The organism is Nonomuraea sp. NPDC002799, assembly GCF_053592075.1.
In genome coordinates, this window is record NZ_JBSFVA010000016.1 from 1 (window position 1) to 56291 (window position 56291).

Genomic DNA, 56291 nt, shown 5'->3' on the forward strand with positions numbered 1-56291 from the left:
ACCCCCCCCCCGCGTTTTGTGCTCGGGTCTTCCGCGGTGCCCCCTCCCCCTCTGTGGTCGCCCCGCCCCCCCCCCCCCGGGGGGCCCCCCCCGCGCTTGGTTTCCGCTGGTGCGGCCCCGGTTCGCCGGGGTGGCCGATCAGCGGTCGCCGACGAAGACCGGGGGTGTCCGGTCCTTCCAGGGCAGGGCCCGCTCCAGGTGGGCGGCGACCCGCAGCAGCAGGTCCTCGCGGCCGTGGGCGGCGCTGATCTGCACCCCGATGGGCAGCCCGCTGTCACTCTGGCCCAGCGGCAGGCTGATCGCGGGGTGCCCGGTGATGTTGAACAACACCGTGAACGGCCCGTAGTCGGTCAGTGACTCCAGCCAACTGGTCAGGGTATGGGCGGGATCGTCATACCTGAGGGTGCCGTGCGGCGCTGGGAGGCGGCCCAGCGTCGGGGTGATGAGCAGGTCGTACTCGGTGAAGAACCTGCTCACCGACCGGGTCAGCCGGTTCTGGGCGTCGAAGGCGCGCAGCAGGTCGAGCGCGCTGTAGTCCCGCGCCACCTGCAGGAACCGCCTGGAGACGGCCTCCATCCGCGACTGGTCGGGCTCCCTGGGCGCCAGGAGCAACATGGCGGAGAGAGCGACCCCCTCTGCCACCCAGGCCCGCATGACGGCGTCCCAGTCGACGAGCGGGCTCGCCTCCGTGACGGCGTGCCCGGACTGCTCCAGCGTCCGGCCGGTCCTGGTCGCCCAGGCGGCCACCTGGTCGTCCACCGCCGTCCCCGACCAGGGCTTGGTGGTCACCGCCACCCTCAGGGGGCGGAGATCGGCCGTGATCTCGTCGGCGTACCGGCCGAATGGGGGTGGCGCGGTGTACTTGTCGCCGATCCCGGGCCCGTGCACGGCGTCCAGGAGGTGGGCGGCGTCGCGGACGGTCCGCGTCAGCACGAACTCGTACGCCATGCCGAGCATCGGCTCGCCCGCGTCGGGCCCTGGCGTGATCCGGCCCCTGCTCGGCTTGAGCCCGACCAGGCCGCAGCAGGAGGCCGGAATCCGGATGGAGCCGGCCCCGTCGCTGGCATGCGCGAGCGGCACGGCGCCGGCGGCGACCAGTGCGGCGGCGCCGCCGCTGGACCCGCCCACGCCTCTGTCCAGATCCCAGGGGTTGCGGGTCGGCCCGTACCTGAGCGACTCGGTGGAGTAGCTGACGCACATCTCCGGCACCGTGGTCAGGCCGAGGGTGACCAGTCCGGCGGCCCGGAAGCGGGTCATCAGGTCGGTGTCGTGCTGGGCGACGATGCCCGGCAGGGCCCGGCTCCCGAGGAAGAACGGCACCCCCTCCGCCACCGGCCCGTGGTCCTTGATCAGGAACGGCACCCCGGCGAACGGCCCGTCCTCGGCGTGGTCGAGCGCCGGCGCGAACAGCGGCGACGCCAGGCCGTTCACCTCCGCGTCCGCCACGGCCAGCGCCTGCCTGGCGGCGGCCTCGACCTCGCCGGCGGTGACCTCACCCGCTCTGATCAGGTCGCGAAGGCCGACGGCGTCATACCGCGCGTACTCATGGATGTCCATGAAGAATCCTTTTTTCTCGGGCGTCCTCGACGCCCGCACATCGATCACAGGATGCATCCGTGTCGTCCGTGGATGCGTGGGCAGCGGATCGCCGCTGCCGCTGACGAGCAGCCTGAGCAGGAGGTGGGTCGCGCATCGGGCCGGCGGCCCCGGGGACCCTCACCTGGTGGTGATCGAGAGGTTTCTACGCTCGGTTCATCGCCGTCCATGCTCTCAGCCGCCGGCCACGCCGTCGAACGATTTTCGACCGCCGCCGGCCTGGGATAACGCGACATGACCGCCATTCAGGGCAGTCGCGGATTAGTCTGGGGCTCAAGACACCTGGGCCGGGTGTCGGTCCGGCCGGAGCCAGGAGACGCGGATGGCGTTCTTGTCACGGCTGTTCAAGCGGGACGATCCGCTGGCCGAGCGGGAGGAGGCGCGTCGGCAGGGGATGCGGGACGCCCGCCGGCATCCCTTGGGCGAGTTCACCGATCCCGCGTTCCAGCCTGCTTACGTGACGGAGGTCAGGGCCCGGGCCCGTGAGCAGATCACCGAGGTGGACCGGCGGCTGGCGACCGCGCGTACGGACCTGCTGGATCGGGCCCTCGGGGCCCGGGAGATCATCCTGCGGGAGCTGGGCCGTGGTGACACACGGCCGCACGGGCCCGCCAACGGGCACGCTCCCGCCGCATCCCCGGACACGACGCGGGACGAAGGGGCGGCCGATCCGTTCATCTCGATCGCGGAGGCCAGGTCGCGGCGGGCGGAGGCGCTGCGGCGGACGTCGGTCGAGGAGGCGAACGCGGGCGTGCAGGGGGCCAGGGCCTGCATCGAGCGTCTCACCCAGGAGTGGGAGAGCGTGCTGATCGATCGCGACCACGCGGTGGAGGCCGTGCACGCACGGGCCGAGCAGCTCATCTCCGCCTACAAGCGGGGCGTGCTGCAGGCCCATCCGCGCAGGGAGGAGGTCCCGTCGTTGTGGCAGGGCGAGGTCATCGCGATGGGCGCGAAGGGCGACACACCCGCGGCGGTCTCGGGGCGGGCGGAGATCGGGCGGATCCTGCGTGAGGTCGAGGACCGCATCGAGGTGTGGCACGCGGAGGTCATGCCCCGGGAGTTGCCGAGCGAGTCCCGCCGCCAGCTGGAGGGCGGCTGATGGCGGGCGGCGGCGGGGCGCACGTCCGAGGCACGGCCCGGAGCCCGCAGGCCCGCCCGCAGGCGCTGCGGCTGGTGGCCGTGCTGGGGGTGTCATCGCTCGTCGTCGCGGGACTGGCCGCGTGCGGAACGGAGGCCAGGGCCGTCTGCGGTGTCATCGTGGACTCCACCAGCTACGCCGACCCCGCCACCTCCAGGACCGACGTGACCTCCAAGCTCCCCTCCTTCGCCCAGGGATGCGACTGGATGGGCTTCGCGGCGGTCACCGGCAGCTCCGAGAGCAGCACCTGCCGCCAGGACCCCGTGTCCCTGGCCGCCACCCGGGCCGAGAACCCCAACGGCAACCCCGTCGTCGAGGAGCGCGTCAGGGCGCACCGCACCACCGAGGTGCTGCCCAGGGCGGTCAAGCTGTTCGACTGCCCTGCCGAGGGCCAGGGGTCGGACGTGCTGGGCGCCCTGCGCTATCTGGTCAAGCAGCTCGGCGCGCAACGGCAGCCGGACAAGGCGCATCAGATGATCGTGTTCAGCGACCTGATCAACAACCGGGGCGACCTGGACATCGACCAGGTGGATCTGAGCGAGGGCGCGCGCAGGCGGAAGATCCAGGAACTGCGGGACGCGCGGCTGCTGCCGGACCTGACCGGGTACACGGTGGTCGTCCACGGTTTCCTGCGCGCGAAGGGGTCGAGCCCGGACCGGTTCCCGCTGCTCGAAGCGTTCTGGCGGGAGTCCTTCGAGGCGGCCGGCGCGGCCACGGTCGACTTGCTCTGAACGCACGGGAGAGCGCTCTCCAGACCGGGACACTCCTGGCGAGTGAGCTCACCGAGCATTGTTGACAGGAAGTAAACCCTGTGTTCACATCTCCAGAGAGCGCTCTCTTTCGCCCCCGCACCCCCCTGGAGCGACCATGACAACAACGACGCGGCATCGGCGCCGCCTGACGGCGGTGGCCGTGGTGCTCGTGGCACTCACCGGCCTGTTCGTCAAAGCGGCCGTCAGCGCCTCGGCCACCGTCCCGCCCACCCCGTCCGGCTGGTCCCTCGTCTGGTCCGACGACTTCAACGGCGCCGCGAACACCCTGCCCTCATCGGCCAACTGGATCGTCGACACCGGGCACGGGTACCCGGGCGGCCCGGGCAACTGGGGTACCGGTGAGATCCAGAACTACACCTCCAGCACCTCCAACCTGAGCCTCGACGGCTCGGGCAACCTGCGCATCACGCCCCAGCGCAGCGGCTCCGGCGAGTGGACCTCGGCCCGCGTCGAGACCAGGCGGGCGGACTTCAAGCCCGCCGACGGCCGCGTCCTGCGCATCGAGGGCCGCGTCCAGATGCCGAACGTGACCGGCAACGCCGCGCTCGGCTACTGGCCGGCGTTCTGGGCGCTCGGCTCGCCGTACCGGGGGAACTACTGGAACTGGCCGGGCATCGGCGAGTTCGACATCATGGAGAACGTCAACGGGATCAACTCCGTCTGGGCCGTGCTGCACTGCGGCGTCTCCCCCGGCGGGCCCTGCAACGAGACCAACGGCCTCGGCGCCAGCCGGGCCTGCCCCGGCTCGGCCTGCCAGGCGGCCTACCACACCTACCGGTTCGAGTGGGATCGCAGCGTGAGTCCCAACCAGCTCCGCTGGTACGTCGACGGGCAGCAGTTCCACAGCGTGAGCCAGGGTCAGCTCGACGCCGGGACGTGGAACAACATGACCGGTCACGCCGGCTACTTCCTGCTGCTGAACGTGGCGATGGGCGGCGGCTTCCCCAACGGCGTGGCCGGGTTCGGCACGCCGACGGGTGACACCGTGCCGGGCCGCTCCATGATGGTGGACTACGTGGCGGTGTGGCAGAGCGGCACCGGCTCCACCCCGACCCCGACGCCGACCGTCCCCGGCGGCGTCGACGCGCGCTCCACGATCCAGGCGGAGCGCTACCAGGCCCAGTCCGGAACCATCGTCGAGACGACCACCGACACGGGCGGCGGGCAGAACATCGGCGCCATCGCGGGCGGCGACTGGCTCCGCTTCGACGGGGTGAACTTCGGCACGGTGGCGGCCCAGCAGTTCAGGGCCAGGGTGGCCTCCGGGGCGGGAGCGGGCGTCAGCGGGCTGGTGCAGGTGCGCCTGGACAGCCCGACCGCCACGCCCATCGGCGACTTCGCGGTCGGCAACACGGGCGGGTGGCAGAGCTGGCGCACGGTCCCGGCCAACATCTCGGGCGTGACCGGCACGCACACCGTCTACCTGACCTTCAGCAGCGGCCAGCCCGCCGACTTCGTGAACGTCAACTGGTTCACCTTCGCCACCTCCTGAGGGTCCGCTGAGCGGAGCCCCGGACTCCGGGGCTCCGCTTCAGAGGGTTTCGAAGAGGTGGGGGAAGACCTTCGAGACCTTGGACAGCAGGTACTCGCCGTAGGTGCCGGTGAAGTCCACCTGGCCGTCCCAGCGGTGGCCCGGCGCGTACGGCAGGGGCGGCACCTCGTTGTCCCAGCCGGGGTCGAAGAAGAACGGGAAGCTGAGGCGCTCGTTGCCGCTGCGGTTGCGTACCCGATGAGGGGTCGAGCGGTACTGCCCGCCGGTGAGCTTGTCCAGCATGTCGCCGATGTTGCAGACGAACGTGCCCGGCACCGGCGGGGCCTCGATCCAGCCGCGCGTGCTGCGGACCTGGAGGCCGCCGTTGGCGTCCTGAAGGAGGAGGGTGAGCAGGCCGTAGTCGGTGTGCTCGCCCACGCCCCAGGAGCCGGCGTCGTCCGGCGGGCCGGGCGGATAGTGAAATATCCGGAACAGGATGGTCGGGTCGGCGGTGTAGCCCGCACGGAAGTAGTCCTCGTCCAGGCCGAGGCTCAGCGCGATGCCCGACATGACGCCCTGCGCGAGCGCGGTCATCGTGCGCAGATAGCCGAGCACGGCCGGGCGCAGCTCGGGGACCTGGGCCGGGAACAGGTTCGGCCCGTGCAGCGGGCGCGATCCCCGCGGCGCCTCGGCGCCGAAGTAGACGCCTTCCTTCAGATCGGGCCGCCCCGAGGTCAGCTCACCGCCGACGGGGAAGAACCCGCGCCAGGCGGGGCCGCCCCGGGCCATGGCGATCTCGTCCTTCACCGCCTCCGGCAGGGCGAAGAAGCGCCTGGCGGCCGTGTCGAGCCGGGCGACCAGCTCCGGGGGCACGCCGTGGCCCGAGATGTAGAAGAACCCGCTGTCCCGGCAGGCCGCGCCGATCGCGTCGGCGACCGCGCGCTTGCCGGGGCCTCTGGTGTCGGTGAGAAGGGGCGCGACATCGATCACCGGCAATTCGCTCACCGCACCATTGTTCCCTCCTTATCGCGCTTTAGCATCGAAGGGGAGCACCCGCTGGGAGGCCAGATGCGCTTCATACGCCGCAGGCAGGACGAGCCCGATGAGCCCGGCCAGGTGATCCGCATCACACCCGCCGTCGCCTACGACGGCGACCTCTACCACCTGCCGGACTGGGCGCAGCGCCGCCGCGAGGAACGCGACCTCGGCCGCGCCCACGCCGGCGACGGCCAGATCGACACGCTGACCCTCCAGACCGGCAGCGTGCCGCGCTTCCATGAGCTGGAGGACGAGCGGCTCGAAGAGCTGGCCAAGCTCGAAGAGCGCACCGAGCAGGAGATCCAGCAGGGCCGGGCCGAGTTCGAGTCGCAGAAGATTCGGCTGGCGGAGTCGCAGCGCACGTTCGGGCAGGCGCGCAAGGCCCTGGACGACAGTCAGCAGCGCGTCACGGAGCTGGAGCAGCCCAGCAGGCGCCCCGGCGACGGCCGGCCCAGCTCCATCGCCATCTCGGGCAGCCACTGGCCGGTCGTCCGCCGCTGGCTGCCGGCCGCGCTGCTCCTGCTGCTCCTGCTGATCGTCGAGGTGCCGATCCTCTACCAGGTCATCCTGAGCTGGGGCGACAGCATCGCGCTGACCGCGCTGCTCGCCGCCGGCGCGGCGCTCATCATGCTGGTGGCGCCGCACATGTACGGCCGGGCGTTCCGGGCCTGGCAGGAGCACGGCAGCTCGGCCAAGGGCCGGTGGTCGCTGGCCGGGGTGGCGTTCGTCTGGCTCGGCCTCATCGTCGCCGTGGCCGTCCTGCGCCGCGACGCCCTGGTCAAGCCGCTGGTCGTGGACGGCCAGAACATCGGCCCCGCCACCGAGGGCGTCAGCGGGCTGCCCACGATGATCCTGCTCCTGGCCCTGCTGATCGCCACCGCCCTCATCGCCGCCGACCTGGGGCGCCGGATGCACAACCCGAACGACCGCCGGCTGCGGGAGCTGCGGGCCAAGCGCGACGCCGAGGCCCGCGCCTGCACCGCCGCCCAGGGCTCCTACCAGCGGGACGCCGGCTACGCCGAGAGCATCGCCCAGTTCCTCCAGGCGGTGGACCGCCGCCGGGCCAGCCGCCTGCGCCGGCTCGACAGCGGCTTCGACAGCCTGGCCACCGCCTACCTCGGGGGCGTGGTCGAAGGACTCAGGGACCCGGAGGCGGCGAGCTGGGCCGAACGCATCGTGTCGCGCCGGCGTACCCGCTCCTGACCCGCCCGCGAGACCTCAGGTGGAGTCACGGACGACGAGCCGGGTCGGGAGCACGACGGACGTGGTGTGCCGCCCGTCCAGCCGGGACAGCAGCAGCCGGGCGAGGGCGAGCGCCTGGTCCGTGACGGGCACGCGGACGGTGGTGAGGCCCGGCGTGGTGGCCGAGGCGGCGTCGGCGTCGTCGAAGCCGGCGACCGCCAGGTCCTCCGGCACCCGCAGCCCCGCCTCCCTGGCCGCCTGGAGCGCGCCGATGGCGAGCTGGTCGGTGGCGGCGAAGACGGCGTCCAGCGACGGATGGTCGCCGAGGAGCTGCCGGGTCGCCGCCGCCCCCGACGCGCGGGTGAGGTCGGCGAGGGCCAGCAGCGGGTGCCGGCCCGCGCGCCGCAGCGCCTCCCGGTGACCGGCCAGACGGTCCTGGACGGCGATCAGGTCCATGGGGCCGCAGATCATGCCGATCTGCCGGCGTCCCCGGCCGAGCAGATGCTCGGTGACGGCCGCGGCCCCGCCGGCGTTGTCCACATCCACGTACGGCACCATCGACGCGATCGCCGGCTTGCCCAGCAGCACGAGCGGCACCCCGGTCCTGGACAGCCGCTCGGCCAGCGTGTCCGCCCGGTCGGGCGGCAGCAGCACCACCCCGTCCACCAGCCGGGCCTCCACGTGCTGGACGATGCGCCGCCGGCTTTCGGCGGTGTCGGCGAGCATGAGCGTGATCTGCTTGCCGGCGCCCTCCAGCAGGCTGGTGACGTACTGGACGACGGCGGCCGTCAGCGGATCGCCGCCCTGCCGGGGCACGGCCAGGACCAGGGCGATGGCGTTGGTGCGCCGCGTGACCAGGCTGCGGGCGGCCGCGTTGGGCACGTAGCCCATTTCCTCGACCGCCCGCATCACCGCCGTGCGCACCTCCGGGCTCACCGACGCCTCGCCGTTGACCACGCGGGAGACCGTGGCCCTGGAGACGCCGGCGCGGGCGGCCACGGTCTCCAGGGTGGGCCGCTTCGGGCGGGTCTCGGTGAGGCCGTTGCGCCGGATCACCTCGCGGTACCACAGGGCGCTGTCCTTGGGCCGGCGCCGCTGCGTGGCGAAGTCCACGTGGACGAGGCCGAACTTGCGCTGGTAGCCGTCGGTCCACTCATAGTTGTCGAGCAGCGTCCAGACGAGGTAGCCCCGGACCGGGACGCCGTCCTCGATCGCCGAGCGCAGGGCGCGCAGATGCTCCTCGATAAAGCTGATGCGCTCCAGGTCGTGGATGCCGTCGCCGGTGACGACGTCCACGAAGTCGGCGCCGTTCTCGGTGACCATCAGCTCGGTGCCCGGATAGCGCGTGGCCAGGCGCCGCAACAACAGCGAGAGGCAGTCGGGCACGATGGGCCAGCCCATGGCGGTGACCGCCGTCGGGATCGTGCAGAACAGCACGCCCTCGCTCCCCGGGAAGGCGGGGTCGGCGGGCTCGCTGGGCTGCGCCTGGACGACGAGCGGGGTGTAGTAGTTGACCCCGAGCAGGTCGATCGGCCCGCCGATGACGTCGAGGTCGCCGTCGTGCACGTGGTCGAGGCCCGCGACGCGCTCGATGATCGGAAGCAGGTCGGCGGGATATTCGCCGCGCAGGATCGGGTCCAGGAACTGCCGGTTGGCCAGGGCGTCGATCCGGTTCACCGCCTCGGCGTCCTCCTCGGGCAGTCGCCTGGCGAAGTCGCTGACCTGGGCCGGCGTGAGGACGGGCGAAATGTTCAGCACGGTGCCCACCTCGGCGGCCCCGGCCGCGCGCAGCGCCTGCACGGCCAGCCCGTGCCCGAGCAGTAAGTGGTGGGCGCTTTTGAACGCGTCGGCGGCCGACTTGCGGCCTGGCGCGTGAATGCCGGAGCCATAACCGAGAAAGGCCGCCACCCACGGCTCGTTCAGCGTGAACCAGGTGTGCACCCGGTCGCCGAGCCTTTCGTGGACGGCCGCGGCGTAGTCGGCGAAATGGCGGGCGGTGTCGCGGGCCGGCCAGCCGCCGAGGTCTTCCAGCGCCTGTGGCAGATCCCAGTGGTAGAGGGTCGCATAAGGCGTGATCCCCGCGCCGAGCAGCTCGTCGAGCAGCTTGTCGTAGAAATCGAGGCCGGCGGAATTGGCCTTCCCCGAAGCATCGGGGAACACCCGCGCCCAGCTCACCGAGAACCGGTAGGCGGCCATTCCCAGATCTTTCATCAGCCGCACGTCATCGGGATAACGGTGGTAATGGTCGCACGACTCCGCGCGGTCGGCGGAGAAGGTGTCCCAGATGGACGGCCCACGCCCGTCCGCGGACGTGGCGCCCTCGATCTGAAAGGCCGAGGTCGACACTCCCCAGACGAAACCCTCGGGGAAGCTCGTTGTGCTCATCCTGACGAATACCCTTCAACGACGGTCGCAGCGCCCAGTGTCTCGCGCGGCGCTCGTCGCGCGCCAGCCTGGCCAGGCGGTATACAGAGCGCGTGGAACTGGACCGGCTCGATCGTGACATCATCGCCGCACTCGTCGACGACGCCCGCGCGACCTACGCCGACATCGGGCACGCGGTGGGGTTGAGCGCGTCGGCGGTCAAGCGGCGTGTGGATCGGTTGCGCGAGACCGGGGCGATCACCGGGTTCAGTGCGCGGGTGGCCCCGCAGGCGCTCGGCTGGACGACCGAGGCGTACGTCGAGCTGTTCTGCCAGGGCAAGACCAAGCCGTCGGACATCGCGCTGGCCGTGTCCAAGTTCCCCGAGGTGGTGGCCGCGGCCACGATCACGGGTGAGGCGGACGCGCTGCTGCACATCAGGGCCACGGACGTGCGGCATGTGGAGCGGGTGATCGAGCGCATCGCGGCGCAGTCGTTCGTGGTCCGTACGAAGAGCGCGATCGTGCTCTCCAGGCTGATCGACACACCTCCTGGGGCCGCTCCGCCCGACCCGCGCAACGGATCGCAGGCCCTGGCCTGATACTCGCAACAGAACCGCGCCAACGCGCAATGCCGACCGCTGGCCTGCGCAAACGTGCATTCCTAGGCTGGCTCCATCATCCCGCATCGGGATCTCCCCTGGTAAGAGACGATGGAGCGCCGCATGCCCAAACACTTCCTGATGTGCCGTCCGGACTACTTCGCGGTGGAGTACGCGATCAATCCGTGGATGCATCCCGAGGCCGGCGCGGACCGCGAGGTGGCGGTCCGGCAGTGGGAAGGGCTGAAGGCGACGTACGAGGAGCTGGGCCACCAGGTCAGCCTGATCGACCCGATCGAGGGCCTGCCCGACATGGTCTTCGCCGCCAACGGCGCCCTGGTCGTGGGCGGGCGCGTCTACGGCGCCCGCTTCGCCTACCCCGAGCGCGGCCCGGAGGGGCCCGCCTATCTGCGCTGGTTCACCGAGCGTGGCTACCAGGCGCTGGAGGCACGGCACGTCAACGAGGGCGAGGGCGACTTCCTCACCCTTGAGGACGTCATCCTGGCCGGCACGGGCTTCCGCACGGACGTGGTCGCGCACCAGGAGGCGCAGGAGTACCTGGGCCGCCCGGTGATCTCCCTCACGCTGGTCGACCCGCGCTTCTACCACCTCGACACGGCCCTGTTCCCGCTCGACGGCCGCAACGTGGCGTACTACCCGGAGGCCTTCTCCGAGGGCAGCCGGTCGGTGCTGCGCCGGATGTTCCCCGACGCGGTGCTCGCGACCGCCGAGGACGCCGAGGTGCTCGGCCTCAACGCCGTCAGCGACGGGACGAACGTGATCATCAACGCCGAGGCGTCCAGCCTGCAACTGGAGGTCAAGCGACGCGGCTACGAGGTGATTCCCGTCGATCTCTCGGAGCTGCGTAAAGCAGGCGGGGGCCCCAAGTGCTGCACACTGGAGATCAGGGGGGACAACTGACATGACCAGCAGCGCAGAGCTGATCGAAGTGAGCGAGCGCCGCAGCGCGCACAATTATCATCCACTGCCGGTGGTGATCCACGAGGCGCACGGCGCGTGGGTCATCGACGTCGAGGGCAAGCGTTATCTCGACTGCCTGTCCGGCTACTCGTCGCTCAACTTCGGCCACGGCCATCCAAAGATCATCGAGGCCGCCCAGGAGCAGCTCCAGCGGCTGACCCTGACCAGCCGGGCCTTCTACCACGACCAGTTCGCGCAGTTCTGCGCCGGGCTCGGCGACCTCACGGGCAAGGACCTGATCCTGCCCATGAACACCGGCGCCGAGGCCGTCGAGACCGCCGTCAAGGTGGCCCGCAAGTGGGGCTACCAGGTCAGGGGTGTGGAGCCGGACCAGGCCAACATCATCGTGATGGACGGCAACTTCCACGGCCGCACCACCACGATCATCAGCTTCTCCACCGACGCGGAGGCGCGCGACGACTTCGGGCCGTACACGCCGGGGTTCCGGATCGTGCGCTACGGCTCGGCCGCGGCGATCGAGGAGGCGATCGACGCCAACACGGTCGCGGTGCTGCTGGAGCCGATCCAGGGCGAGGCCGGCGTGCTGGTGCCGCCGGACGGCTACCTGAGCGAGGTGCGGGCGCTCTGCTCGGCGCGGGGCGTGCTGATGATCGCCGACGAGATCCAGTCGGGGCTCGGGCGCACGGGGCAGACGTTCGCGTGCGACTACGAGGGGGTCGTGCCGGACGTCTACGTCCTGGGCAAGGCGCTGGGCGGCGGCGTCGTGCCGGTCTCGGCCATCGCGGCGAACCGGGACGTGCTGGGGGTCATCCAGCCGGGGCAGCACGGCTCCACGTTCGGCGGCAACCCGCTGGCGTGCGCGGTCGGCAACGCGGTGATCGAGATCCTGAGCACGGGCGAGTTCCAGGCCAGGGCGGCCAAGCTGGGCGAGGTGCTGCACACGCGGCTGCGCGACCTCATCGGGAACGGTGTGCTGGAGGTGCGCGGGCGCGGGTTGTGGGCGGGCGTGGACATCGATCCGGCGCTCGGGACCGGGCGCGAGGTGTCGAAGGCGCTGATGAAGCGGGGCGTGCTGGCCAAGGACACGCACGGCTCGACGATCCGCCTCGCCCCGCCCATCGTCGTCTCCGAAGACGATCTGTTGTGGGGGTTTGATCAGCTCGCTGATGCTCTTTACGAGCTGAAAACGCAATAAATCATCTTTTACGGCTTCGCACGGGAGGGCCCAGCCGCCATACGTGGCTGGGCCCTGTCCAGGGAGACGCTCCTCCGGCTCACGGAGCCGGGCGCCGCGACGGCGCCCGGACACCGGCCAGGTGGGACTGCCGGCCCCGCTCACGGGGACGGGCGAATCGTTTGACAACGGTCGTGACCTGTTGCCAAGATCAGCATCTCCCGGCGGACCAAGTCCCGCGTATCCATAGAAGAGGCCATATGAAGAAACTTGCGGTGGCGGGGATCGTGCTCGCCGCGTCGTTCTCCGTCCTCACCGTCAGCCCGGCCGAAGCGAGCCTGGCCAGCAGGAACCTCATCACCTTCTGGGAACACGACGACTATCAGGGCACACGCATCGACTACACGTGCGTCACCCAGGGGCGTGAGAACCTGGGGGCCCTGGAGAACCAGGCGAGCTCGATGGCGAACGCGTCCTACTCAGGCGTCGACCTCTACAGTGGCGACAACCTGACCGGCGTCAAGTACTACGCGGCGCCGCGTAGCAACGACAGCGACTTCACCAACAACGGCTTCGACAACACCGTCGAATCCCTCCGGTTCAGGAAAGTTCCCTGCGACGTAGGGTGATCGCTGGACGGCGGGCGTGGAGCTGCCTGGCTGTGGTGCTGGTGTTCAGCGCCGCGTGCGCGGCTCCCGCCCCCCAGACCGCCGCGAAAGCACGTGATCTGCCGGTCATCGACCCTTCCGCCGAAGCACGGGCGCTCCGCCTGCCGTTCGACGGCTACAAGCGGACCGAGACGGACATCGGGCTCGTCGAGCGGGCCGCGGACGTCCTCACCAGCCGGTGCCTGCGCGACAAGGGCTACAGCCGGTCGGCACTGGCCGCGGTCACCGTGATCGAAGCGCCCAACCGCCGCCGCTATGGCGTCATGGAACCCCTGGTCGCCCAGCAGATGGGCTACCGCGCCCCGCTCACCTCCGCCGAACGGGACCGGGACCGGGCCGACCGGGCACGCGGCGGCTACCGCGACGCGGTGGAGCGAACGGCGGCGCACAACTGCGCCCAGGACACCATGGGCCGCGTCTACGTCGACGGCGCCGAATCCGCCCTGGTGACGCGCCTGGAACGGGAGATCTTCGAACAGACCCGTGCGAAGGACGGCCACGTGCGATCCGCTCTCGGTGAGTGGCGGGCGTGCATGCGTGCGCGCGACCAGAAGGAGTACGCCGATCCGCTGGCCGCCGCCGCCGACGACCGGTGGAAGGACCCCGGGGCGGCGAAGACCGAAACGGCCACCGCGGTCGCCGACGTCGCCTGCAAGAAGGAGACCGGCCTCGTCGAGGTCTGGCGCCGCGCGGAGGAGAAGCTGCAGAGCGCCGCGCTGAAACAGCACCCCGCCGATTTCGACCAGGTCCGCCAGGCACTCCAGCGGGAACGCACCGAGGCCACCCGCGTCCTCCGAGGCAGCACCGAGTAGGCGCCCGCGGCGCCAGGTGAACAGCGGCGTCTCGCGGGCGATCGGCTCGGTGCCGATCGCCGGCGAGGGTGAGGCCGGGTGTGGTGCTGGTCAGGGTGCGGCCGGGTGTGGTGCCGGTCGCACGCGGGTGACTCAGCGCAGGCGGACGGTGTCGATCGGCCGGACGGCCTCGCCGGTGGACTCGTACCAGGTCACCTCGTCGGGGAGGGTCAGCGTGGCCACCGCGTTCTGGAACCACGGCCCGTTGGTGATCCGCCATCTGAACGGCGGGCGCGGGATGCCCGCCAGGCGCGCCAGCAGGCCGCCGACCAGCGTGGCTATGCCGAACTGGGTGAAGACGTTGGCCCAGCGCAACACCGGGCTGAGCGGGTTGCGGATCGGTGAGCAGACGATCTGGTAGACCGGGCCGGTGTTGGCCTTGGCCAGGTAGGAGTAGTGGACGTCGCCCGAGAGGATCATCACCGGCTTGCCGACGCGGATCAGCAGCTTGGCCAGGTCGTCGAACGAGCGCCGGAACGCCGCCCAGTGCTCCAGGTCCACCGCCTGCCTGAACGCCTCCGACAGGCGCCGCACCAGCCGGCCCCACTTGCCGTCGGCCAGGGCCTCGTTCCAGTTCTGGACGCCGTGGACGCCCTCGGGCAGCAGGAACGGGATCGAGGAGCCGATGACCAGCCGCTCGGCCGGCGCGGCGACCTGCTCTTCGAGCCAGGCCCACTCCTCCGCGTCGAGCATGCGGCGGTCGCCCGGCGTGAGCTGCCTGGCGCACCGCGTGTCGACCATGATCAGGCGGGTGCCGCCGAGATCGCGGGCGTAGCTCCAGCGGTTGCTGCTCGGCTCGGCGTCGGCCCGCTCGGCGAAGGCGTCGAGCGCGGCGCCGCCGTCACCGTCCATGAGCTTGCGCAGCAGCGGATCGCCCGCCCGCTCCTCCGGTGAGAGATTGCCGAGGTGCTGGTAGATCCAGTAAGCCCCCAGGCCCGCGATCACCCGGCGCGGCCACCAGGACGTCTTGCCCATCTTCTCGCGCCAGGGTTGCGAGGTGTTCCAGTCGTCGCGCAGGTCGTGGTCGTCGAAGATCATGGCGGTCGGCACGGTGGACAACAACCACTGAATCTCGGGGTCGGTCCACGCCTGGCGGTAGAGCTCGGCGTACTCCTCGTAGTCGGCGATCTCGCCCTGTGGCTCCGTGTCCCGGCGCCCGCGGATGTAGTCGAGCATCTCCGGCGATGGGCTGTCGGCATAGACCTGGTCGCCGAGGAGCAGCAGCAGGTCGGGCCAGTCGTCGTCGCCGCCCTTGGCGAGATAGGAGCCGTAGGAGCGCAGGACGTCGTTGCCATGGGTCAGGACGTGCGCCGCGTCGTGGGGCACGCTGGTGCGGCACGACCCGAACGCCAGCCGGTGCGCCCCACTGGCGTCCAGCAGCCGGATCCGGCTCGGCGGGCGACCCGCCAGGGGCCATACCTGCTCCCCATCGAGCTTCACCGAATACGACGCGATATCCTGGGACAACTCAACGAGATCCACGATCGCGTAGTGGTGACCGTGCACGGTGAAGGTAGGCGACCGGTAAGTCCTGCCGTCGGCCTCGATGGCGACCGTGCAGGGATCGGCGGTCTCCACCCAGACAGAGGCGCTGACGGAGTCGACGTAACGCAGCATCGGCCCCACCACTAGTGCGGGCATTCGACCCCCTGAGATTCGACGATTAGGCACACTTACGCCCGCAAGCCTGCCAGAGTGGCACGGTCCACAGCATCTCGATCAACGGCTTGGATTTCTACCAACAACTAGGCAAGGCCAAACCCCCCGCTCTAGGATGATCGTGACAACAACGCCTCAAAACGGGAGGCAATGGCGCTTCCCGTTAGAAATGGCGTCATAGCAGGAGGAAACTCTTCCATGAGCATCATGGTGCCGTCAAAGACGCCGGCCCTGATCACCCCGGGCCGTCAGGCCCTCGACTCCGCACTCCAGCAGTTCGACCAGGCGGCCGACCACCTCGGGCTCGATGACGGGCTCCGCACGATGCTGGCCACGCCACGCCGCTCGCTGACCGTCTCGGTCCCGGTGCGGCGCGAGGACGGGCACATCGAGGTCGTCCAAGGCTTCCGCGTCCAGCACAACGTCTCGCGCGGCCCCGCCAAGGGCGGGCTCCGCTACCATCCGGGCACCGACATCCACGAAGTCACCGCGCTCGCGATGTGGATGACGTGGAAATGCGCGGTGGCCGGCATCCCGTACGGCGGCGCCAAAGGCGGCGTGGCCGTGGACCCGGCCGGGCTCACCGGCCGCGAGCTGGAGCGGCTCACCCGCCGCTACGTCAACGAGATCCTGCCGCTGATCGGCCCGGACAAGGACATCCCGGCACCCGACGTCGGCACCGACGAGCAGACCATGGCCTGGATCATGGACACCTACAGCGTCACCACCGGCTACTCGGTGCCCGGCGTGGTCACCGGCAAGCCGGTGACGCTGGGCGGCTCGCTGGGCCGCGCGGGCGCGACCTCGCGCGGCGTGCAGATCGCGACGCTGGCCGCGCTCGGGCGCTCGCCTCAGGGCGTGACCGTGGCGGTGCAGGGCTTCGGCAAGGTGGGCGGCCCGGCCGCCCTCTACCTGTCCGAGGCCGGCTGCAAGGTGGTGGCCGTCTCCGACGCCGGCGGCGCCGTGTACGCCAGCGGCGGCCTCGACATCCACGACCTGAGCGCGTGGGCGGCCGAGTCCGGCGGCGTACGCGGTTACCGCCACGCCGACGCGCTGTCCCACGAGGACCTGTTCGAGCTGGACGTGGACGTCCTGGTCCCGGCGGCGCTGGAAGGCGCCATCACCGAGGCCAACGCGCCCAGGATCCGCGCCCGCCTGATCGTGGAGGGCGCCAACGGCCCCACCACGCCGGAGGCCGACGAGATCCTGACCGCGAACGGCACGACGGTGGTGCCCGACATCCTCGCCAACGCCGGCGGGGTGATCGTGTCCTACCTGGAGTGGGTGCAGAACATGCAGGCCTGCTCGTGGAGCTCCGGCGACGTGGAGCAGAAGCTGCGCGAGCTCATGCTGGACGCCTTCTCCTCGGTGCAGGCGCTGGCGGCCGAGCGCGGCCTGACGCTCAGGCAGGCGGCGCACGTCATCGGCGTGGACCGGGTCGTGGAGGCGCACCGGATGCGCGGCCTCTACCCGTGACCCTGAGGTGAACCGGGGCAGGCACAGACCCTTGACGCCAAGGGCTCTGTGCCACGCCCCGAAACACCGGCTCGGCGCGCCCGGCCGCACGCCCGGCGCGCCGGCTCGGCCTCGTCCGTCCACGGCCCGTCGCGACGATCACACTTCGAGCTCGGCGTGGTCGAGGGCCGCGACCAGGCTCTCCAGGTCGCGCATGAGCCGCTCGGTGCGTTCGGACCCGAAGGCGACCGCGATCAGCGCGTGATGCTCGGCCACCGTGCCGTCCACCCGCGCGAGCAGCTCGGCCCCCCGATCCGAGACGAACACCGCCACCCGCCGCCGATCCCCCTTCGACGGCCCGCGATAGACCAGCGCCCGCTCGATGAGCCGGTCGATCGCCTTGGTCAGCGTCGGATGCGGCATCAGCACCGCCTCGGCCAGCTCCCCCATCGAGTGCCCCCGCCCGTCGGCCAGCGCCCGCATGATGCGCCACTGCTCGACGGTGACGTCCTCGCCGGCCAGCACCGCCGCCAGCGCCCGGTTGACGCCGCGCTCCGCACGACTGAGCAAGTACGCGAGTGAGGACCCGAGGCCAGAGGTGGTCATGGGATCGGTCCTTTCGCGGGGGAGCTACGACGGAGGATACTCGTCGGCGTGGCGGCGATCGTCGATCCCTACGAAGCGCGGCTCCTGCCCTCGGGCGCGCTCCGGATCGCCCTGATCGTGCCCGTCTCCGGGGTCCTCGGCTTGATGGGCCCGTGTGCGATCAACTGCGCCGTGCTGGCCGCCGATGAGCTGAACGCCGAGGGCGGCGTGCTCGGCAGGCCGGTCGAGCTGGTCCTCATCGACGGCGGGCGGCCCGCGCGGGTGGTGGCGGCCGAGGTCGCCGGGCTGGTGGGGTCGGGCACGGTGGCGGCCGTCGCGGGCGCGCACGCGAGCGACGTGCGGGTGCGGGTGGTGGCGGCGATCGGCGGGCGGGTGCCGTTCGTGTACGCGCCGCCGTACGAGGGCGGGGGGCACGCGCCGGGTGTCTACTTCCTCGGCGAGACTCCGGCGCGGCAGCTCGCGCCGGGCATCGAGTGGCTGGCCGGCGCGCGGCGGGCCCGACGGTGGTACCTGCTGGGCAACGACTACGTCTGGCCGCGCCTGGTGCACGCGCACGCCCGCCGGCGGCTGCGCGCGCTGGGCGCCGTCGTCGTGGGCGAGAGCCTCGTCCGCTACGGCGAGGCCGTGCGCCGGCTCGACCAGGTGGCCGACGCCCGGCCTGACGCCATCCTGCTGACGCTGATCGGCAGCGACCTGATGGCCTTCAACCGGGCGTACGCGGGCAGCGCTCTGGGCGCGGCCCGGCTCTGCGGCGCGCTGGAGGAGCACGGCCTGCTGGGCGCCGGCGGCGACGTCACGGGCGAGCTCTACGCGTCCATGGGCTACTTCCGCGACCTGGAGACCGACGCCGCGCTGGGGTTCGCCGAGCGGTACGCGGCCAGGTTCGGCCAGGACGCCCCCATGCTGAACGCGCACGGCCACGGCTGCTACGAGGCCGTCACCATGCTGGCCGCCCTGTGCGCGCGGGCCGGATCGCTGGCCGTGCCGGCGCTGGACGCCGTGGCCGACGGCGCCACGATCACCAGCGCGCGGGGCACGCTCACCCTGCGCGGGCGGCAGGTGAGCCATCCCGTCCACCTGGGCCGGGCCGAGGGCCTGGACTTCTTCCTAAAGAAACCTTTTCACTAGAAAGCTTTGGCTCTAGGGTGCGAAACGCCCCTTCAGCACCCCCCACGCAGCTAGGAGCCGTCCATGAGCACCATCGAGCAGTTCGGCTACCGCCAGGAACTTCAGCGTTCCTTAGGCTTCGCCGATCTGATGATCTACGGCTTGATCTTCATGGTGCCGATCGCGCCGTTCGGCATCTTCGGCAACGTCTTCGCCGTCTCCCACGGGATGGTGGCCCTCGCGTACGTCGTCGGCCTGGTGGCGATGGCGTTCACCGCGCTGTCGTACGCGCAGATGGCGCGGGCCTTCCCGATGGCGGGCTCGGTCTACACCTATGCGGGACGCGGCATCTCGGCGCCTGTCGGGTTCATCGCCGGCTGGGCGATCCTGCTCGACTACGTGCTCGTGCCCTCGCTGCTCTACCTGGTGGCCAGCGTGGCCATGAACACCTTCGTGCCGGTGATCCCCATCTGGGGATGGCTGGTGGCGTTCGTCGTGCTCAACACCATCGTCAACTACTTCGGCATCCAGATGACGGCCCGGATCACCCGGATCATGCTGGTGGCCGAGCTGGCGGTGCTGGCCGTCTTCCTGGTGGTCGGCGGCGTCGCGCTGGCCCAGGGCAAGGCGCAGACGAGCGCGTTCACCCCGATCTTCGAGTCCTCCGGCTTCACCTGGAGCGTGGTGCTCGCGGCGGCGTCGGTGGCGGTGTTGTCCTTCCTCGGCTTCGACGGCATCTCCACGCTGGCGGAGGAGAACCGCGAGGACGCCCGCCGGCTCGGCCGCTCGATGATCGCGGCGCTGGGGCTGGCCGCGGTGCTGTTCGTGGTGCAGACCTGGGTCGCGGCGCTGCTCACCCCCAACCGCGACACACTGATCGCGCAGGGCGACGCGGCGGGCAGCGCCTTCTACGACACCGCCGAGTTCGCCGGCGGGCACTGGTTGTCGGTGCTCACCGCCGTGGCCACCGCCGTCGCCTGGGGCTTCGCCAACTCGCTGGTGGCGCAGGCGGCCACGTCGCGGCTGCTGTTCGCGATGGGCCGCGACCGGCAACTCCCCTCGTTCCTCGCCAAGGTGGACCCCAGGCACAAGGTGCCGGTGCACGCGACCCTGGTCGTGGCCGCCATCTCCCTGATCCTCGGCGTCTTCATGAGCGGCAGGAGCAACGGCATCGGCGAGCTGGCCTCGCTGGTCAACTTCGGCGCCATGACCGCGTTCCTGCTGCTGCACGTGGCGGTGATCGTGCACTATGTGATCCGGCAGCGCAGCCGCAATTGGCTGGCGCACCTGGTGGCGCCCGCGATCGGCTTCGTGATCCTGGTGGCCGTGGTGGTCAACCAGAACGTCGCGGCCCAGTGGGTCGGCGGCCTCTGGCTGCTCCTCGGCCTGGTGGTCCTCGGCGGCACCTACCTGTCCGGCCGCAGGCCCGTCCTTCCCACGGAGGTCAAATGAACGTCGTCTCCTACCACCCCTCCCCCGACGAGCTCAGCTACACCTTCGGCGGCCGCCCGGCGGTCGGCAAGGTGCGGCCGGGCACGATCATGGAGCTCTACACCGAGGACTGCTTCGGCGGGCTGGTGCGGACCGTGGACGACCTGCCGTCGCGGGTGTGCGAGTTCCCCTATCTGAACCCGGTGACCGGCCCCTTCCACGTCGAGGGCGCCGAGCCCGGCGACACGCTGGCGCTGCACTTCGTCAAGATCACGCCGGCCAGGGACTGGGCGGTGTCCACGACGTTCCCGCACTTCGGCGCGCTGACCGGCACCCACACCACGGCCATGCTCCAGCCGCCGCTGGAGGAGCGGGTCTGGCGCTACGACATCGACCTGGAGCAGGGCGTGGCCGTCTACCACGCCCGCAACAGCGACTTCAGCGTGGCGCTGCCGCTCGATCCGATGCACGGGACGGTCGGCGTGGCCCCCGGGGCGAACGAGGCCCGCATGACGATCACCCCCGACGCGCACGGCGGCAACATGGACACCCCCGAACTGCGCGCGGGCGTCACCGTCTACCTGGGCGTCAACGTCGAGGGCGGGATGTTCTCGATCGGCGACGGGCACGGGCGGCAGGGACACGGCGAGGTGTGCGGCACCGCGGTCGAGTCGGCCATGAACACCGTGGTGGCGGTGGAGCTGATCAAGGGAGTCGGCACGCCGTGGCCGCGGCTGGAGGACGACCTGCACCTGATGTCCACCGGGTCGGCCAGGCCGCTGGAGGACGCGTACCGGATCAGCCAGCACGACCTGGTCACCTGGACGTCGGAGCTGACCGGGCTCGACACGCTGGACGCCTATCAGCTCGTCAGCCAGGCGGGACAGGCGCCGGTCGGGAACGTGTGCGACAGCAACTACACGATGGTCGCCAAGATCCCGAAGGGCTATCTGGGCGAGGCCGCGGTCTATGAGTCGGCCCACGCCAGGCTGCGGGCGCTAGGTTCCCAGTACACGAGTTAGTAAACACGAATGTCGCAGGTCAGGTTGCTGATCATCTTCGCCCTACAGTGTGAGGGTGCTCAGGTTGGTGCTGTCTCTGATCCTGCTCGATCCAGCCGCCGTCACCGAGGCGTCGCAACTCAACGTACCCGTTCCGCGCGTGCTGACTCCTGACGGCGACCGCCTGGGCTATGCGCCGGTGCCGCGCCCCTACACGGGGGCGCGGCGGCTGACGGGGGTGCTGATCGGCAGCGACCCCGCCAGCCGGACGGCCGTCCTGTGCGGGGGCACGGTGATCGGCTCGCGCAGCCGCAGCCTGGTGCTGACGGCGGCGCACTGCCTCTATCACGACGGGCGGCTGCTCAAGCACCTCGTCTTCCTGCCCGGCTACGAGCGGGGACGGCCGCCGCTGGGCGTCTGGCCGGCCGTGCGCGCGTGGGTGCCGGCGAAGTGGCGCAACCAGCCGTACTCGCCGGAGCTGCTGCCGTACGACGTGGGCCTGGTCGGCGTGGTCCGCCGCAAGCGCCCGCTGGAGGCCGTCACCGGGCGGGGGCTGACGCCGATGCCCACCACCAAGGGCACGGTCCTGCGCGGCCTCGAACTGCTCGGTTACCCGGCGGGCAACGGCTATCCGGGCACGGAGATGTACCGGTGCGTGGCCGACACGGCCGAGGGACTCGCCGAGGGGCCGGGGGTGATGGTCACCCGCAACTGCCACGCCGCCGCCGGCGGCAGCGGCGGGCCCGCGCTGTACGGCGACGCCGTGGCGGGCGTCGTGTCGTCCTCCAGCCCACTTCGCGACGCCAAGGGCTTCACCGTGCTGACCAGGCTGGGCGGGCGGCCGTTCGAGCGGATGTTCGCCAGAGCGGACAAGTCGATGCGGCTCCAGCCGCTCAGCCCTTGACGCGGCAGATGCGGCTCCAGCCGCTCAGCCTTGACCTGGCAGATGCGGCTTACGCAGCCCTTGACGCGGCAGATCACCGAGGCCCCCTGGTTCGCGATCTCGTGATCGGCGGCAGGTGGCTCAGCGCTGCTCCGTCTGGGTGACGATGTCCTCGCAGACGGCGTGTGTGATCAGGGCGTCGGCCGCGTCGATCCGGCGGCCCTCGCGGACGGCGGTGAGGAAGGCCAGGCAGACCTGCTCGATGCCGCGCTGCCTGGCCACCGGCGTCCAGTCGGGGCGCCTGGTGAGCCGCTCGCCGCCCTGGTAGTCGGTGACGTCGCCGAGGTTGACCACGCGGCGCTTGACGCCGCCGCCCGTGGCCTCCAGGGTCTCCTCGCCGGCGCCGCTCATCCGGTCCATCACGCCGATGGCGGTGAAGCCGTCGCCGGACAACTCCAGGACGATGTGCTCGATCAGGCCGTCCTTGACGCGGGTCCGGAACCTGGTGCCGGTGACCTGGCCGGGGGCGAGGAACCGGAGGGTGTCCACCACATGGATGAAGTCCTCGAATATCGCCCGGCGGGGTGCGTCGGGGTGGTTGTCGCGGTTTTTCGTCATAAGGAGAAGGTGGCGGGGATGGGCGGCGAGCCCGGCGTATCCGGGGGCGTAGCGCCGGTTGAAGCCCACCATCAGCGACCTGTCCTCGGCCTTCGCCAGGCGGACGAGGTGCTCGGACTCCTGGAGCGTGTAGGCGATCGGCTTGTCGACGTAGACGTGGATCCCGGCCTTGAGCAGTGGCTCGACGATCTCCGGATGCGCCTCGGTGGCGGCGTGCACGAACGCCGCGTCGACCCCCGCCTTGATCACCTCGTCCACGCCGGTGAACCGGGCGGCGACGCGGTAGGCGTCGCCGAGCCGGTCGAGGCGTGCGCTGTTGCGGGTGCACAGGTGCAGATCGAGGTGGGGCTGGGCGGCCAGCACGGGCAGGTAGGCCTTCTCCGCGATGTCACCCAGGCCGATCATGGCTATCTTCACTGGTCAAGCGTAGCCTTGAGCGCCTCCGCGAGCGGCGTGGGCGCGACGCCGAACGTCCGCTGGAAGTCCGAGGAGTCGAGCACGTAGGGCGCCGTGAACTGGTAGCGGACGTGCCGCAGCTCGCCGAGCATGGGCACGAACAGGCCCGCCGCCCGCACCACCGGCCAGGGCAGCCGCGCCATCCGGGGCGTGGGCAGGCCCAGGTGCGTGGCCATCCGCTCGCCCATCCGGCGGAAGCTGAGCGGGTCGCCGGTCGGCACGTGCCACGGCCGGCCCCAGGCCCGCGCGTCCTGCCCGGCCACGATGAGCGCGTCGGCCACGTCGGGCAGGTAGGTCCAGCTGTGCGGCATGTCCAGGGGGAAGACGAGCTGGATGGTCTTGCCCGCCCTGAGCGGCACGATGAACCGGTCGCCCAGGTGGGACTGGTCGCTGGCGCCGGGCCCGAAGTAGTCGGAGCCGCGCACCTCGGTCGCCCTGATCCGGCCGGCCTCGTGGGCGGCCAGCGCGTCGGCCCACATCCGCGCCCGCACCTGGGCCTTGGGGCTGGCGGAGCTGAGCGGCAGGCCCTCGGTCATCGGGCCCGTGACGGGTCCGTACGGGTAGAGGTTGCCCAGCATCACGTACGCGGCGCCGCTCGACTCGGCGGCGGCCAGGAACGACTCGGCCATCGGCGGCCAGTCGGTGAGCCAGCGGTCGTACTGCGGGTTGACGCAGTTGTAGAGGACGTCGGCGCCCTTGGAGATCTCGATCAGCCGGGCCTTGTCCGCCACGTCGGCGGCGACCTTGACCGCTCCCGCGGGCCCGCCGCCCGACCGGGTCACCACGTGGACCTCGTGGCCTTGGGCGATGAGCTTGGCGGCCAGGTGGGTGCCGACCTGGCCGGACCCCACGACGATGTGCTTTCCCATGATCAAACCTGCTTCCAGATGAGGCGGAGGACCGCGTTGACAACGAAGACCGCGAAGAAGACGACGGCGGGGGTGATCAGACCGGAGGCGTACAGCGCCGCGGCGCCGCCACCGAACCAGAGGATCTCCAGCGCGGCGCGGGCCAGACCGGTGAGCGGGAATGTGGCGTTGGCGCCACCGCCCGCTCCGAAGAGCGCCCACGCGGCGATGAACAGCGCCGGGGCGCCGAGGCCGGCCAGCAGCTTGATCGCCCAGTTGGGGCTGAGGGTGAAGCCCCAATATCCCACGGAGGCCAGCACGCCGAGCTCCAGGAAGAACATCAGAGCCGCGTTGGCGCCTTTGGCGATGGTGAGCATTCGAGAACCTCCGGGGGGATGTGTCGTTCGCTTGCGAGAGCAATGCTCTCGCAAGAGAGCACCACTCGTCAAGAGCGGTGCTCTCGTTTCTTGGCACCGCTCTGATAATGTTCCTCCCATGACCGCCAGCCGCACCGCCAGAGAACGGGTCAGAGCCGAGCTGACCAGAGAGATCACCGACATCGCGCGCCGCCAGCTCGCCACGGAGGGCGCGGGCGGCCTGTCGCTGCGGGCCGTCGCACGGGAGATGGGCATGGTCTCCTCAGCCATCTACCGCTACTTTCCGAGCCGCGACGACCTGCTCACCGCCCTGATCATCGACGGCTACAACGCCCTGGGCGCGGCCGTGGAGCAGGCCGAGGCCGGCTGCCCGCGCGACGACTTCCTGGGCCGCTGGCTGACGACCTGCCACGCGGTGCGCGAGTGGGCGGTGGCGCACCCGCACGAGTACGCGCTGCTCTACGGCTCCCCCGTGCCCGGCTACCAGGCCCCGCAGGACACGATCGAGGCCAGGCTCCGCGACGTCACCGTGCTCGGCGCCCTGGTCTCCGACGCCTGGGAGGCGGGCGCGCTGCGGGCGCCCGCGACCGAGCCGCCGCAGGAGCTGGCGGCGGATGCGGCCCGGTTCAGGCAGCTCATGCCCGGTGTGCCCGACGGCGTGGTCTGGCCTGCCGTCTCGGCGTGGACCGCACTCTACGGGTGGGTCAACTTCGAGGTGTTCGGCCAGTTCAACAACACGATCGAGGGCCGGCGGGCGGCGTTCGACCATGCGATGCGGCTGATGGGCGTGACCATGGGCCTCGCCCTGTAAGAGCCGACGGGCACGGGCCGGTCAGCTCCGGGTGAGTAGCGGGACCAGCACCTCGTCCACGATCTCGTCGATGAGCCGGTCCGGGAAGGGCGTGCCGTTGAAGAGGAAGTGGTGACGCAGCAGCGCGTGGCCCGCGTCGAGGCGGCGGGGCGTGACGACCTCCGGGTCGACCTCGCCGCGCTCGACCGCCCGGCGAACGATCTCCTCCATCATCTTCCTGGCCGCACCCTGGGAGTTTCGCCGCATGGTGCTCAGCGGCGACTCGCCTCTCAGCGCCTCGCCGAGCAGCCCGCGCATCGCCTCGCCGGCCGGTCCTGACAGGGCCTGCGCCGTACGGCCGAGCATCGCCACCAGGTCGTCGCGCAGGTTGCCGGTGTCGGGCGAGGACTCCGGCGTGGGCAGCGCGTGGTAGACCGCCTCCATCACCAGCTCGATCCTGGTGGGCCAGCGCCGGTAGAGCGAGGCCTTGCCGGCCCTGGCCCGCTCGGCGACCCGCTCCATGGTCAGCCCGGCATAGCCGACCTCGGCCAGCTCGTCGAGCGTCGCCTCGTAGATGGCCGTGCTGAGCGCCTCACCCCGGCGTCGCGGCAGCTTGCGGTGGTCGGTGACCATGGCACACATCCTAGGTACGCCGGGTGACCGTGCCGGCGTCACCGTTGACGGTGACCGTACCGGCGCCACCGCTACCGTCACCACCGCCCATGACCGTACCGGCGTCACCGCTACCGTCACCACCGCCCATGACCGTGCCGGCGTCACCGTTGACGGTGACCGTCTGGCCGTCCTGGAGCACCGCGGTGCCATGACCGGTGCCCATCACGGCCGGGATGCCGTACTCCCTGGCCACGATGGCGGCGTGCGAGGCCGCGCCGCCGGTGTCCACGACCACCGCCGCCGCCCGCTGGAACAGCGGCGTCCACGACGGGTTCGTGTAGGGGCAGACGAGCACGTCACCGGCCACGAGCCTGCCGAACTCGGCCGGCTCCCTGATCACCTTCACCGTGCCGGTCGCCACGCCGCCGCTCGCGGGCGATCCGGCGACCAGCGCGTCCCCGGTCGTCCGCGTGAGAAAGACCGCCGCGGGGTCGATGAGCCGCACGCCCGCCAGCTCCTGGCGCTTGGCGGCCCGCGCGCGAACCGTCTCGCGCAGCCGCTCCCGCGCCGCCGCTGGCAGGGCGGCCACGTCCCGGATCGCCTCCAGCTCCTCCAGCCGCAGGTGGAAGAGGTCCTCCGGCATGGCCAGCACCCCCTCGTCACGCAGGCGGCGACCCATTTCCAGCAGCGACCGGCGCAGGATGGGCTGGGGCAGCGTGAAGGAGAAGTGGCTGTCCTCGCGGAAGGCGACACCCGCGCGGGCGGCGCGCACCCAGCGGCTCATCCTGGCTCGGCGGCCGGGCGAGCGCAGGAGCGGATGGCGGAGCAGGCGGTCGAGGGCGTCGCCGGGCTCCCGCGCCGGTGGCGCGGCGGCCAGCACCCTGACCAGACCGAGCACGGCCTCGGGGGCGTCCGCCCAGGTGGGCGGGGTGACGAGGATCGGGCTGACGGTCTCGCGGTGACCGTACTCGGCCAGAAACGCCCGCAACTCCGCCGCGAACTCGGCGGGCAGCGGATCCGTGTCGAGCGCGCCGGTGCGCCGGGCCAGCTCGGCCAGCCGCTCCAGCGCCTCGTTCGCGTCGCCGGTGCGCGTACGGGCGCCGTGCAACAGGTCGCCGAACAACCTGCCGCGCCCGAGCAGCTTGACCACCGCCAGCAGGCGCAGCAGCGCCAGCCCGGTGCCCGGAAGATAGTCCGCACGCAGGTCGGCCACCGGCTCCACCAGCGCGAACACCTGCCGGGGCACGCGTACGAGCTCCTCCCACGGCATCGCGCCCAGGTCACGCGCGGCCAGGTCGCGCACCTTCGCCTGAAAGCCGCGGAAGCGCGAGTCCTCCGTCCACCGGGCCGGATCGTGCCTCCTGGCCCTGGACACCACGCTGAACGGGGCGGCCAGCGTCTTGGCCGTGGGGTGCGGTCTGGGCGGCAGGAGCTGGTAGACGACGCCGTCCTCCTCCCGCAGGAAGCCGTCGAACGCCCCGCGCACGCCGAAACTGGCCAGCACCTTCTTCATCAACCCGGCCGGACCGTACGGGATCCAGGTCGTGACGTCGATCGGGTACGGCCGCTCGGGCAGGTATTCGAGCAGGACGGTCGCCAAGCGGCGCTGGATCGGGTTCAGCTTCCCGACCGGGGGCGGCGGCAGCGCGGTCATGGGCCGCGCCTGCACCAGGTACGTCCGGCCGCCCGCGAAGGCCCACTCGATGTCCTGAGGACGCCCGAAGTGCGCGGCGACCCGCCGGCCGAGCCCGGCCAGCTCCACCACCGCCTCCTCAGGCAACCGCTCGACCACCCCTCCCCTCCCACCCCCGGCCTCGCCTCTTGTATCCGCCACCTTGCCCGCCGCGTCCGCCACCTTGCCCGCCGCAGCCGCCACCTTGCCCGCAGTATCCGAGGCCGCGCCGCTGTCCTGCGTCACCCCGCCGCCCGCCGCGCCTCTGATGACCACCTCACGCCGGCCGGGCGTGAAACGCGTCGCCCCCGAGACCTCGACGACGTGGTGATCGGGCGTGACCAGCCCGGACACGACCGCCTCCCCGAGTCCGCTGCTGGCGTCGATCACGACCTGGGCGCGGTCGCCGGTGAGCGGGTTCGCGGTGAACATGACCCCTGCCATGTCGGCCTCGACCATGCGCTGCACGACCACGGCGATGCTCACCTCCTCGATGCCGAGCCTGGCGCGGTAGGCGATGGCGCGCTCGGTCCAGAGCGAGCCCCAGCAGCGGCGTACGGCATCGAGCAGGGCCTGCTCACCGATGATGTTCAGGTAGGTGTCCTGCTGGCCGGCGAAGGCGGCGCCCGGCAGGTCCTCGGCGGTCGCGCTGGAGCGCACCGCCACGGGCCCGCCGCCGAGCGCGGCGTAGGCGCCGGCGATCTCCTCCCGCAACTCACCGGACATCTCGTACGCGCGGGTGTCGTCCACCTCATACCCGCGGGTGTCGTCCCCCCGCCCCGCCCTCTCGTACGCGCGGGTGGTGATGACGAAGCCGTCGGGGACGGGAAAGCCGTTCCTGACGAGCTCCCCCAGGTTGGCGCCCTTCCCACCGGCCAGGGGCAGGTCGCCGCGGCCGAACTGGTTCAGGGGTGCGACGAGTTTCACGACGTCTCCTTGACGTGGGCGGTGGTGCGAAGCGGGCGCGCCGGCATGGCGAGCGCGAGGACGAACGCCACGGCGAACAGCGGCGCCATGGCACCGAACACCGGCGGCACGGCCTCGGCGAAAGCCGCCCGCATGGTGCCGGTCAGGTCGGACGGCACGGCGGAGATCCCTGACCGCGCGGTGATCAGAGCCCCCACCAGCGCGACCCCGGCCGAGGCGCCGATCTGGCGCAAGAACGTCACCGACGACGTGGCGGTGCCCAGGTCGGCGTACTCGACGGCGTTCTGCGCGGCCAGCACCATGACCTGCATGACCAGTCCGACGCCCAGCCCGGTCAGCAACATCGCACCCGCGAGCGCGACCGGCGCGGCCCCCGCCAGGCCGATCAGCCCCAGCCCGGCCGCGGCCACGGCCGTGCCCACGACAGGGTACGGCTTGTACACGCCGGTCCGCGTGATCAGCCGCCCGGACACGATGGTGGTGGTCAGCACGCCGCCCATGAGCGCGGTCACCAGCAGCCCCGCCTGCGTGGCGCCGGCGCCCAGAGCGATCTGCAGGTACGCGGGCATGTACGTGATCGTCCCGAACAGGGCGAACCCGACGATCGCACTGATCGCCACGGGCGCCGCGAAGGCCCGGTCCTTGAACAGCCGCAGCGGCAGGATCGGATCCGCCGCGAACCGCGCACTCACCACCCACGCCACCAGCCCGGCCGCCGCGAGCAGCAGGAAGGTCAGGTTCCTGGTCTGCCCGGCCAGCACCACACCCACCACGGCCACCGCCAGCGTGACGGCCCCCGCGACGTCGAGCGGCGCCCTGCTGCGCCGCCTGGGCAGCCGCAGGGTGAGGCTCAGCACGACCAGGGCCAGCAGGCCCAATGGCGGGTAAATGGCGAAGATCCACCGCCAGCTCGCCCGATCGATGATGAACCCCCCGATCAGCGGCCCGCCCACGGCGGCCATGACGTACGCGGAGCCGATGAACCCGAGATAGCGCCCACGCTCGCGCGGGCTCACGATCTCCCCGATGATCGCCTGTGCCCCGATCATCAGCCCGCCGCCGCCCAGCCCCTGCACCGCGCGGAAGGCGATGAGCTGCGGCATCGACGTGGCCAGCGCGCACAGGACGGCACCGGTGACGAAGACGACGATGGCGGCCTGGATGACGGGCTTGCGGCCGTACCGGTCGCCGAGCTTGCCGTAGACGGGCATGACGACGGTGGCGGCGACGAGGTAGGCGCTGACCACGGCGGGCATCTGATCGAGCCCGCCCAGCGCCCCGGCCACGGCGGGCAGCGCCGGAGCCATGATCGTCTGATCAAGCGCGCCCAGCAACATCACCAGGATCAGGCCGGACAGCACCAAGCCCATGCCGTCTCTCCTTAGAGATCGAATCGTTCTCTAAGGAGAGTAGGGTTCACGCCATCGAAACGCAACGTTCATTAAGCTGCGGCACCATATGTTGCACTCCGGGCACCACTGACTCGACCTCGCCTCGATGCTCTGAAGCACGTGGGGAACGCTCGCGGAGCCCGTATTCCTCCACCGCGACACGCTGGATGAGCCACCACCGTCTCAGCTCACGCTGCGCTTCCTGCTGAACGGCGCGGAATTCCTCACCCGGGCGGAGAAGCTCGATGATGATGAACTGAAAGAGCAGGCGAAACTGCCGCCTGACCCGTTGGCTGCGTGTTCAGCCAGAGCCGCGTCCGCCGGCCGATCCGGAGACCGGTTCGGGAGCGGACAGGTCAGAGCGAAAGACGCACCAGACGGTACGACCAAGCCCACAGCCATGCTCTCGGATACCCCAGTCCTGGGAGATCTCACTGACGATCAGCAGCCCCCGGCCGTCCGCCGCCTCCGGCTCCTGCCGGATGTGCGGCGCGGAGAACGTGGAACCGGGGTCACGCACCTCCACGTAGACCATGCCCTCCGTCGCGGTGACGGTGAGGCCGATCAAGTCGTACGGCCTGGCGTCGGAGTGACGGAGCGCGTTGGTCACGAGCTCGGATGCCGCCAGCACGGCGTCGTCGACCGAAGGATGGTCCTCTCCCAGCCATCTGCGCACTTCGGAGCGCGCCTGCGATACAGACTCGCGAATGCCCGCCAGATGGATCGAACCGATGACCCTCGGCTCTGCGCTCGCTGCTTTCATGGCTTCACCCACTCGAAGAAGTCGGCCTCGATCGGCCTTCCAAGCATCACAAAGCTCGGCTACATTAAGTAGTCGATCGACTTCAACCAGTCATCAACGGTTTCTCCGGGCGTCCGTTGAAACCTTGGTGAAAAGTCCCCTCGGAGGTCAGGTGCCGAAGGAAAGCGATCTATATCCCTCAGATTCGCCAACGGCTCTCTTTGGATTCGAGCTCCGGCGTCACCGCAAGGCGCGAGCCTGGTCTCAGCTCCGACTCTCGAAGATGGTGCCCTACTCCGTCGGTACCATCAGCATGATCGAGACTGCACAACGGTCACCCTCGGAAGAGTTCGCCCGCTACTGCGACGAAGCGCTGGAAGCGGAAGGAGCGTTGATGCGACTCTGGCCGATGGTCAGTCGCACGGCGGCCCCCATGTGGTTTCGCCCGTGGCTCGACGTGGAGGCCACGGCAGAGGCGATCCGGGCCTGGGAGCCGTTGATGATCCCCGGGCTGTTTCAGACCGAGGACTACGCCAGGGCCATTTTGAGCGGTGAACCAGGCGTGGGATCGGAACAGATCGAAGAGCAGGTCACCGCTCGAATGGAGCGCCAAAGCATCCTCAAGCAGACCCACCCGCCCATGCTCTGGGTTGTCCTCGACGAAGGAATCCTGCATCGTCCAATCGGCGACTCCGCCGAGCACGAGCACGTTCTCAGAAAGCGTAAAGTAACGGAGCTTCTCAACTCACCGCCCGAAGCCGGAGCGTACCGGATCGTCCCCTTTTCAAATGAACGAATCCGCTCTCAACACCCGCTTGACTCCTAGCTCTACTGCACGGCTCCCAAACGCTGGGCCACCCTGATGAGCTGACCCCGAGTGGCCTCACCACGCTACAGAAGTTGGGAGATGGCCGAGTCGATAACATCCTGGCCAGCAGCTTCGGCGGCGGACGCGGCGATCGCCCGCAGAGGCGTAGTCACCTTGAATCCCTGGCGATCCTCGATCTCCTCCGGGACAACGCCGTACGGTGCAGGACAACCTGGTCGTTCTTCTGCCGGAATGCCGGCCTTACCGTCAGGTGGATCTCCGCCAGGTTGTCGATCCCGAGATCATGATCTTCCCCAGGCAGCACGATGAACTCACGGAGCCGGTAGAGCCCCGTTCGATACGCAGCGAGTTACCCCGTTGCGCGTGAAAGTACTGGGTTTGGTGGGAGCAGCCCGCTCGGATGACTTGAGCTGCGGCGAAGTAGCCCCGCTGTCTCGCGGCGAGCTCCCAGAGCCTGTCGCGGCGTTCGTTCTGGGACCACAGCTGCCGCTCGATCAGCATGCCGCCATCCTGGTCGGCCAAGACTACAAGTTGATTTTAGTTCCACGGAACAGCCGTACGCGAAACTAAAAGTTAGTTGTAGTTATGCCGTGGCACAGACGTACTCGCCAGCCGGTCGAGGACCTCTCGCAGGCGCTCGCGTCCGCCAAAGCCTTTCCGGTCCCAGTAGCCAAGACGAGCAGGACGCGATCCTTGCCTCTTCCGATGGCCTCGACCGCCTTGTTGACTGCGAGCCGCTGGTAGTAGCGCGGAACCTTCGGCGTTTCGAGCGCGTGGTCCGCACGCAGTTGCGCTCCTCGCCGAGGATTCGCCTCCCGCGGCGAGGATCTTCCCGTCTGCAGTGTGACTTGTCGACCATCTGGTACCGGTCCCAGCCCGACCGTTTCAGCTGATGCTCAACGAGCGTCGCCGGAGTTTCATTTTCGTTAGGGAAAAGATCCATGGGCCACGGTCAATTATTTACCCGACAGAACCGACGGAAGATCACATCTCTACCAGACCGTAACGTTGACTCCGGACACCCCTCTCTTTCGGGAGGTCAGCCAAGACATGCTCTCTTAGGGATGAACCATCCCATTATCGAACAAAACTCGGACGCGCTATGCCTTTCACTGCATTTACACTTGTTCTGTTGACGTGTTGTTCATTACGGTGTGGGCACGCGGGAGACGCCACCTCCTGATCTGTTTTAGTGCAGCGAGCCGTACAAGGGGATCATCTTGGCCGACCTCGACCGCCGGGCGATGCGGGCCGTGGCGGAGCGCATCCAGCGGCTGTCCGACGAGCACTGGTGGGCGCTCGATGCGTCCTGCCGCCTGATGGAGAACGACGCGTGGGTGGGCCCGACCGGCTCCCGGTTCGACATCCAGGTCCACGCCGATCAGCGCGAGCTGCGCAACATGCTCACGCGGTCCGTACACAGCGCGAACCAGAAGCTTCAGGAAACGTCGTGACGGAGTTCACCGGGATCAAGCAGCCCGAATTCGACACGATGGCGACCAAGCACACCGAGGCCGCCAGGAAGCTGGACGAGCTGGCGCAGGCGCTGCACGGCGAGTTGCAGAGCGCCGGGCTCGACACGTCGCCGGCGGCGCGGCTGCGCCAACTGGCCGGACGGGTCACCGCACAGGCCGAGGACCTGCGGCGGCGGCAGAAGCTGGTCCATGAGCTGCAACGGCAGAAGATCACCTTCGGCAGCAGCACGCCCGCCGGGAGCTTCTTCGAAATGCCCGACGGTCTGCAAGCCGCGAAGGGACTGCTCGACGGGACGCTCGCGGGACGCGCGGCGCTGAAGGCCGCGAACGGGGACATCGGCGCGCTCGCCGAACTGGAGAAGTACGCAGCGTGGAGCGGAAACGCGGAGTTCGCCGCATCGTTCCTTGACACGCTGGGCGCGCAAGGCGTGACACGGCTGCCCGGTTCGCTCGCCGGACAACTGCGCGACGCCAGGTGTCACGGGGACGCCGACCGCCTGACCCGGCTCTCCGCCCAGGGCAAGAAGATCCTGAGCATGCTGAGCACGATTCTGGCCAGGGGAACAGACCCGAAGAATCCCGGCTACCTGGGCACCGCTTTCCTCAAAGACCTGGCGCTGGAGGGCCGGGCCGAGCACCGGACCGGCGGCACCCGCTACTCGGGTTACCAGGCTCAGGCGCTCATCTGGCGGGCCCACGACGGGAAGACGCCGTTCTCGAAGGAGTTCATGGAGGTCATCGGGCGCGACGCGATCGTCTATGAGCACGAGGAGCGCAAGAGCGAATGGGCGGCCAGTAAGGACGCGCTGGGCCGGGTTTTCGCGGGAGTGCAACTCCCCATCGTCGACCTGGCCGGCGCGCTCGGCCTCGGCACCCTGCTGAGACCAGAATCGCAGGCGAGCAGTCCGGGCGCGGAGCTCGGATCGTCCATGGTCGACGCCCTGTTCCATGCGGCGAAGTCGAACCGGGATGCGTCCCAGACGCTGCTGGATCACACCCCCGCCGGATGGAAGGAGTCCGTGCTGCACTACCTGCTGACGACTCGCTGGGAGGTTTCCCACCATCTGGCCGACTACAAACCGATCAGCGACATGCTGGTGACCGCCACGACCGGCCAGGACGCCACCTCCAAGAAACTGGCGGCCGAGATGATCAAAGTTCTCTCCGACGAGGTGCGCGGCGCCTTCGGCAAGGCAGGGGAGGGCATCCTGGAGATCAGGAACGGAGACATCTTCGATCGGTTCGCCCCTCTGCGGTACGTTCTGGGCCGCGCGATCGCTGCCAATATCGACCAGCTCTCCCACCTCATACTGAACCATGAGACCTTCGGAAAGATCGCGGCCCAGGACATGGCCTACGCTCTAGCCTTGGCCACCTCCGACGACGCTGCGTTCGAGGTACTGGTGAGAGCCCAGACCGAACACATGCGAGCGGCGCTCGAGACCGTACCTCCGGTTGGCCTCAACATCTCCAACGCCGAGCAGCGTGGATTCACGGAATCCGAGGTCAAAATGTACGACTACAACGAGAACGGATGTGTCGACAAAGACGACGTCATGCGCTTCCTGGAGGACCGGGCGGTGGAGGAGGCACGTCCCTTCACCCACATCGTAGAGATCCGCCGCCAGGTGATGATCGCCCAAGGGCTGGGTGACAAAAAGGCGGACGAGGCGCTGAAGGCCATGGTGGGCGATGCGATCGGACTACTCCCAGTGCCCGGAGCCAAGCAGCTGGGCACGCTGACTACCGGAGTCTTCGGCGAGATGGTCGGTAAGGGGTATGACAAGCTCGCCGGCACCGCGTGTGACGAGATGGCCAAACAGGTGGCCCAGCGGATGTCGGAACACAGACATAGCCTGGACGAGACGCACCAAACTCTGGCGAATAACCGACTGGCGGTTGACAGGCTGGCAGAGCAGATGCTCGCCACAGCGCTACTGAACAAGGGTGTACTCGACGAACTCGTCCTAAAAAACCAGTCATTCGCTGCCAGTGCCCCTAGGATCAAGCCCTTCGCCAAAATGACGCCACAGGAATACAGCCAATACCTCGCGTGGGCTCGCGAATCTGGCGGGAGTAGCGCCATCCTCAATAAATTCAGCCTCACCTTCCGCAGCGCCAGTGAGGTATACGACTACCTCGGCCTTGGAAACCCCTTCTCGGGAGACAGAAAATGAGGCATCTGCGTCTACCTGCCACTTTGGCTACCCTCGGGTTGCTCACCGCAGCCTGCACCCCGGAGAACGACATCGTCTCCAAGTCGGGATTCATTCAGCCGATAACAAATACTGCTCCATACGTCTGCAAGCTGATCCCGGAGCAGGCATTTCGACTGGTTAGCGGCGTTACCGGCCCTCTAATTGAGAAAACAGACGGCAGCCAGACGGACGGCGACTGCTGGGCGCCGGATATCGTCCCTCGGCCGTTGGAGGTGCGGTGGATGCAGGAGGGCGATGGGATGTCTCGAAAGCATCTGGATTTCGTTCTCAATGACAGGCGTCAGGTTTACAGCAGCCATGGCGGCGTCATGGTCCCTACCGATCTCGGTGATGGTCTGGCCGCGTACCTGCCAGATTCGCCGTTCGCCAACCAGCCATATCGCATTGTCGCGAAGTTTTCATGTGATGGCAGAGAACAACTGATCACCATCTACCTAACCCAAGTCACCGAGGGCCGGGATGCGATCGAAGACATGATCGAGCTCATGCGCATCGCCCAGAAACGCTATGGCGAGGTGTATGACTGCACTCCCGGCGCATAGCAAGGCACACCGTTCACCATAAGACTCAACCGCGCCTCCCCTGATCGCGGGGGGCGCGGTCGAATGATCCGTACTTGGCCTTGTGGGCGCGTGCCGGGTGCCGGGCCCCGCAGGTCTTGCTGGGCCCGGAGGTCAAGGCTGGTGGTCAGCGGGTGGCGCGGTTGACTGCGGAGGTGATGGCCTTGAGGGCGGCCGTGGTGGTGTTGGCGTCGACGCCTACGCCCCACAGCACCTGTCCGTCGACCTCGCACTCCAGGTAGGAGGCGGCCTTGGCGTCGGAGCCGGCGCTCATCGCGTGCTCCACGTAGTCGAGGACGCGGACCGTGATGCCGACTCCCGCGATGGCGTCGATGAACGCCGAGATCGGGCCGTTGCCCGTGCCCGCGATCTCGCGGATCTCCCCGTCGAGGCGGATGTCGGAGCTGATGCGGTCCTTGTCGTCGACCGTGGACTCGTGGCGGTGGGCCAGGAGGCTGAGGCGGCCCCAGCGGTTGGCCGGGTTGGGCAGGTATTCGTCGCGGAAGATGTCGTACATGGCGGCCGCGCTGATCTCGCCGCCCTCGCTGTCGGTACGGGTCTGCACCACCTTGGAGAACTCGATCTGCAGCCGGCGCGGCAGGTCGAGCTGGTGGTCGGCCTTCATGATGTAGGCCACGCCGCCCTTGCCGGACTGGCTGTTGACCCGGATGACCGCCTCGTAGCTACGGCCGATGTCCTTGGGGTCGATCGGCAGGTAGGGCACCGCCCAGGTGAACTCGTCGACCGGCACCCCGGCCGCGGCGGCGTCCTTCTCCAGGTGCTCGAAGCCCTTTTTGATGGCGTCCTGGTGGGAGCCGGAGAAGGCGGTGTAGACCAGCTCGCCGCCCCACGGGTGGCGCGGGTGCACCGGCAACTGGTTGCAGTATTCGGTGATGCGGCGGACCTCGTCGATGTCGCTGAAGTCGATCTCGGGGTCGACGCCCTGGGAGAACAGGTTCATACCGAGGGTGACCAGGCATACGTTGCCGGTGCGCTCGCCGTTGCCGAACAGACAGCCCTCGATGCGGTCGGCGCCGGCCAGGTAGCCCAGCTCGGCGGCGGCCACGGCGCTGCCGCGGTCGTTGTGCGGGTGCAGCGACAACACGATCGAGTCGCGGTGCTTGAGGTTGCGGTGCATCCACTCGATCTGGTCGGCGTAGATGTTGGGGGTGGCCATCTCGACCGTGGCGGGCAGGTTGACGATCACCTTGCGGTCGGGGGTGGGCTGCCACACCTCGTTGACCGCGTCGCAGACCTCGACGGCGTATTCCAGCTCGGTGCCGGTGAAGGACTCCGGGGAATACTGGAAGCGGACGTCCACGTCGGTCGCGTCGGCGAGCTTCTTGACCAGCTTGGCGCCCTCGACCGCGATGGCGGTGATGCCGTCCTTGTCCTGGCCGAACACGACGCGGCGCTGCAGCGTGGAGGTCGAGTTGTAGAGGTGGACGATGGCCTGCTTGGCGCCCTCGATGGACTCGAAGGTGCGCTCGATCAGCTCCGGCCTGGCCTGGGTCAGCACCTGGATGACCACGTCATCGGGGACGCGGTCCTCTTCGATGATCTGCCGGACGAAGTCGAAGTCGGTCTGCGAGGCGGCCGGGAAGCCCACCTCGATCTCCTTGTAGCCCATGCTCACCAGCAGCTCGAACATCTTGAGCTTGCGGTGGGCGTCCATCGGGTCGATCAGCGCCTGGTTGCCGTCGCGCAGGTCCACCGCGCACCATCGAGGCGCCTGGGTGATCACCTGATCGGGCCAGGTGCGGTCGGTCAGGCGGATCGGCTCGAAGGGCTGATAGCGCTGGATCGGCATCCGGCTGGGCTGCTGGGCGGTCATGTCTGAGGCTCCTCGTCGGTCGGAAGAAACGGCCGACGCGCACGACTCGCTCCGCGACGAGGGAGCCGGCCTTAGAGGCCCTCGCCGCGGCAGCTAAGGAGGAGGCCGCGCAGCATGTCTTGCACGCTACCAGACGCCTCCGGATGCACCGTCCCGTATCTCACATCATGAGAAGCGTTAGTCGGGGATGAGGACGCTGAGGCAGGTGACGCAGCCTTCCAGCTTCTCGTACTCCGAAATATCTACCTGCGTCACGATAAATCCGTGCTTGTCGAGCATTTTGGCTGTCTGGGGCGCTGAGGCGGCCAGCAGGACCCGGTCGCCGCCCAACGGCACCACGTGCGCCCCCGCCTCCTCCGGCGGCACGAGCAATCCTGGCAGGTCCACCCGGGCGGGATCCCCGATGAGCCGCCCGTCGGGCAGAGCGGTCACCGCCGACTTCAGGTGCAGAACGCCCGTCATGTTCACGGGCACGACCCGGCGGTCCGGCAGGAGGGAGGTGAGCTGCGTGATCCCCTCGCCGTTGGTCCTGGCCGACCTGCCCACGTACACGGTGTGGCCGACCTGCAGCACGTCGCCCCCGTCGAGCGTGCCGGGCCGCGCGATCATGACCGCCCGCAACCCCAGCTCCCGTACGGCCTGCGCCACGGAGTTCACCTCAGGCCGCCGCTCCGGCGCTCCTGGCCTGGTCAGCACGGCCAGCCGCTTCGACACGACCACCGTGTCCTCCACGAACTGCGCGTCCGGCAGGTCGTCGGCCGCAGGGAGGTGGCGGGGTCGCCATCCGCCGGCGGAAAGCGCGGCCACGTAGGCGTCGTGCTGGGCCAGCGCCCGCCCGAAATCCACGGGTTCGCGCTCGATATGGGTGACGATGCCCTCCGAAATACGGGGGCCGGGCTTCCTTACCAGCGCGATACCAGACATAGGGCGTGTTCTATCACGCAGTGATTAGTGTCTTGGACATGCGGGACGACGAAATTCTGACCAGGATCAGTGCTCTGGTCACCGAAGAGCACGAACTGCGCGACAAGCTGACCGCGGGAGAGGTGGCCTCCGACGAGGAGCGCGCCCGCGTCAAAGAGCTGGAAGCGGCGCTCGACCAGTGCTGGGACCTGCTCAGGCAGCGCCGGGCCAGACGCGGCGCGGGCGAGGACCCCGACACCGCCGCGGCGCGCCCGGCCGGCGAGGTCGAGAACTACCGCCAGTAATAAGAGGTCGAGGACCGCCGCAGGTAAGAAGTTGGGAGCCACCGCTGGTAAGAGGTTGGGCGCGACCGCCGGTGGGAGAGTGAGCTGTCGCCGGTAAATCGTTCGCCCCGGCCGGATCGGGTGCGCTTTGCTGAGCGCATGCCGATCCAGCCCATCGACCTCGACGAGCCAGGCGACCTGATCACGGATCTGTACGACGCCTACGTTCGCTCCTACGCCGCGGACGACCCAGGCCCGCCGATCCCGCCGGCCCGCTTCCGCCGCGACATCTGCAGGGACCGGCCAGGCGCACGGGCCGAGGTGTGGGCGATGGTCGAGGACGGCCAGGTCGCCGGCGGCTACGGCCTCTCGTTGTCCACGCTCGACAACACCCACATGGGCTGGCTCTTCCCCCTCGCGGTACGCCCGCTGAGCAGCGGCCGGGGGCTCGGCTCGGCGCTGTTCGAGCACGCGCTGGAGCGGATGCGCGCCCACGGCAGGACCCTGCTCCTCACCGAGACGCCCGCCACCGGCAACGGCGCCCGCTTCGCCCGCGCCCGCGGCATGACGGTCTCGATCGAGGAGGCCCGCAGCACGCTGGACCTCCGCACGGCCGACTGGGCGGCGCTGGAGCGCCTGCTCCCCCAGGCCGGCGGCTACAGCCTCGAACGCTGGATCGGCCCGGCCGGCGCCGAGTCGCTGCCCGACCTGGCCGTGCTCATGAACGGCATGAACGACGCCCCGCGCGGCGAGAACATCGAGGACATGGCCTTCAGCGTCGAGCACTTGCGCGAGCGCGAGGAGACGATGCCCGAGGGCGGGCAGACAGCCTACACCGTGATCGCCCGCCGCGACTCCGACGGCGCGCCCGCCGGCTACACCCGGATCTACCTCGCGGCCGACCGCTCCTCCGGCTGGGCCCGCCAGGCGGACACGGTGGTGCTGAAGGAGCACCGGGGGCACCGGCTGGGCCTGCTGCTCAAGCTCAGCAACCTGCTCTGGCTCCGGGAGCGGGAGCCGCACATCGAGCGGATCCTCACCTGGAACGCCACCTCCAACGGTCACATGCTGGCCATCAACGCGGCCATGGGGTTCGAGTCCTTCGACGTGTGGAACCAGTGGGGTCTGCCGCTGTGAAAAAGGGAACACCCATCGCCGCTGAGGCTAGTCTGATCGTCTATGACCTTGGACGCGTTGAGGGACGGGGATCCGCGGCAGGTGGGGCCGTACACGCTCCTGGGTCGGCTGGGCGAGGGCGGCATGGGCGTCGTCTACCTGGGTACGGGCCCGGACGGCCAGCGGGTGGCGGTCAAGCTGATCCACGCCCGGATGGACGCGAACGCCGACTTCAGGCGGCGCTTCGCCCGTGAGGTGGCCGCCGCCCAGCGGGTCGCCAGGTTCTGCACCGCGCCCGTCCTCGACGCCGACGTCGAGGGGGACGTGGCCTACCTGGTCACCGAATACGTCGAAGGGCCCAGCCTGGGCGAGGCCGTCCAGGCGTCCGGACCGCTGAAGGGCTCGGCCCTGGACGGGCTGGCCGCCTCGATGGCGATGGCGTTGCGGGCCATTCACGGGGCCGGGGTGGTGCATCGCGATCTCAAGCCGTCCAACGTGCTGCTGTCCCAGGTGGGGCCCAAGGTCATCGACTTCGGCATCGCGCAGCTCATGGACGCGGAGATGAGCAGCGCGATCGTGGGGACGCCGTCGTACATGTCGCCCGAGCAGGTGTCGGGGGCGACCATCGGGCCCGCCTCGGACATCTTCTCCTGGGGCTGCACGGTGGCCTTCGCCGCCGGAGGTGAGGCGCCGTTCGGGTTGGGCTCGGTGCCGACGATCCTGCTGCGCATCGTCAACGAGCCTCCTGACCTGCGGGGGCTCTCGGGGTCGTTGCGGGAGCTGGTGGTGGCCGCGCTCTCCAAGAGCCCGGCCGCCCGGCCCACGGCCCAGGCCCTCATGGACCGCCTCAGCACCGCCACCGCCCTCATCAACCTCTCCCCGGCCTCCGCCGACGCATCGGGCGGCCCTTCCCCGGCGGGTTCTTCCGATGCGGGCGCGACGGGGCCGGGCGCCGGCCTCGTCTTAGACCGGCCGCCCCTCCCCGACCGGCAGCAGCGCAGCACCGCGGAGGACGCCCCGCAGCAGACGTCGGCCGGCCCGAAGCGGGCAACAGCCAGCCCGAAGCAGGCAGAGGCCCACTCGAACCAGGTAGAGGCCCGCCCGAAGGAGCCGGGGGACGGCCGGAGGAGGCTTTTGGCGGCGGGCGCGGTAGCGGTCGTGGCCGTCGCGGGCGTGGCAGCGGCGCTGGTGTGGTACATCCAGAGCACCCAAGACACCCAGTTGGACTTCTCGACGACGGTCGCGACCAGCGGCACCCCCACGAAACAGGTCTCCCCCGGTCAGAACCCGCTGCGCGCCCAGGACGACGTCCCCCTCTACGCGGCGCAGGAACCGGCCGCCACCAAGCAGGCCGTCCAGTGGGAGGCACAGGGCCGCGCCGCCGACGCCGCCCTGATGCGCAAGCTGGCCGCCGTCCCCTACGCCGTCCGCCTGGGCGAGCCCGAGGTCAGGTCCAAGGTGAACGCCACGATCACGGCGGCCCGGCAGGCAGGCGGCGTGCCCGTGTTCCTGGTCCACTACCTCCCGGCCAACGACTGCACCCAGGCGGGAGCGCCGGACATGCGGACGTACCAGGAGTGGGTCAAGGGCATCGCGGGCGAGATCGGCGACGCGCCGGCGGTGATCATCCTGGAGCCGTCCGGTCTGCTCCCCAGCACCAAGGACTGCGACACGGCGACCTCTCAGGACGGGCGGCTCAGGGACGTGCGCCAGGCCGTGCGGTCGCTCAAGACCGCCCCGAACACGGCGGTCTACCTCGACGGCGGCCAGGACTACTGGCCGGGCAACGAGATCACGGCCGAGCGCCTGATCGCGGCGGGGGTGGACGAGGCCGACGGGTTCTTCGTCAACGCCACCGGCTACCAGCGCACCCGCAACGCCGTCACGTACGGCAAGGCGCTGTCCGCCTGCGTCAGCGTCCAGCGCAGGACGGGCCGGAAGGACTGCCCGTCCGACGCGAAGGTCGACGCGGCGACCATGCCGCACTTCGTCGTCGACACCAGCAGGAACGGTCAGGGCGCCTGGGCCGGGACCAAGAAGTGGCCGGACCCGCAGCCCTGGTGCAACCCGCCCGGCAGGGGCGTCGGCGACCGGCCGACGACCGACACGGGTGAGGAGCTGGCCGACGCCTACCTGTGGATCGCCCGGCCCGGCGTCTCCGGTGGCCGCTGCCGGCGCGGCACCGACGGCGAGAAGGATCCCGTGCGCGACGCCGTCTCCCCGGCGGTCGGCGAGTGGTGGGACGTCCTGGCGCTGGAGCGGGCGAAGAATGCCCGTCCCGCGTTGCGGTGAGGTTACGCCCGAGTAAGACCTCATGTTAAGCGGACGTTAGATCTGACCCCTCCCCCCTTGTCCGAACATTCTTCTGGGGTAAGGCTCTGGCCTGCAACTATTCCCCCCAGGAGGTCTGACGTGAGCAAGGCACGTGTGCCGTGGAAGGCCGTGGTCGGCGGTTCTGTCGGCAATATGGTCGAGTGGTACGACTGGTTCGTCTACAGCAGCTTCGCCGTCTATTTCGCCGCGTCCTTCTTCCCTGAGGGCAACGACACGGCGAAGTTGCTCAACACCGCGGCCATCTTCGCCGTCGGCTTCTTCATGCGCCCGCTCGGCGGCTGGCTGCTCGGCCGCTACGCCGACAGGAAGGGCCGCAAGGCCGCGCTCACGCTCACCGTCACGCTGATGTCAGCCAGCGCCCTGCTGATCGCGATCGCGCCGACGTACGAGTTGGTCGGCTATTTCGGCGCCGCGGTGCTCGTGGTGGCGCGCCTGTTGCAGGGCATCTCGGTCGGCGGCGAGTACGCCGCCAGCGCCACCTACCTCACCGAGGCCACCCCGCGCGGCCGCCGCGGCTTCGCCTCCAGCTTCCAGTACGTCTCCATGACCGCCGGCCAGCTCGTCGGCCTCGGCCTGCAGATCATCCTGCAGAACACGATGTCCACCGAGGCCCTCCACTCCTACGGCTGGCGCATCCCGTTCGTGGTCGGCGCCCTGGCCGCGGCCGTGGTGTTCTACCTGCGCCGCAGCCTCCTGGAGACGGAGGCGTACGGCGAGGAGGAGCAGCACGAGGGCAAGGGCACGATCGCGGAGCTCCTGGTGCACAAGAAGGAAGCGCTGCTGGTCATCGCCCTGACCATGGGCGGCACGGTGGCGTACTACACCTACACCACCTACCTCACCAAATACCTGTCGAACACGGCCGGCCTGGAGAAGTCGACGGCCACGCTGGTCAGCTTCTGCGCGCTGTTCCTGTTCATGCTGCTGCAACCGCTGGCCGGGGCCCTGTCGGACCGGATCGGGCGCAGGCCGCTGCTGATCACGTTCGGCATCGGCTCGATGCTGGGGACGGTGCCGCTGATGACGGCGCTCGGCGGGGCGAGCGGCTTCGGCGGCGCGCTGGTGCTCTCGCTGATCGGGCTGGTCATCGTCACCGGCTACACCTCGATCAACGCGGTGGTGAAGGCCGAGTTGTTCCCGACGCACGTGCGCGCGCTCGGCGTGGCGCTCCCGTACGCGATCGCGAACGCCCTGTTCGGCGGCACCGCCGAGTACGTGGCGTTGTGGTTCAAGGACCGCGGCATCGAGTCCGGCTTCTTCTGGTACGTCTCCGGCTGCGCCGCGGTCTCGCTCATCGTCTACCTCACCATGCGCGAGACCAGGGACAGCGCGCTGTCGCGGACGGAGCGCGCCGCGGGGGAACCGCTGCCGCAGCGCGCATAACCTGGGGATATGCGCGTTCTCCTGGTCGAGGACGACGATCGGCTCGCGTCCGCGCTGACCACGGCCCTCGCCCGCCACGGCCACCAGGTCACCCGGGCGGGGCTGGCCGTCGACGCCCTCCGCCTGGCGGGGGGCGCCGACTTCGTCCTGCTCGATCTGGGTCTGCCCGACATGGACGGACTGGAGGTGCTGCGCCGCCTGCGCCGGGTGTCGGCGGTGCCGCTCATCGTCGTGACGGCCCGTACGGAGGAGCGCGAGGTGCTGCGCGGGCTGCGTTCCGGGGCCGATGACTACCTGGTCAAGCCGTTTCGCACGGTGGAGCTGATGGCCCGCATGGAGGCGGTGGTCCGCCGGGGCACCAGGCCGCGGCCCGCGCGCGACCATGTGGTGAGCGTGGGCGACGTACGCATCGACCTGGCCGCCAGGCAGGTCACGGTGGCCGGGGAGCCGGTGACGCTGACGCGGCGCGAGTTCGACGTGCTGGCGCTGCTGGCCCGCGAGCCGGGCGTGGTGCGCGGCCGGGAGGAGATCCTCGACGAGGTCTGGGGGGACCCGCTGCTGTCGGCGTCCCGCTCGCTCGACGTGCACGTGGCCGGGCTGCGCGCCAAGACCGGGCGCCCCGGGCTGGTGGAGACGTTGCGCGGCACCGGTTACCGGCTGGGTTCGACGGCGTGAACGCGCGCCTGGTGATCACGTTCACCACTTTGATCGTCTTCCTCATCGCGGCGCTGGCCGGGCCGCTCGGCCTGGCCTACGCCTCCCACCGGACCAACCGCCTGCTCCTCGATCGCCGGGCCGACGCCACCCGCTTCGCGGAGCTGGCCGACCAGGCGGCCCGCGACGGCGACCACGCCGCGCTGATCGCCGAGGTCACCCGTTACGCCGACCTGTACGGCGCCGCCGTCCGCGTCCGCGACCGTGACGGCTCGATCCGCGTCGCGGCGGGCCGGTTCGCGGCCGACGACCGGAACGCGCTGCGCCTGGCGCTGGCCGGCCGCACGACCGAGGACCTGCCCACGGTCAGCCCGTTCGGCCCGGCCACGGTGTTGCTGGCCGAGCCGGCCGGCCGGGACGCGCAACTGTCGGGCGTGGTGCTGCTGGAGGCGCCCACCGGGCAGGCGCGGCGGGACGTGTCGCTGGTGTGGGGCGCGCTGGCGCTGGGCGCGATGATCGCCCTGGCCTACTCGGCGCTGGCCGCCAGACGGCTGGCCCACTGGATCCTGCGCCCGGTCACCGAGCTCGACCGCACGACGCGGGCCATCGCGCAGGGCCGGATGGACGCGCGGGCGCATCCGGGGACGGGCCCGTCCGAGCTGCGGCGGCTGGAGGAGCGCTTCAACGCGATGGCCGACGCGGTCTCCGCCGCGATGGAGCGGCAGCGGGCGTTCGTGGCGGACGCCTCGCACGAGCTGCGCACGCCGCTCACCGTGCTGGGGCTGCGGCTGGAGAACCTGGAGCCGCACCTGCGCGCCGAGGGGACGGCCGAGTTCGAGGAGGCGATGGCGGAGCTGGACCGGCTGGCCCTGCTGGTGGCGGATCTGCTGGCGCTGGCCAAGGTGGAGGCGGGCGCGGGCGTGGCGGGCAAGGTCGTCGAGCTGGCGCCCCGGCTGGGGCCGTGGCGGGAGGTGTACGCGGCGAAGGGGATCGGCCTGCTGATCGATATTCCGGAAATGTCGGAAGTGCCGGAGGGGGCGGCCAGGATCGCGGACATCGCCCTCGACAACGCCCAGAAGTTCGTGCCCGAGGGCGGCACGGTGACGGTCACCCTGGCGGACGGGGTGTTGCGGGTGGCCGACGACGGCCCTGGGCTGAGCGAGGAGGAGCGCGCGGAGGCGCTGGGGCGCTTCTGGCGCTCGGGCGCGCACGCCAACGTGCCCGGCAGCGGGCTGGGCCTGGCCATCGCCGCCGAGCTGGCCAAGGGCTGCGGGGCCACGCTGCGCCTGCTGCCCGCCGACCCGCACGGGCTGGTGGTCGAGGTAGGGCTCGACCAGCCGGACACGGAACGGTAGCGAAAGAGATCAGCCGGACACGGAACGGCAGTGAAAGCGACCAGCCGGACACGGACCACGAGCGAGGCGTGATCAGCCGTAGACCGACCGGTAGTAGCGCATGGCGCCGGGGTGCAGCGGCACGACGCCGGTGCCGATGGCGTAGCGCTTGTCGAGCCGCCCGCCGGGCGCCGACGGGGCCTGGAGGCGATCGCGGGCGTTGAAGAGCGTTCCGGTGATCGTGTACGCCAGATCCTCCGAGAGCGAGGTCCGGCACATCAGGTAGCTCGGCGTGCCCAGGGTCGGCACGGGCCTGGTGGCGCCGTACGCGCCCGCGGGCACGGACGCGTGCTCGTACATCGGCCCGAACTCGCGCCGGAGCACCGGCACCAGCGCCTCCAGGGGCACGAGCCGGATGCCGTCGAGCGCCGCCAGAGCGGGCGTGGGCACACCGCCCGACCAGAAGAACGCCTCGATCCGGCCCGCGCGCAGCGCCGTGATCGACTCGTCCAGCTCCAGCCGGACGATCTCGGGCGGCCGTGCCGGCGCCGCGGCGGCCAGCACGCGGGTGGCGGTCACCGCCGTGCCCGAGCCCTGCACGCCGATGGACACGGCCCGCCCGGCCAGCTCGGAGACCGCGGTGATGGGCGAGTCCCCGGCGACGACCAGGTGCACGTAGTTCATGTACATCCTGGCCAGCGCCGACACCGGCTGGTGGCGCACGCGTACGGCGTCGTCGGCGCTGTCGGCCAGCGCGAACCCGGTGTCGGCCCGCCCGTCGGCCATCATGGCGAGGTTCTGGACGCTGGCCGCCGTGCGCAACACCCGCACGCCGAGCCCCTCGCTCCTCAGCTCCTCCGCGAGCCGGTCACCGAGCTGTCCATAAGGACCGCCGGCCAGCCCGGTCGCCAGCCGCAACTCCGGCGCTCCGCCGCCCGTGGCCGAACATCCGCCCGCCAGCGCGGCGAGGCCGAGGAAGGCACGGCGGGATATCGGCATGAGTCCACGGTATCCGGTGCCACAGAATGGAGTTCGTGACCGCACGCCTGCGCATAGCCCCAGAGCTGAGGATGTTCCTGCCCGCGAGCCGCCGCCAGGAGTGGCAGGAGGTGATCCCCGACGCCACCTCGACGCTGGGCCATCACGTCGAGTCGCTGGGCATGCCGCTGACGGAGGTCGGCCCGATGATCGCCGGGGGCCGCGGCGTGCCGCCGTCCTACCTGCTGGCGCCCGGCGACGTCGTCGAGGTCCATGCGATCCCCCGGCCGCAACAACTGCCGGCCCGGCCGTGCTTCCTGCTGGACGTGCACCTCGGCACGCTGGCGCGCCGGATGCGGCTGCTCGGCGTCGACACCGCCTACCACAACGACATGGACGACCCCGCGCTGGTGGCGCAGGCCAACGCGGAGCACCGGGTGCTGCTCACCCAGGACCGCGGCCTGCTGCGCCGCCGCGCGTTGTGGCTGGGGGCGTACGTGCGCGGCTCCCAACCGGCCGACCAGCTCCGCGACCTCCTGGAGCGGTTCTCGCCGCCGCTGCGCCCCTGGACGCGCTGCACGGCCTGCAACGGCGAGCTCGCGCCCGTCGGGAAGGACGAGGTGGCGCAGGTGCTGCAGGCGGGCACCCGGCGCACCTACGACGCCTACGGCCGGTGCCAGGACTGCGGGCAGGTCTACTGGCACGGCGCGCACAGCGGCCGGCTGGAGGAGATCGTGCGCTCCGCCCAGGTCTGGGCGGGCAGCGCCCCCTGACGTCCCGGGCTCGCGAGTGTGCCATCCTGATCGGCGTCTCCTCCTCCGAAGGAAGGTCGCGTGGAATTTCGCATCATGGGGCCGCTGGAGGTGCGGGACGGCGGCCAGGATCGCACCCCCACCACGCCCAAGCACCGCGATCTGCTGGCGATGTTCCTGCTGAACGCCGGCCGCCCCCTCACCGTCGAGCGCCTGCGGCGGCTGCTCTGGCCGCGCGAGGACGGTGACCGCTCCGACTCCCTGGTACGCGGCTACATCGGCCAGCTCCGCCGCCTCTTGGGCGACGACGTGATCAACACCGTGTCCGGGTCGTACGTGCTGGCGATCGGCGACGACCAGCTCGACGTGGACCGGTTCCGGCGGCTGGTGGACAAGGGGGCCTACGAGGAGGCGCTGAGCCTGTGGCGGGGCGAGGTCCTGGAGGACATGGACCCCGAGGGCGAGCGCTGGATGGAGACGCGGCGGCTGCGCGAGGAGCTGGAGGAGCTGCGGCTGCTGGCCCTGGAGCGCCGGGTGCAGGCCGACCTCGACACGGGACGCCACCGCGAGCTGCTGGCCGAGCTGCGGCAGCTCACCAAGCGGCATCCGATGTGGCAGCGCTTCCGCGGCCAGTACATGCTGGCCCTCTACCGCAGCGGACGCCGGGTGGACGCGCTGGCCGCGTACGCGGTGCTGCGCGACCAGCTCGACGGCGGCCACGCGATCGAGCCCGACCCCGAGCTGCAGCTCCTCTACCACCGCATGCTGCACGACGACATGTCGCTGCACGTCTCGGCGGGCCCGCCGGTGCTGCTGCCGCCCGACGTGACCGGCTTCACCGGCCGCGCCGAGCTGCTCGACCAGGTGGTCGGCGGCCAGGTCGTGGTCTACGGCCAGGCGGGGGCGGGCAAGTCGGCGCTGGCCGTGCACGCGGCCTGGCGGGCGCGTGCGAGCTTCACCGACGGCATCCTCTACGCCGATCTGCGCGAGACGACCGCGCCCTCGGCGGTGCTCGAAGACTTCCTGCGCTGGCTGGGCTGCCCGGCCCAGGCGATCCCGCCCTCGCTGGAGCAGCGCGAGCGGCTGTTCCGCGCCTACACCGCCAACCGCAGTCTGCTGGTGCTGCTGGACAACGCGCTGGGCGAGGCGCAGGTGCGGCCGCTGCTGACGTCCTGCCCGACCATCGTGACGAGCCGCTCCTCGCTCGGCGGCCTGACGGGGGCGCGGCGGCTGCCGGTCGGCGTGCTCGACGAGGACGAGGCCCTCGACCTGCTCGTCGCGAGCGCGGGCCGCGCGGCGGACGACGCGCTGCGCCGGCTGGCGCATTTCTGCGGCGGCCTGCCGATCGCGCTGCGCATCGCCGGCTCCCGGCTGGCGACCAGGCCGGAGTGGACGGCCGGCTACCTGGTGCGGCTGCTGGAGGACGAGCATGCCCGGCTCGACGGCCTGCACGCGGGCGACCAGGCCGTGCGCAGCGTGTTCGCGATCGGCTTCGACGGCCTGCCCGAGCCGGCCCGGCAGACGCTGCGCGGGCTCGGCGCGCTGTCCGCGCCCGACTTCGCCGACTGGGCGACCGAGCAGCTCGGCGGGCAGGCCGAGGCGCTGGTCGACGCGGGCCTGCTGGAGACGTACGGCGTCGACGTGGCGGGCCAGGTCCGCTACCGGATGCACGACCTGACCCGGCTCTTCGCCCGCGAGCAGCCGGTGCCGGGCATACTGGCCAGGCTGGCGGCGGTGGTGCTGGCCAGGGTGCGGACCTCGCGGTTCTCGCTGGTGTCGGGCGATCCGGCCACGGCGGTGGCGACCAGGGACATCAAGGAGTCCGTGGAGTGGCTGGCGGCCGAGCGCGCGTTCCTCGTCAGCCTGGTCGCCGACCTGCGCGTGGCGGGGCTCGACGACGAGTGCTGGCAGCTCGGGCACCTGCTCTCCCCCTTCCTCGAACGCCACCGGTTCCTGGACGACTGGCGGGCCGTGACCGGGCTGGCGCTGGCCGCCGCACGGCGGGCGGCCGACGACCGGGGCCACGCGCTCGTCCTGCTCGACCAGGGCGACCTGCACCTGGCCGAGCGCGAGTGGGACCTGGCGCACGAGCGGTTGCGGCTCGCGCTCGACATGTTCCTGCGCCAGGGCCGCGTCCGCGACGTCAACCGCACCAGGCGCCGGCTCGGCCGCGTGCACCTGGAGCACGGACGCCTCGCGGAGGCCGAGCAGGATCTGCTGACCTGCCTGGCAGGGGCGGACAACCAGCGTGACGCCGCCGACGCCGAGCGGGTGCTCGGCGCCGTCCTGCGCCGCGCCGGCCGCCTCGACGAGGCCGCGGAGCGGTTGCGGGCGGCCATCGGGCATCTCGCCGACCTGGGCGACCGGCACCGCCAGGCCGACACGCTGCTCGAACTGGCCGCCGTCCGCCTGGCGCAGGCGGCCAAGACCGACGCCAGGGCCGCCGCCGAGCACGCCAGGGGCATCGCCGTCCGCCTCGGTGACCGGCTGCTGGACGCGCAGGCCCTGCTGGTCCTGGCCAGGGTGAACCGGGCGGAGGGCGCCACCGGCCGGGCCCGCGAGCTGGCCGGGGCGGCGCTGGAGGTCTTCGAGCGCACCGGCGACCGCCAGGGCGCCGCCAACGCCCGCGCCCTGCTCGCCCAGGCTTGACGGGCGCCGACGCGCACAGAACTCGGGGCTCAGACGGCGAGCAGGCGGCGCACGTCCTCTCGGTGCAGGTCGTCGGCGGCTCCGGTGCGCACCACGTGCCCGCCGTCGAGGATGACGAACGTGTCGGCCAGCCGCAGCGCGATGTCCAGATACTGCTCCACGAGCAGCACGGCCAGCCCCGAGGCGTGCAGCCGCTCGATGGCCGCCTCGATCTCGATGATGATCGACGGCTGGATGCCCTCGGTCGGCTCGTCGAGGATGAGCATCCTGGGCCGGGTGACCAGGGCGCGGGCCATGGCGAGCTGCTGCTGCTGGCCGCCGGACAGGTGCCCGGCGCTGCGCTTGAGCAGCGACCGCAGCGCGGGGAAGATCTCCAGCGCCTCCTCGACGGCCTCCTTGGGCTGCTTGGCCGCCTCGGCGGTGACGAGCAGGTTGCCCAGGACCGAGAGCTGGGGGAAACACTGATGCCCCTGGGGGACGTAGCCCATGCCGAGCCGCACCCGCTCGTGCGGCTTCAGCCGGGTGACGTCGCGGCCGTCGAACGTCACCGTGCCCGCCGTCGCGGGCAGCACGCCCATGACGGTGTTGAGCAGCGTGGTCTTGCCCACCCCGTTGCGCCCCATGACGCAGACGAGCCGGCCGGGGCCGACCTCCAGCGAGACGTCGAACAGGACGCGCGCCCGCCCGTATCCCGACTCAAGGCCGCTCACTGACAACATCGCTGGGCCTCCTCCCCAGATAGACCTCCTGCACCCGCGGATCGGCGCTGACCTGGCCGACCGACCCCTCCACGAGCACCTTGCCCTCGTGCAGCACCGTCACCTTCGAGGCGTGGCGCCGCAGGAACTCCATGTCGTGCTCCACCACGATCACCGTGTGGTCGTCGGCGATCTCGGTGAGCAGCCGCCCCGTACGCTCCCGCTCGTCCTTGGACATGCCGGCCACGGGCTCGTCCAGCAGGAGCAGCTGGGGACGCTGCGCCAGCAGCATGCCGATCTCCAGCCACTGACGCTGGCCATGAGAGAGAACGCCGGCCGGACGCTCGGCGAGCTCTTCGAGCCCCGTCCTGGCCAGGGCCTCCTCGACGGCCTCCGAGACCCCCTTGCGCCGCCTGGCGAGCGACCACAGCGGCTTGCGGAAGCTGGCCGCCAGGTCGAGGTTCTCGACGACGGTCAGCTCCTCGAACACGACCGACGTCTGGAACGTGCGGCCGACGCCCATCCGGACGATCTGGTGCTCCTTCCGGCCCACCAGGTCCTGGCCGCAGAACCGCACGCTGCCCGCCGAAGGCTTCGTCAGGCCGGTGATCACGTCGATCAGCGTGGTCTTGCCCGCGCCGTTGGGGCCGATCAGGAAGCGCAGCTCCCCTTCGGGCACCGTCAGGTCGACGCCGTCCAGCGCGCGGAAGCCGTCGAACACCACGTGGACGTCATGAAGGTCGAGCACTGCGCCACCTCCCCGCGACGCCCTGCGCCAGCCCGGCGATGCCCTTCGGGGCGAGCGTCATGACCAGGATGAACAGCGCGCCCTGCAGATAGAGCCAGCCGTCGGCGAACTGCTCGCTGAACGCCGTCTTGGCGTAGCCCATGACGACCGCGCCGAGCACGGCCCCGGCCAGCACGTGCCGTCCGCCGACGGCCACCGCGACGACCAGCTCCAGCGACGGCACGACACCGAGCAGCGCGGGCGAGATGATGCCGACGACCGGCACGAACAGCGCCCCCGCCAGCCCCGCCATGCCGGCCGACGCGGCGAAGGTGACGGTCTTGACCAGGGCCGGGTCGTAGCCGAGGAAGCGCACCCGGTCCTCGCCGTCCCTGACGGCCACCAGCAGCCGGCCGTAGCGGCTGCGCACGAGCTGCCGGGTGGCCAGGTAGAGCACTCCCAGGACGGAGGCCACCACGAGGTAGAGCCCCCGCTGGGTGGAGTCCTCGGCGAGGTCCTGGCCGAACAGCTCGAAGAAGTTCGTCATGCCGTTGGTGCCGCCGGTCAGGCCCTGCTGGCCGACGAGCAGGATGACCATGGCCGCCGCCAGGGCCTGGGTCAGGATGGCGAAGTACGCGCCGCGTACCCGCTGGCGGAAGACCAGCGTGCCCAGGATCAGCGCGATCACCACGGGCCCCGCGACCGCCGTCCCCACGGCGAAGACCGGGTTGGCGAACGGCGTCCACAACGCCGGCAGCCGCTCCACCCCGCTCCACACCATGAAGTCGGGCAGCCCGCCCCCGGCCTCGTTGAGCTTGAGGTACATCGCCATGGAGTAGCCGCCGAGGCCGAAGAAGACGCCCTGGCCGAGCGCGAGCATGCCGCCCTTCCCCCAGGCCAGCCCGATCCCGAGCGCGACGATGGCGTAGCAGAGGTACTTGGCCAGCAGCCCCAGCCGGAACGGCTCCAGCAGCAGCGGCGCCACCACCAGCGCGATCACCGCCACGGCGGCGAAGGGCAGATGTCGTCTGATCATGTGAGCACCCTCGACCTGAGCACGAACATGCCCTGCGGGCGTATCTGCAGGAACGCGATGAGCACCGCGAACACGATCACCTTGGCGAGGGAGGCGTCCGACCAGAACTCGGCGTAGGAGTTCAGCAGCCCGAGCCCGATCGCGGCCAGCACGGCCCCGCGCAGTTGCCCGAGGCCGCCCGCGACGACGACCAGGAACGCGTCGACTATGTAGTACGTCCCGAGCGCCGGCCCGACCGGCCCGATGAGCGTCAGCGCCACCCCTGCCACGCCCGCCAGCGCCGACCCGATGAAGAACGTCAGCATGTCCACCCGGCCGGTGTCGATGCCGCTGGTGGCGGCGAGCTGCCGGTTCTGCACCACGGCCTGGGTCCTGCGGCCGAGCGCGGTCCTGTTCAGATAGGCCCAGACCCCGACCACGCCGGCGATCGCGAGCCCCATGATGAACAGCCGGTTGTACGGCAGGATGCCCAGCCCGCCCGACAACCAGGACGGCGCGGGCACCTGCACGTTGGGGGCGCCGAACAGGTCGCGGGCGAGCTGCTGCAGCACCAGGCTCACGCCCCAGGTGAGCAGCAGCGTGTCCAGCGGCCTGCCGTAGAAGTGCCGGATGGCGCTCCGCTCCAGGATCAGCCCCATGACGCCCGCGACCAGGAACGCCACGGGCAGCGCCAGCACGAGGTCCTGCAGCAGGAACGCGGTGTACGCGCCCGCCATGATGAACTCGCCGTGCGCCATGTTGATCACGCCCATCTGACCGAACGTGAACGTCAGGCCGAGCGCGATGAGGAGCAGCACCGCCGCGATCGACAACCCGATCGGAAGCTGGTTGACGAAGGCCGCCATCACGTGCCCGCCAGGCCGGCGGCCCACGGATAGCCCTTGAGGTACGGGTCGGGCTTGATCGGCTTTCCGGAGTCCCAGACCTGCTTGATCAGGCCGTCCGGCTGGATGATGCCGATGCGGGCGGTCTTGTACATGTGCTGGTTCTCGCCGTCGATGGTGACCAGCCCTTCCGGACGTTCGAGCGCGATGCCCGGCGCGGCCTTCCTGACCGCCTCGACCTCGGTGGAGCCCGCCTTCTTGGCCGCCTCTGCCCACAGGTAGACGGCGTTGTAGCCGGCCTCCATGGGGTCGCTGGTGACCTTGTTCTGGCCGTACTTGGCCTTGTACGCCTTGACGAAGGCGTCGTTGGCGGGCGTGTCGGTGGTCTGGTAGTAGTTCCAGGCGACCGGCTGGCCGGCGATGTTGTCCACGCCGATGCCGGTGACCTCTTCCTCGGCGACGCTCACCGACAACACCGGCATGCTCTCCGCCGTGGCGCCCGCGCTCTTGAGCTGCTTGAAGAAGGCCACGTTGCTGTCGCCGTTGAGGGTGTTGAACACGGCGTCCGGCTTGGCCTGCATGACCTTGTTGACCAAGGTGGAGTATTCGGTGTGGCCGAGCGGGGTGTACTCCTCGCCGAGGACCTCCATCCCGTTCGCCGCCGCGTACGCCTTGATGATCTTGTTCGCGGTGCGCGGGAAGACGTAGTCGCTCCCGACCAGGAAGACCTTCTTCTTGCCCTGCTCCTTCAGGTAGTCCAGGCCGGGGATGATCTGCTGGTTGGTGGTGGCGCCGGTGTAGAAGATGTACGGCGAGCTCTCCAGCCCCTCGTACTGCACCGGATACCACAGCAGCGCCTTGTAGCGTTCGAAGACCGGCAGCATCGCCTTCCTGCTGGCCGACGTCCAGCCGCCGAAGACGGTGGCGACCTTGTCCTGCCTGATGAGCTTGGTGGCCTTCTCGGCGAAGGTGGGCCAGTCCGAGGCGCCGTCCTCCACGACGGGGACGAGCTGCTTGCCGAGCACGCCGCCGGCCTTGTTGATCTCCTCGATCGCGAGCAGTTCGGCGTCGCGGACGGTGACCTCGCTGATCGCCATCGTGCCGCTGAGGGAGTGGAGGAGCCCGACCTTGATCTCGTCGGTTCCGCCGGCGGGTGTGGCGGTGGAGCCGCAGCCCACCAGGGCTGACAGCAGAAGTGCGGAGACAATCGGGCGGGGGATGCGCACGGCGGTTCCTTCCTGCCGACCGGTTCTGGGAGAAAGGTGACTCCGCGACATTTCACGCGGAGATGCCGTGCGTTAATTGGCCATTGCCAAACTTTCACAAATGCACATAACCCGACATGTGGCGCTTCATCGCAGCGCGAAACCAACACGACATCCGCCGGCAACAGCGACGAAACCGCCGGTTCCTATGGTCCGGCCATGCGGCTTACCTCACACGAGCAGGAGCGGCTGCTCATCCACGTCGCCGCCGGGGTGGCGCGCGAGCGGCAGGCCAGGGGCCTGCGGCTCAACCATCCCGAGGCTACCGCCATCATCGCGTCCTTCCTCATGGAGGGCGCCAGGGACGGCCGCAGCGTGGCCGACCTCATGGAGGCGGGACGGTCGGTGCTCGCCCGGGCCGACGTCATGGAGGGCGTGCCCGAGATGCTGGACAGCGTACAGATCGAGGCGACCTTCCCCGACGGGACGAAGCTCGTCACCGTCCACAGGCCGATCCCGTGATCCCCGGCGAGTACGTCCACCCCGAGGGCGTCATCGTGCTCAACCCGGGGCGCGAGCGGGTGACGGTGCGGGTGGTCAACACGGCGGACCGGCCGGTGCAGGTGGGCTCGCACTACCACTTCGCGGCGGTCAACCCGGGGCTGGACTTCGACCGGGAGGCCGCCTGGGGGCTGCGGCTCGACGTGCCCGCCGGCACGGCGATCAGGTTCGAGCCGGGCGTCGAGCGCGACGTGACGCTGGTGCCGCTGGCCGGCCACCGCGTGGTGCCTGGCCTGCGGGCGGAATGGGCGGGGCCGCTCGATGGCTGAGATCTCGCGCGCCCGCTACGCGGCGCTCTACGGGCCCACGACCGGCGACCGGATCCGGCTGGCCGACACCGACCTGTTCGTCGAGGTCACCGAGGACCGGTCGATGGGCCCCTCGGGAGCCGGCGACGAGGCGGTCTTCGGCGGCGGCAAGGTGATCCGCGAGTCCATGGGCCAGGCGCGGACCACCCGGGCCGAAGGCGCGGCCGACCTGGTCATCACCGGCGCGGTCATCCTCGACCACTGGGGCGTGATCAAGGCCGACGTGGGCATCCGCGACGGCCGGATCCACGCCATCGGCAAGGCCGGCAACCCCGACACCATGGACGGCGTCGACCTGGTCATCGGGCCCTCCACGGAGGTGCTCGCGGGCAACGGCAAGATCCTCACCGCCGGGGCCGTCGACTCCCACGTCCACCTCATCTGCCCGCAGATCCTCGACGAGGCCATCGCGTCCGGTGTCACCACGATCGTCGGGGGCGGCACCGGACCGGTCGAGGGCACCAAGGCCACGACCGTCACCGGAGCCTGGTATCTCGGCCGGATGCTGGAGTCACTCGACTCCTATCCCCTCAACTTCGCGCTGCTCGGCAAGGGCAACACGGTCAGCACCGAGGGGCTGATGGAGCAGCTCAAGGCCGGGGCCTCCGGTTTCAAGCTGCACGAGGACTGGGGCTCGACGCCCGCCGCGATCGACGCGTGCCTGCGCGTGGCCGACGCGTCCGGCGTGCAGGTGACGATCCACACCGACACGCTGAACGAGGCCGGCTTCGTCGAGTCGACGCTCAAGGCCATCGGTGACCGGATGATCCACGCGTACCACACCGAGGGGGCGGGCGGCGGGCACGCGCCCGACATCATCCGGGTGGCCGCCTACCCCAACGTCCTGCCGTCCTCCACCAACCCCACCAGGCCGCACACCGTCAACACGCTCGACGAGCACCTCGACATGCTGATGGTCTGCCACCACCTCAACCCGTCGATCCCCGAGGACCTGGCCTTCGCCGAGTCCCGCATCAGGCCGTCGACGATGGCCGCCGAGGACGTGCTGCACGACCTGGGCGCGATCTCGATGATCGGCTCCGACTCGCAGGCCATGGGGCGGATCGGCGAGACGATCATCCGCACGTGGCAGACGGCGCACGTGATGAAGGCGCGGAACGGGTCGCTGGGCGGCGGTCCGGCGGACAACCTGCGAGCCCGCCGCTATGTCGCGAAATATACGATCTGCCCGGCCATCGCCCACGGGCTGGACGCCGACGTCGGCTCCGTCGAGCGCGGCAAGCTCGCCGACCT

51 protein-coding genes (1 of these 51 running past the window's edge) are annotated in these 56291 nt (G+C 70.4%); 30 read left to right on the plus strand and 21 right to left on the minus strand.

The genetic code is table 11. The features are described from left to right. Positions 1–138: 138 nt before the first annotated feature. Positions 139–1557 (minus strand): amidase, encoded by a 1419-nt coding sequence (locus tag ACWD0F_RS26895; protein ID WP_449879992.1) that lies wholly within the window; start codon positions 1555–1557, stop codon positions 139–141. 361 nt (positions 1558–1918) lie between these two features. Here ACWD0F_RS26895 and ACWD0F_RS26900 point away from each other — a divergent pair, with 361 nt between their 5' ends. The 3 genes from ACWD0F_RS26900 to ACWD0F_RS26910 all read left to right on the plus strand — a co-directional run bounded on the left by ACWD0F_RS26900 (position 1919) and on the right by ACWD0F_RS26910 (position 4999). Beyond that, positions 1919–2695, plus strand: coding sequence for a hypothetical protein (locus tag ACWD0F_RS26900; RefSeq protein WP_449879993.1), 777 nt, complete (start codon positions 1919–1921; stop codon positions 2693–2695). Continuing rightward, a complete protein-coding gene (locus tag ACWD0F_RS26905) occupies positions 2695–3465 on the plus strand; it encodes a hypothetical protein (RefSeq protein WP_449879995.1) in 771 nt (256 codons plus the stop codon). Before ACWD0F_RS26900 ends, ACWD0F_RS26905 begins: the two co-directional genes overlap by 1 nt. Positions 3466–3601: 136 nt before the next feature. Beyond that, positions 3602–4999, plus strand: a complete 1398-nt coding sequence (locus ACWD0F_RS26910) for a glycoside hydrolase family 16 protein (protein WP_449879997.1) — start codon at positions 3602–3604, stop codon at positions 4997–4999. Positions 5000–5038: 39 nt separating this feature from the next. Here the strand turns inward: ACWD0F_RS26910 and ACWD0F_RS26915 are convergent, their stop codons facing one another. Further along, a complete protein-coding gene (locus ACWD0F_RS26915) occupies positions 5039–5983 on the minus strand; it encodes an isopenicillin N synthase family dioxygenase (RefSeq protein WP_449879999.1) in 945 nt (314 codons plus the stop codon). A 63-nt stretch (positions 5984–6046) separates the two neighbouring features. Between ACWD0F_RS26915 and ACWD0F_RS26920 the strand changes: the two genes are divergently transcribed. Further along, positions 6047–7219: a hypothetical protein gene (locus ACWD0F_RS26920; RefSeq protein WP_449880001.1), complete on the plus strand. Its 1173-nt coding sequence runs from the start codon at positions 6047–6049 to the stop codon at positions 7217–7219. A 15-nt stretch (positions 7220–7234) separates the two neighbouring features. Here the strand turns inward: ACWD0F_RS26920 and ACWD0F_RS26925 are convergent, their stop codons facing one another. Beyond that, positions 7235–9583 (minus strand): GH1 family beta-glucosidase, encoded by a 2349-nt coding sequence (locus ACWD0F_RS26925; protein ID WP_449880003.1) that lies wholly within the window; start codon positions 9581–9583, stop codon positions 7235–7237. 92 nt (positions 9584–9675) lie between these two features. Between ACWD0F_RS26925 and ACWD0F_RS26930 the strand changes: the two genes are divergently transcribed. From ACWD0F_RS26930 to ACWD0F_RS26950, 5 genes are all read left to right on the plus strand, one after another. Continuing rightward, positions 9676–10161: an Lrp/AsnC family transcriptional regulator gene (locus ACWD0F_RS26930; protein ID WP_449880005.1), complete on the plus strand. Its 486-nt coding sequence runs from the start codon at positions 9676–9678 to the stop codon at positions 10159–10161. A gap of 123 nt (positions 10162–10284) precedes the next feature. Continuing rightward, the gene (ddaH, locus tag ACWD0F_RS26935; protein WP_449880007.1) at positions 10285–11082 is read left to right on the plus strand and encodes a dimethylargininase; all 798 of its coding nucleotides are present in this window, start codon (positions 10285–10287) and stop codon (positions 11080–11082) included. Between the two features lies 1 nt (position 11083). After that, positions 11084–12298 carry an ornithine--oxo-acid transaminase gene (rocD, locus tag ACWD0F_RS26940; protein ID WP_449880009.1) on the plus strand — a complete coding sequence of 405 codons (1215 nt, stop codon included), beginning with the start codon at positions 11084–11086 and terminating at the stop codon, positions 12296–12298. Between the two features lie 239 nt (positions 12299–12537). Further along, positions 12538–12906 (plus strand): peptidase inhibitor family I36 protein, encoded by a 369-nt coding sequence (locus ACWD0F_RS26945; protein ID WP_449880011.1) that lies wholly within the window; start codon positions 12538–12540, stop codon positions 12904–12906. After that, positions 12903–13757, plus strand: a complete 855-nt coding sequence (locus tag ACWD0F_RS26950; RefSeq protein ID WP_449880013.1) for a hypothetical protein — start codon at positions 12903–12905, stop codon at positions 13755–13757. The genes ACWD0F_RS26945 and ACWD0F_RS26950 overlap by 4 nt, the downstream gene beginning before the upstream one ends. Before the next feature lie 132 nt (positions 13758–13889). Here ACWD0F_RS26950 and ACWD0F_RS26955 read toward each other — a convergent pair whose 3' ends face one another. After that, a complete protein-coding gene (locus ACWD0F_RS26955) occupies positions 13890–15437 on the minus strand; it encodes an alkaline phosphatase D family protein (protein ID WP_449880015.1) in 1548 nt (515 codons plus the stop codon). Positions 15438–15653: 216 nt separating this feature from the next. Here ACWD0F_RS26955 and ACWD0F_RS26960 point away from each other — a divergent pair, with 216 nt between their 5' ends. Beyond that, positions 15654–16931: a Glu/Leu/Phe/Val family dehydrogenase gene (locus ACWD0F_RS26960; protein ID WP_449880016.1), complete on the plus strand. Its 1278-nt coding sequence runs from the start codon at positions 15654–15656 to the stop codon at positions 16929–16931. A 138-nt stretch (positions 16932–17069) separates the two neighbouring features. Here ACWD0F_RS26960 and ACWD0F_RS26965 read toward each other — a convergent pair whose 3' ends face one another. After that, entirely contained in the window at positions 17070–17516 is a 447-nt protein-coding gene (locus ACWD0F_RS26965) for a MarR family winged helix-turn-helix transcriptional regulator (protein WP_449880018.1), read from the minus strand. 48 nt (positions 17517–17564) lie between these two features. On the opposite strand from ACWD0F_RS26965, the gene ACWD0F_RS26970 reads away from it, so the two are divergent. The 4 genes from ACWD0F_RS26970 (at position 17565) to ACWD0F_RS26985 (ending at position 21959) form a co-directional block, all read left to right on the plus strand. Further along, positions 17565–18644: a substrate-binding domain-containing protein gene (locus ACWD0F_RS26970; protein WP_449880020.1), complete on the plus strand. Its 1080-nt coding sequence runs from the start codon at positions 17565–17567 to the stop codon at positions 18642–18644. Positions 18645–18707: 63 nt separating this feature from the next. Beyond that, positions 18708–20075, plus strand: coding sequence for an APC family permease (locus ACWD0F_RS26975; RefSeq protein ID WP_449880022.1), 1368 nt, complete (start codon positions 18708–18710; stop codon positions 20073–20075). Further along, entirely contained in the window at positions 20072–21076 is a 1005-nt protein-coding gene (locus tag ACWD0F_RS26980) for an acetamidase/formamidase family protein (protein WP_449880024.1), read from the plus strand. Before ACWD0F_RS26975 ends, ACWD0F_RS26980 begins: the two co-directional genes overlap by 4 nt. Positions 21077–21131: 55 nt before the next feature. Then, positions 21132–21959 (plus strand): trypsin-like serine peptidase, encoded by an 828-nt coding sequence (locus ACWD0F_RS26985; protein ID WP_449880026.1) that lies wholly within the window; start codon positions 21132–21134, stop codon positions 21957–21959. Between the two features lie 120 nt (positions 21960–22079). On the opposite strand, the gene ACWD0F_RS26990 is transcribed toward ACWD0F_RS26985, so the two are convergent. From ACWD0F_RS26990 to ACWD0F_RS27000, 3 genes are read right to left on the minus strand one after another with little or no spacing between them, the layout of a single operon-like run. Beyond that, positions 22080–22973: a Gfo/Idh/MocA family protein gene (locus ACWD0F_RS26990; protein WP_449880028.1), complete on the minus strand. Its 894-nt coding sequence runs from the start codon at positions 22971–22973 to the stop codon at positions 22080–22082. Continuing rightward, on the minus strand, positions 22970–23881 hold the full coding sequence (locus ACWD0F_RS26995; RefSeq protein ID WP_449880030.1) for an NAD-dependent epimerase/dehydratase family protein: 912 nt from the start codon (positions 23879–23881) through the stop codon (positions 22970–22972). The genes ACWD0F_RS26990 and ACWD0F_RS26995 overlap by 4 nt, the downstream gene beginning before the upstream one ends. Before the next feature lie 2 nt (positions 23882–23883). After that, the gene (locus ACWD0F_RS27000; RefSeq protein ID WP_449880032.1) at positions 23884–24237 is read right to left on the minus strand and encodes a YrdB family protein; all 354 of its coding nucleotides are present in this window, start codon (positions 24235–24237) and stop codon (positions 23884–23886) included. A gap of 118 nt (positions 24238–24355) precedes the next feature. On the opposite strand from ACWD0F_RS27000, the gene ACWD0F_RS27005 reads away from it, so the two are divergent. Further along, a complete protein-coding gene (locus tag ACWD0F_RS27005; protein WP_449880034.1) occupies positions 24356–25048 on the plus strand; it encodes a TetR/AcrR family transcriptional regulator in 693 nt (230 codons plus the stop codon). 21 nt (positions 25049–25069) lie between these two features. Here ACWD0F_RS27005 and ACWD0F_RS27010 read toward each other — a convergent pair whose 3' ends face one another. The 4 genes from ACWD0F_RS27010 to ACWD0F_RS27025 form a co-directional block, all read right to left on the minus strand. After that, positions 25070–25669, minus strand: a complete 600-nt coding sequence (locus ACWD0F_RS27010) for a TetR/AcrR family transcriptional regulator (RefSeq protein WP_449880035.1) — start codon at positions 25667–25669, stop codon at positions 25070–25072. 1 nt (position 25670) lies between these two features. Beyond that, entirely contained in the window at positions 25671–28241 is a 2571-nt protein-coding gene (locus ACWD0F_RS27015) for a PEP/pyruvate-binding domain-containing protein (protein WP_449880037.1), read from the minus strand. Further along, a complete protein-coding gene (locus ACWD0F_RS27020) occupies positions 28238–29611 on the minus strand; it encodes an MDR family MFS transporter (RefSeq protein WP_449880039.1) in 1374 nt (457 codons plus the stop codon). The genes ACWD0F_RS27015 and ACWD0F_RS27020 overlap by 4 nt, the downstream gene beginning before the upstream one ends. 322 nt (positions 29612–29933) lie before the next feature. Next, the gene (locus tag ACWD0F_RS27025; protein ID WP_449880041.1) at positions 29934–30395 is read right to left on the minus strand and encodes an ATP-binding protein; all 462 of its coding nucleotides are present in this window, start codon (positions 30393–30395) and stop codon (positions 29934–29936) included. On the opposite strand from ACWD0F_RS27025, the gene ACWD0F_RS27030 reads away from it, so the two are divergent. Continuing rightward, positions 30394–31200 carry a helix-turn-helix domain-containing protein gene (locus tag ACWD0F_RS27030; protein ID WP_449880378.1) on the plus strand — a complete coding sequence of 269 codons (807 nt, stop codon included), beginning with the start codon at positions 30394–30396 and terminating at the stop codon, positions 31198–31200. The two genes, ACWD0F_RS27025 and ACWD0F_RS27030, sit on opposite strands and share 2 nt — an antisense overlap. Positions 31201–31769: 569 nt before the next feature. On the opposite strand, the gene ACWD0F_RS27035 is transcribed toward ACWD0F_RS27030, so the two are convergent. After that, complete coding sequence (locus ACWD0F_RS27035; RefSeq protein ID WP_449880380.1) at positions 31770–32078, minus strand: DEAD/DEAH box helicase family protein; 309 nt, start codon at positions 32076–32078, stop codon at positions 31770–31772. Between the two features lie 345 nt (positions 32079–32423). On the opposite strand from ACWD0F_RS27035, the gene ACWD0F_RS27040 reads away from it, so the two are divergent. From ACWD0F_RS27040 to ACWD0F_RS27050, 3 genes are read left to right on the plus strand one after another with little or no spacing between them, the layout of a single operon-like run. Beyond that, complete coding sequence (locus ACWD0F_RS27040; protein WP_449880043.1) at positions 32424–32657, plus strand: hypothetical protein; 234 nt, start codon at positions 32424–32426, stop codon at positions 32655–32657. Beyond that, on the plus strand, positions 32654–34855 hold the full coding sequence (locus tag ACWD0F_RS27045) for a hypothetical protein (protein WP_449880045.1): 2202 nt from the start codon (positions 32654–32656) through the stop codon (positions 34853–34855). Before ACWD0F_RS27040 ends, ACWD0F_RS27045 begins: the two co-directional genes overlap by 4 nt. After that, complete coding sequence (locus ACWD0F_RS27050; RefSeq protein ID WP_449880047.1) at positions 34852–35439, plus strand: hypothetical protein; 588 nt, start codon at positions 34852–34854, stop codon at positions 35437–35439. Before ACWD0F_RS27045 ends, ACWD0F_RS27050 begins: the two co-directional genes overlap by 4 nt. A 145-nt stretch (positions 35440–35584) precedes the next feature. Here the strand turns inward: ACWD0F_RS27050 and leuA are convergent, their stop codons facing one another. Together leuA and ddaH (ACWD0F_RS27060) are read right to left on the minus strand one after the other, a co-directional pair. Then, entirely contained in the window at positions 35585–37291 is a 1707-nt protein-coding gene (leuA, locus tag ACWD0F_RS27055) for a 2-isopropylmalate synthase (RefSeq protein WP_449880048.1), read from the minus strand. Positions 37292–37468: 177 nt separating this feature from the next. After that, entirely contained in the window at positions 37469–38215 is a 747-nt protein-coding gene (ddaH, locus tag ACWD0F_RS27060) for a dimethylargininase (protein ID WP_449880050.1), read from the minus strand. 38 nt (positions 38216–38253) lie between these two features. On the opposite strand from ddaH (ACWD0F_RS27060), the gene ACWD0F_RS27065 reads away from it, so the two are divergent. The 6 genes from ACWD0F_RS27065 to ACWD0F_RS27090 all read left to right on the plus strand — a co-directional run bounded on the left by ACWD0F_RS27065 (position 38254) and on the right by ACWD0F_RS27090 (position 45320). Next, positions 38254–38499: a DUF2630 family protein gene (locus tag ACWD0F_RS27065; protein WP_449880052.1), complete on the plus strand. Its 246-nt coding sequence runs from the start codon at positions 38254–38256 to the stop codon at positions 38497–38499. A gap of 138 nt (positions 38500–38637) precedes the next feature. Further along, a complete protein-coding gene (locus ACWD0F_RS27070; RefSeq protein WP_449880053.1) occupies positions 38638–39615 on the plus strand; it encodes a GNAT family N-acetyltransferase in 978 nt (325 codons plus the stop codon). Positions 39616–39657: 42 nt separating this feature from the next. Beyond that, on the plus strand, positions 39658–41886 hold the full coding sequence (locus tag ACWD0F_RS27075; RefSeq protein WP_449880054.1) for a glycoside hydrolase family 6 protein: 2229 nt from the start codon (positions 39658–39660) through the stop codon (positions 41884–41886). A 120-nt stretch (positions 41887–42006) separates the two neighbouring features. Further along, positions 42007–43311 (plus strand): MFS transporter, encoded by a 1305-nt coding sequence (locus ACWD0F_RS27080; protein WP_449880056.1) that lies wholly within the window; start codon positions 42007–42009, stop codon positions 43309–43311. Positions 43312–43320: 9 nt separating this feature from the next. Then, positions 43321–43986, plus strand: a complete 666-nt coding sequence (locus ACWD0F_RS27085) for a response regulator transcription factor (RefSeq protein ID WP_449880058.1) — start codon at positions 43321–43323, stop codon at positions 43984–43986. Continuing rightward, positions 43983–45320: an ATP-binding protein gene (locus tag ACWD0F_RS27090; protein ID WP_449880060.1), complete on the plus strand. Its 1338-nt coding sequence runs from the start codon at positions 43983–43985 to the stop codon at positions 45318–45320. The genes ACWD0F_RS27085 and ACWD0F_RS27090 overlap by 4 nt, the downstream gene beginning before the upstream one ends. A 72-nt stretch (positions 45321–45392) precedes the next feature. On the opposite strand, the gene ACWD0F_RS27095 is transcribed toward ACWD0F_RS27090, so the two are convergent. Continuing rightward, the gene (locus ACWD0F_RS27095; RefSeq protein WP_449880062.1) at positions 45393–46298 is read right to left on the minus strand and encodes a TAXI family TRAP transporter solute-binding subunit; all 906 of its coding nucleotides are present in this window, start codon (positions 46296–46298) and stop codon (positions 45393–45395) included. A gap of 26 nt (positions 46299–46324) precedes the next feature. Here ACWD0F_RS27095 and ACWD0F_RS27100 point away from each other — a divergent pair, with 26 nt between their 5' ends. Together ACWD0F_RS27100 and ACWD0F_RS27105 are read left to right on the plus strand one after the other, a co-directional pair. Then, complete coding sequence (locus ACWD0F_RS27100) at positions 46325–47050, plus strand: Mut7-C RNAse domain-containing protein (RefSeq protein ID WP_449880064.1); 726 nt, start codon at positions 46325–46327, stop codon at positions 47048–47050. Between the two features lie 60 nt (positions 47051–47110). Beyond that, positions 47111–49678, plus strand: coding sequence for a BTAD domain-containing putative transcriptional regulator (locus ACWD0F_RS27105; protein ID WP_449880065.1), 2568 nt, complete (start codon positions 47111–47113; stop codon positions 49676–49678). A 29-nt stretch (positions 49679–49707) separates the two neighbouring features. Here the strand turns inward: ACWD0F_RS27105 and urtE are convergent, their stop codons facing one another. The 5 genes from urtE to urtA are packed head-to-tail and all read right to left on the minus strand — an operon-like array spanning position 49708 to position 54189. After that, positions 49708–50397, minus strand: a complete 690-nt coding sequence (gene urtE / locus ACWD0F_RS27110; protein ID WP_449880067.1) for an urea ABC transporter ATP-binding subunit UrtE — start codon at positions 50395–50397, stop codon at positions 49708–49710. Further along, the gene (gene urtD, locus ACWD0F_RS27115; RefSeq protein ID WP_449880069.1) at positions 50375–51124 is read right to left on the minus strand and encodes an urea ABC transporter ATP-binding protein UrtD; all 750 of its coding nucleotides are present in this window, start codon (positions 51122–51124) and stop codon (positions 50375–50377) included. Before urtD ends, urtE begins: the two co-directional genes overlap by 23 nt. After that, the gene (urtC, locus tag ACWD0F_RS27120) at positions 51108–52139 is read right to left on the minus strand and encodes an urea ABC transporter permease subunit UrtC (RefSeq protein ID WP_449880071.1); all 1032 of its coding nucleotides are present in this window, start codon (positions 52137–52139) and stop codon (positions 51108–51110) included. Before urtC ends, urtD begins: the two co-directional genes overlap by 17 nt. Further along, positions 52136–52984 carry an urea ABC transporter permease subunit UrtB gene (urtB, locus tag ACWD0F_RS27125; protein ID WP_449880382.1) on the minus strand — a complete coding sequence of 283 codons (849 nt, stop codon included), beginning with the start codon at positions 52982–52984 and terminating at the stop codon, positions 52136–52138. The genes urtC and urtB overlap by 4 nt, the downstream gene beginning before the upstream one ends. Continuing rightward, positions 52984–54189, minus strand: coding sequence for an urea ABC transporter substrate-binding protein (urtA, locus tag ACWD0F_RS27130; RefSeq protein ID WP_449880073.1), 1206 nt, complete (start codon positions 54187–54189; stop codon positions 52984–52986). The genes urtB and urtA overlap by 1 nt, the downstream gene beginning before the upstream one ends. A 198-nt stretch (positions 54190–54387) precedes the next feature. Here urtA and ACWD0F_RS27135 point away from each other — a divergent pair, with 198 nt between their 5' ends. The 3 genes in view from ACWD0F_RS27135 to ACWD0F_RS27145 are tightly spaced (each overlapping or abutting the next) and all read left to right on the plus strand, a layout consistent with a single transcriptional unit that may run on beyond the window. After that, positions 54388–54690, plus strand: coding sequence for an urease subunit gamma (locus ACWD0F_RS27135; RefSeq protein WP_449880075.1), 303 nt, complete (start codon positions 54388–54390; stop codon positions 54688–54690). Next, positions 54687–54998 carry an urease subunit beta gene (locus ACWD0F_RS27140; RefSeq protein WP_449880077.1) on the plus strand — a complete coding sequence of 104 codons (312 nt, stop codon included), beginning with the start codon at positions 54687–54689 and terminating at the stop codon, positions 54996–54998. Before ACWD0F_RS27135 ends, ACWD0F_RS27140 begins: the two co-directional genes overlap by 4 nt. Then, positions 54991–56291 carry the 5' portion of an urease subunit alpha gene (locus ACWD0F_RS27145; protein ID WP_449880079.1) on the plus strand. It continues 409 nt past the right edge of the window, so only the first 1301 of its 1710 coding nucleotides appear in the window; the start codon lies at positions 54991–54993; its stop codon lies beyond the right edge, outside the window. Before ACWD0F_RS27140 ends, ACWD0F_RS27145 begins: the two co-directional genes overlap by 8 nt.

Excerpts from the sequence above, each read along its gene's own strand:
- ACWD0F_RS27135 (WP_449880075.1), top strand. The coding sequence starts at position 54,388 with ATGCGGCTTACCTCACACGAGCAGGAGCGGCTGCTCATCCACGTCGCC.
- ACWD0F_RS27030 (WP_449880378.1), top strand. The coding sequence starts at position 30,394 with ATGGCTTCACCCACTCGAAGAAGTCGGCCTCGATCGGCCTTCCAAGCA.
- urtC (WP_449880071.1), bottom strand. The coding sequence starts at position 52,139 with ATGATCAGACGACATCTGCCCTTCGCCGCCGTGGCGGTGATCGCGCTG.
- ACWD0F_RS26920 (WP_449880001.1), top strand. The coding sequence starts at position 6,047 with ATGCGCTTCATACGCCGCAGGCAGGACGAGCCCGATGAGCCCGGCCAG.
- urtB (WP_449880382.1), bottom strand. The coding sequence starts at position 52,984 with ATGGCGGCCTTCGTCAACCAGCTTCCGATCGGGTTGTCGATCGCGGCG.
- ACWD0F_RS26905 (WP_449879995.1), top strand. The coding sequence starts at position 2,695 with ATGGCGGGCGGCGGCGGGGCGCACGTCCGAGGCACGGCCCGGAGCCCG.
- ACWD0F_RS27100 (WP_449880064.1), top strand. The coding sequence starts at position 46,325 with ATGGAGTTCGTGACCGCACGCCTGCGCATAGCCCCAGAGCTGAGGATG.
- ACWD0F_RS27095 (WP_449880062.1), bottom strand. The coding sequence starts at position 46,298 with ATGCCGATATCCCGCCGTGCCTTCCTCGGCCTCGCCGCGCTGGCGGGC.
- ACWD0F_RS26980 (WP_449880024.1), top strand. The coding sequence starts at position 20,072 with ATGAACGTCGTCTCCTACCACCCCTCCCCCGACGAGCTCAGCTACACC.
- ACWD0F_RS26945 (WP_449880011.1), top strand. The coding sequence starts at position 12,538 with ATGAAGAAACTTGCGGTGGCGGGGATCGTGCTCGCCGCGTCGTTCTCC.
- rocD (WP_449880009.1), top strand. The coding sequence starts at position 11,084 with ATGACCAGCAGCGCAGAGCTGATCGAAGTGAGCGAGCGCCGCAGCGCG.
- ACWD0F_RS27025 (WP_449880041.1), bottom strand. The coding sequence starts at position 30,395 with ATGAAAGCAGCGAGCGCAGAGCCGAGGGTCATCGGTTCGATCCATCTG.
- leuA (WP_449880048.1), bottom strand. The coding sequence starts at position 37,291 with ATGACCGCCCAGCAGCCCAGCCGGATGCCGATCCAGCGCTATCAGCCC.
- ACWD0F_RS27070 (WP_449880053.1), top strand. The coding sequence starts at position 38,638 with ATGCCGATCCAGCCCATCGACCTCGACGAGCCAGGCGACCTGATCACG.
- ACWD0F_RS26925 (WP_449880003.1), bottom strand. The coding sequence starts at position 9,583 with ATGAGCACAACGAGCTTCCCCGAGGGTTTCGTCTGGGGAGTGTCGACC.
- ACWD0F_RS27085 (WP_449880058.1), top strand. The coding sequence starts at position 43,321 with ATGCGCGTTCTCCTGGTCGAGGACGACGATCGGCTCGCGTCCGCGCTG.
- ACWD0F_RS26975 (WP_449880022.1), top strand. The coding sequence starts at position 18,708 with ATGAGCACCATCGAGCAGTTCGGCTACCGCCAGGAACTTCAGCGTTCC.
- ddaH (WP_449880007.1), top strand. The coding sequence starts at position 10,285 with ATGCCCAAACACTTCCTGATGTGCCGTCCGGACTACTTCGCGGTGGAG.
- ACWD0F_RS27065 (WP_449880052.1), top strand. The coding sequence starts at position 38,254 with ATGCGGGACGACGAAATTCTGACCAGGATCAGTGCTCTGGTCACCGAA.
- ACWD0F_RS26965 (WP_449880018.1), bottom strand. The coding sequence starts at position 17,516 with ATGACCACCTCTGGCCTCGGGTCCTCACTCGCGTACTTGCTCAGTCGT.
- ACWD0F_RS27005 (WP_449880034.1), top strand. The coding sequence starts at position 24,356 with ATGACCGCCAGCCGCACCGCCAGAGAACGGGTCAGAGCCGAGCTGACC.
- ACWD0F_RS26960 (WP_449880016.1), top strand. The coding sequence starts at position 15,654 with ATGAGCATCATGGTGCCGTCAAAGACGCCGGCCCTGATCACCCCGGGC.
- ACWD0F_RS26955 (WP_449880015.1), bottom strand. The coding sequence starts at position 15,437 with ATGCCCGCACTAGTGGTGGGGCCGATGCTGCGTTACGTCGACTCCGTC.
- ACWD0F_RS27020 (WP_449880039.1), bottom strand. The coding sequence starts at position 29,611 with ATGGGCTTGGTGCTGTCCGGCCTGATCCTGGTGATGTTGCTGGGCGCG.
- ACWD0F_RS27050 (WP_449880047.1), top strand. The coding sequence starts at position 34,852 with ATGAGGCATCTGCGTCTACCTGCCACTTTGGCTACCCTCGGGTTGCTC.
- ACWD0F_RS27010 (WP_449880035.1), bottom strand. The coding sequence starts at position 25,669 with ATGTGTGCCATGGTCACCGACCACCGCAAGCTGCCGCGACGCCGGGGT.
- ACWD0F_RS27000 (WP_449880032.1), bottom strand. The coding sequence starts at position 24,237 with ATGCTCACCATCGCCAAAGGCGCCAACGCGGCTCTGATGTTCTTCCTG.
- ACWD0F_RS26995 (WP_449880030.1), bottom strand. The coding sequence starts at position 23,881 with ATGGGAAAGCACATCGTCGTGGGGTCCGGCCAGGTCGGCACCCACCTG.
- urtE (WP_449880067.1), bottom strand. The coding sequence starts at position 50,397 with ATGTTGTCAGTGAGCGGCCTTGAGTCGGGATACGGGCGGGCGCGCGTC.
- ACWD0F_RS26895 (WP_449879992.1), bottom strand. The coding sequence starts at position 1,557 with ATGGACATCCATGAGTACGCGCGGTATGACGCCGTCGGCCTTCGCGAC.
- ACWD0F_RS26900 (WP_449879993.1), top strand. The coding sequence starts at position 1,919 with ATGGCGTTCTTGTCACGGCTGTTCAAGCGGGACGATCCGCTGGCCGAG.
- ddaH (WP_449880050.1), bottom strand. The coding sequence starts at position 38,215 with ATGTCTGGTATCGCGCTGGTAAGGAAGCCCGGCCCCCGTATTTCGGAG.
- ACWD0F_RS27075 (WP_449880054.1), top strand. The coding sequence starts at position 39,658 with ATGACCTTGGACGCGTTGAGGGACGGGGATCCGCGGCAGGTGGGGCCG.
- ACWD0F_RS26910 (WP_449879997.1), top strand. The coding sequence starts at position 3,602 with ATGACAACAACGACGCGGCATCGGCGCCGCCTGACGGCGGTGGCCGTG.